The sequence below is a fragment of the Bordetella genomosp. 5 genome (genome assembly GCF_002261475.1).
Lineage (GTDB): Bacteria > Pseudomonadota > Gammaproteobacteria > Burkholderiales > Burkholderiaceae_B > Bordetella.
This window is the reverse complement of the sequence record NZ_NEVN01000004.1, coordinates 739,721-794,765: the sequence shown is the minus strand read 5'-3', so window position 1 is coordinate 794,765 and position 55,045 is coordinate 739,721. Positions and strand designations below refer to the sequence as shown.

46 protein-coding genes (1 of these 46 only partly in view) are annotated in these 55,045 nt (G+C 66.4%); 14 read left to right on the top strand and 32 right to left on the bottom strand.

Features of this window, described 5'->3' with window-relative positions:
- The 13 genes from CEK29_RS10085 to flgB form a co-directional block, all read right to left on the bottom strand.
- Positions 1-1,843: methyl-accepting chemotaxis protein (locus tag CEK29_RS10085; protein ID WP_094857983.1), on the bottom strand; the 1,843-nt coding region annotated here is incomplete at its 3' end.
- A 129-nt stretch (positions 1,844-1,972) separates the two neighbouring features.
- Complete coding sequence (locus tag CEK29_RS10080; protein ID WP_094857982.1) at positions 1,973-3,862, bottom strand: methyl-accepting chemotaxis protein; 1,890 nt, start codon at positions 3,860-3,862, stop codon at positions 1,973-1,975.
- Positions 3,863-3,937: 75 nt separating this feature from the next.
- Entirely contained in the window at positions 3,938-5,161 is a 1,224-nt protein-coding gene (gene flgL, locus CEK29_RS10075) for a flagellar hook-associated protein FlgL (protein ID WP_094857981.1), read from the bottom strand.
- Positions 5,162-5,214: 53 nt separating this feature from the next.
- Positions 5,215-6,867, bottom strand: coding sequence for a flagellar hook-associated protein FlgK (flgK, locus tag CEK29_RS10070; RefSeq protein ID WP_094799439.1), 1,653 nt, complete (start codon positions 6,865-6,867; stop codon positions 5,215-5,217).
- Positions 6,868-6,935: 68 nt separating this feature from the next.
- Positions 6,936-7,940 (bottom strand): flagellar assembly peptidoglycan hydrolase FlgJ, encoded by a 1,005-nt coding sequence (gene flgJ / locus CEK29_RS10065; RefSeq protein WP_094799438.1) that lies wholly within the window; start codon positions 7,938-7,940, stop codon positions 6,936-6,938.
- A 4-nt stretch (positions 7,941-7,944) separates the two neighbouring features.
- Positions 7,945-9,075 carry a flagellar basal body P-ring protein FlgI gene (locus CEK29_RS10060; protein ID WP_094799437.1) on the bottom strand — a complete coding sequence of 377 codons (1,131 nt, stop codon included), beginning with the start codon at positions 9,073-9,075 and terminating at the stop codon, positions 7,945-7,947.
- Positions 9,076-9,079: 4 nt separating this feature from the next.
- The gene (locus CEK29_RS10055; RefSeq protein WP_094799436.1) at positions 9,080-9,766 is read right to left on the bottom strand and encodes a flagellar basal body L-ring protein FlgH; all 687 of its coding nucleotides are present in this window, start codon (positions 9,764-9,766) and stop codon (positions 9,080-9,082) included.
- Positions 9,766-10,551, bottom strand: coding sequence for a flagellar basal-body rod protein FlgG (gene flgG / locus CEK29_RS10050; protein WP_094799435.1), 786 nt, complete (start codon positions 10,549-10,551; stop codon positions 9,766-9,768). Before flgG ends, CEK29_RS10055 begins: the two co-directional genes overlap by 1 nt.
- Positions 10,552-10,608: 57 nt before the next feature.
- Positions 10,609-11,373, bottom strand: coding sequence for a flagellar basal body rod protein FlgF (locus tag CEK29_RS10045; protein WP_094799434.1), 765 nt, complete (start codon positions 11,371-11,373; stop codon positions 10,609-10,611).
- A gap of 22 nt (positions 11,374-11,395) precedes the next feature.
- Positions 11,396-12,622 (bottom strand): flagellar hook protein FlgE, encoded by a 1,227-nt coding sequence (gene flgE / locus CEK29_RS10040; RefSeq protein ID WP_094799433.1) that lies wholly within the window; start codon positions 12,620-12,622, stop codon positions 11,396-11,398.
- A gap of 69 nt (positions 12,623-12,691) precedes the next feature.
- Positions 12,692-13,390 carry a flagellar hook capping FlgD N-terminal domain-containing protein gene (locus CEK29_RS10035; RefSeq protein ID WP_094799432.1) on the bottom strand — a complete coding sequence of 233 codons (699 nt, stop codon included), beginning with the start codon at positions 13,388-13,390 and terminating at the stop codon, positions 12,692-12,694.
- Between the two features lie 14 nt (positions 13,391-13,404).
- Positions 13,405-13,824: a flagellar basal body rod protein FlgC gene (gene flgC, locus CEK29_RS10030; protein WP_094799431.1), complete on the bottom strand. Its 420-nt coding sequence runs from the start codon at positions 13,822-13,824 to the stop codon at positions 13,405-13,407.
- 42 nt (positions 13,825-13,866) lie between these two features.
- Positions 13,867-14,280 carry a flagellar basal body rod protein FlgB gene (gene flgB, locus CEK29_RS10025; protein WP_094799430.1) on the bottom strand — a complete coding sequence of 138 codons (414 nt, stop codon included), beginning with the start codon at positions 14,278-14,280 and terminating at the stop codon, positions 13,867-13,869.
- A gap of 223 nt (positions 14,281-14,503) precedes the next feature.
- Here flgB and flgA point away from each other — a divergent pair, with 223 nt between their 5' ends.
- The 3 genes from flgA (at position 14,504) to CEK29_RS10010 (ending at position 16,179) form a co-directional block, all read left to right on the top strand.
- Positions 14,504-15,244, top strand: a complete 741-nt coding sequence (flgA, locus tag CEK29_RS10020) for a flagellar basal body P-ring formation chaperone FlgA (RefSeq protein ID WP_094857980.1) — start codon at positions 14,504-14,506, stop codon at positions 15,242-15,244.
- Positions 15,245-15,375: 131 nt separating this feature from the next.
- Positions 15,376-15,666 carry a flagellar biosynthesis anti-sigma factor FlgM gene (gene flgM / locus CEK29_RS10015; protein WP_094799428.1) on the top strand — a complete coding sequence of 97 codons (291 nt, stop codon included), beginning with the start codon at positions 15,376-15,378 and terminating at the stop codon, positions 15,664-15,666.
- Between the two features lie 27 nt (positions 15,667-15,693).
- Complete coding sequence (locus CEK29_RS10010) at positions 15,694-16,179, top strand: flagella synthesis protein FlgN (protein ID WP_094799427.1); 486 nt, start codon at positions 15,694-15,696, stop codon at positions 16,177-16,179.
- Between the two features lie 103 nt (positions 16,180-16,282).
- Here CEK29_RS10010 and flhF read toward each other — a convergent pair whose 3' ends face one another.
- The 16 genes from flhF to flhD all read right to left on the bottom strand — a co-directional run bounded on the left by flhF (position 16,283) and on the right by flhD (position 35,677).
- Positions 16,283-19,210, bottom strand: coding sequence for a flagellar biosynthesis protein FlhF (flhF, locus tag CEK29_RS10005; RefSeq protein WP_094857979.1), 2,928 nt, complete (start codon positions 19,208-19,210; stop codon positions 16,283-16,285).
- Positions 19,207-21,324 carry a flagellar biosynthesis protein FlhA gene (gene flhA / locus CEK29_RS10000; protein ID WP_094799425.1) on the bottom strand — a complete coding sequence of 706 codons (2,118 nt, stop codon included), beginning with the start codon at positions 21,322-21,324 and terminating at the stop codon, positions 19,207-19,209. Before flhA ends, flhF begins: the two co-directional genes overlap by 4 nt.
- 3 nt (positions 21,325-21,327) lie before the next feature.
- Positions 21,328-22,479, bottom strand: coding sequence for a flagellar biosynthesis protein FlhB (gene flhB, locus CEK29_RS09995; RefSeq protein ID WP_094799424.1), 1,152 nt, complete (start codon positions 22,477-22,479; stop codon positions 21,328-21,330).
- Between the two features lie 276 nt (positions 22,480-22,755).
- Positions 22,756-24,303 (bottom strand): methyl-accepting chemotaxis protein, encoded by a 1,548-nt coding sequence (locus CEK29_RS09990; RefSeq protein WP_094799423.1) that lies wholly within the window; start codon positions 24,301-24,303, stop codon positions 22,756-22,758.
- 339 nt (positions 24,304-24,642) lie between these two features.
- Positions 24,643-25,281 carry a protein phosphatase CheZ gene (gene cheZ, locus CEK29_RS09985; RefSeq protein ID WP_094799422.1) on the bottom strand — a complete coding sequence of 213 codons (639 nt, stop codon included), beginning with the start codon at positions 25,279-25,281 and terminating at the stop codon, positions 24,643-24,645.
- Positions 25,282-25,292: 11 nt separating this feature from the next.
- A complete protein-coding gene (gene cheY / locus CEK29_RS09980; RefSeq protein ID WP_094799421.1) occupies positions 25,293-25,682 on the bottom strand; it encodes a chemotaxis response regulator CheY in 390 nt (129 codons plus the stop codon).
- A gap of 50 nt (positions 25,683-25,732) precedes the next feature.
- Entirely contained in the window at positions 25,733-26,791 is a 1,059-nt protein-coding gene (locus CEK29_RS09975) for a protein-glutamate methylesterase/protein-glutamine glutaminase (protein ID WP_094799420.1), read from the bottom strand.
- Between the two features lie 44 nt (positions 26,792-26,835).
- Positions 26,836-27,681 (bottom strand): CheR family methyltransferase, encoded by an 846-nt coding sequence (locus tag CEK29_RS09970; protein WP_094799494.1) that lies wholly within the window; start codon positions 27,679-27,681, stop codon positions 26,836-26,838.
- Between the two features lie 7 nt (positions 27,682-27,688).
- Positions 27,689-29,368, bottom strand: a complete 1,680-nt coding sequence (locus tag CEK29_RS09965; protein ID WP_094799419.1) for a methyl-accepting chemotaxis protein — start codon at positions 29,366-29,368, stop codon at positions 27,689-27,691.
- A gap of 94 nt (positions 29,369-29,462) precedes the next feature.
- Complete coding sequence (gene cheW, locus CEK29_RS09960; protein ID WP_094799418.1) at positions 29,463-29,963, bottom strand: chemotaxis protein CheW; 501 nt, start codon at positions 29,961-29,963, stop codon at positions 29,463-29,465.
- A 14-nt stretch (positions 29,964-29,977) separates the two neighbouring features.
- Positions 29,978-32,197, bottom strand: a complete 2,220-nt coding sequence (cheA, locus tag CEK29_RS09955; RefSeq protein ID WP_094857978.1) for a chemotaxis protein CheA — start codon at positions 32,195-32,197, stop codon at positions 29,978-29,980.
- A gap of 46 nt (positions 32,198-32,243) precedes the next feature.
- Positions 32,244-32,624, bottom strand: coding sequence for a response regulator (locus tag CEK29_RS09950; protein ID WP_094799416.1), 381 nt, complete (start codon positions 32,622-32,624; stop codon positions 32,244-32,246).
- A 14-nt stretch (positions 32,625-32,638) separates the two neighbouring features.
- Positions 32,639-33,724 carry a flagellar motor protein MotB gene (gene motB / locus CEK29_RS09945; protein WP_094857977.1) on the bottom strand — a complete coding sequence of 362 codons (1,086 nt, stop codon included), beginning with the start codon at positions 33,722-33,724 and terminating at the stop codon, positions 32,639-32,641.
- Positions 33,725-33,739: 15 nt separating this feature from the next.
- Entirely contained in the window at positions 33,740-34,618 is an 879-nt protein-coding gene (motA, locus tag CEK29_RS09940; protein ID WP_094799414.1) for a flagellar motor stator protein MotA, read from the bottom strand.
- Positions 34,619-34,740: 122 nt separating this feature from the next.
- Positions 34,741-35,325, bottom strand: a complete 585-nt coding sequence (gene flhC, locus CEK29_RS09935) for a flagellar transcriptional regulator FlhC (protein ID WP_094799413.1) — start codon at positions 35,323-35,325, stop codon at positions 34,741-34,743.
- Between the two features lie 28 nt (positions 35,326-35,353).
- On the bottom strand, positions 35,354-35,677 hold the full coding sequence (gene flhD, locus CEK29_RS09930) for a flagellar transcriptional regulator FlhD (protein WP_094799412.1): 324 nt from the start codon (positions 35,675-35,677) through the stop codon (positions 35,354-35,356).
- Between the two features lie 429 nt (positions 35,678-36,106).
- Between flhD and CEK29_RS09925 the strand changes: the two genes are divergently transcribed.
- The 11 genes from CEK29_RS09925 (at position 36,107) to CEK29_RS09875 (ending at position 48,954) form a co-directional block, all read left to right on the top strand.
- Positions 36,107-36,850, top strand: a complete 744-nt coding sequence (locus CEK29_RS09925; RefSeq protein WP_094857976.1) for an RNA polymerase sigma factor FliA — start codon at positions 36,107-36,109, stop codon at positions 36,848-36,850.
- A gap of 864 nt (positions 36,851-37,714) precedes the next feature.
- On the top strand, positions 37,715-39,223 hold the full coding sequence (locus CEK29_RS09920) for a flagellin N-terminal helical domain-containing protein (RefSeq protein ID WP_094857975.1): 1,509 nt from the start codon (positions 37,715-37,717) through the stop codon (positions 39,221-39,223).
- Between the two features lie 231 nt (positions 39,224-39,454).
- On the top strand, positions 39,455-42,961 hold the full coding sequence (locus tag CEK29_RS09915; RefSeq protein ID WP_176456872.1) for an O-linked N-acetylglucosamine transferase family protein: 3,507 nt from the start codon (positions 39,455-39,457) through the stop codon (positions 42,959-42,961).
- Positions 42,958-43,728 (top strand): glucose-1-phosphate cytidylyltransferase, encoded by a 771-nt coding sequence (gene rfbF / locus CEK29_RS09910; RefSeq protein ID WP_094799408.1) that lies wholly within the window; start codon positions 42,958-42,960, stop codon positions 43,726-43,728. The genes CEK29_RS09915 and rfbF overlap by 4 nt, the downstream gene beginning before the upstream one ends.
- On the top strand, positions 43,728-44,786 hold the full coding sequence (gene rfbG / locus CEK29_RS09905; protein WP_094857973.1) for a CDP-glucose 4,6-dehydratase: 1,059 nt from the start codon (positions 43,728-43,730) through the stop codon (positions 44,784-44,786). Before rfbF ends, rfbG begins: the two co-directional genes overlap by 1 nt.
- Positions 44,783-45,340 (top strand): dTDP-4-dehydrorhamnose 3,5-epimerase, encoded by a 558-nt coding sequence (gene rfbC / locus CEK29_RS09900; protein WP_094857972.1) that lies wholly within the window; start codon positions 44,783-44,785, stop codon positions 45,338-45,340. Before rfbG ends, rfbC begins: the two co-directional genes overlap by 4 nt.
- On the top strand, positions 45,337-46,569 hold the full coding sequence (locus tag CEK29_RS09895) for a class I SAM-dependent methyltransferase (RefSeq protein ID WP_094857971.1): 1,233 nt from the start codon (positions 45,337-45,339) through the stop codon (positions 46,567-46,569). Before rfbC ends, CEK29_RS09895 begins: the two co-directional genes overlap by 4 nt.
- Before the next feature lie 11 nt (positions 46,570-46,580).
- A complete protein-coding gene (locus tag CEK29_RS09890) occupies positions 46,581-47,402 on the top strand; it encodes an NAD-dependent epimerase/dehydratase family protein (RefSeq protein ID WP_255176114.1) in 822 nt (273 codons plus the stop codon).
- Complete coding sequence (locus CEK29_RS09885; protein WP_094799403.1) at positions 47,403-48,158, top strand: cephalosporin hydroxylase family protein; 756 nt, start codon at positions 47,403-47,405, stop codon at positions 48,156-48,158. It begins immediately after the preceding gene.
- Positions 48,159-48,174: 16 nt separating this feature from the next.
- Positions 48,175-48,675, top strand: coding sequence for an acyltransferase (locus CEK29_RS09880; RefSeq protein ID WP_094799402.1), 501 nt, complete (start codon positions 48,175-48,177; stop codon positions 48,673-48,675).
- Between the two features lie 84 nt (positions 48,676-48,759).
- Positions 48,760-48,954, top strand: a complete 195-nt coding sequence (locus CEK29_RS09875; RefSeq protein WP_094857969.1) for a putative motility protein — start codon at positions 48,760-48,762, stop codon at positions 48,952-48,954.
- A 103-nt stretch (positions 48,955-49,057) separates the two neighbouring features.
- Here CEK29_RS09875 and lpdA read toward each other — a convergent pair whose 3' ends face one another.
- The 3 genes in view from lpdA to aceE are tightly spaced (at most 15 nt apart) and all read right to left on the bottom strand, a layout consistent with a single transcriptional unit that may run on beyond the window.
- Positions 49,058-50,857: a dihydrolipoyl dehydrogenase gene (gene lpdA / locus CEK29_RS09870; RefSeq protein ID WP_094857968.1), complete on the bottom strand. Its 1,800-nt coding sequence runs from the start codon at positions 50,855-50,857 to the stop codon at positions 49,058-49,060.
- 15 nt (positions 50,858-50,872) lie between these two features.
- A complete protein-coding gene (gene aceF, locus CEK29_RS09865; RefSeq protein ID WP_094799399.1) occupies positions 50,873-52,540 on the bottom strand; it encodes a dihydrolipoyllysine-residue acetyltransferase in 1,668 nt (555 codons plus the stop codon).
- A gap of 12 nt (positions 52,541-52,552) precedes the next feature.
- Positions 52,553-55,045, bottom strand: the 3' portion of a protein-coding gene (gene aceE / locus CEK29_RS09860) for a pyruvate dehydrogenase (acetyl-transferring), homodimeric type (protein ID WP_094799398.1). Its footprint extends 216 nt past the window's final position; the window shows 2,493 of its 2,709 coding nt (coding positions 217-2,709); the start codon falls outside the window, past its right edge — the gene reads right to left on this strand; it ends in the stop codon at positions 52,553-52,555.

The window sequence follows — 55,045 nt, the reverse complement described above, 5'->3', positions numbered from 1 at the left end:
CCCTGGCCGGGGCCGCGGCGGGCCGTGCTGCGGGCGACCGGGCAGCCGTGGGCGCGGGTGCGGCGGCCGGCGCGTCGTCGTGCGGTGTCTCGTTCTCCGGCGTCACGGGCGGCTCGGCATCGACCGATGCGGTGTCTTCCGTCGGCGCGGGCGCGGCCGTCGCGGCGGCCAGACGCGGCGCGCGGCTGGCGGGCTGCGGACGCGCCGGCGCGGGCGCGCGGCTGGCCTGGACCCGAACCGGCGGGGCCTGCGGCGCCAGATGGCGCGCCGGCACCTCGATCACCTCGCCGGCGTTGATCTTGAAGACCGACACGGCGTCGGCCAGGCGCTCGGCCTGTTCCTGCAGCGAGCCGGCGGCCGCGGCGGCCTGTTCGACCAACGCGGCGTTCTGCTGCGTCACTTCGTCCATCTGCGCCACGGCGCGATTGACCTGGTCGATGCCGCCGGACTGTTCGTCCGAGGCGGCCGAGATCTCGCCCATGATGTCGGTCACGCGCTTCACCGAGGCCACGATTTCCTGCATCGTGGCGCCCGCGCGCTCGACTTGCTGCGAACCCGTGCCCACCTTGGACACCGAGTCTTCGATCAGCAGCTTGATTTCCTTGGCGGCCTGCGCGCTGCGCTGCGCCAGCGAGCGCACTTCGCCCGCCACCACCGCGAAGCCCTTGCCCTGCTCGCCCGCACGGGCGGCTTCCACCGCGGCGTTCAGCGCCAGGATGTTGGTCTGGAACGCGATACCGTCGATCACCGACACGATCTCGCTGATCTTGCGCGAGCTGGCCGAAATGCCTTCCATGGTGTGCACCACTTCCGACACCGCGGAACCGCCACGCTCGGCCACGTCCGAGGCACTGGCGGCCAGCTGATTGGCCTGGCGCGCGTTGTCGGCGTTCTGCTTCACGGTGGAAGCGAGCTGCTCCATCGAGGCGGCCGTCTCTTCGAGCGAGGCCGCCTGCTGCTCGGTGCGCGACGACAGATCGGTATTGCCCGCGGCGATCTCGCGCGAGCCCACGTTGATCTCGTCCACGCCACGGCGCACCTGCGACACCGTGCGCGTCAGGCTTTCCTGCATGCGCTTGATGGCCGCCATCAACTGACCGACCTCGTTGCGACCATGCACCTCGACGCGCTGCGTCAGATCGCCGGCGGCGATGCGTTCGAACTGTTCGCCGGCGCGCGTGAGCGGCCGCACCACGGCGCGCGTCATGAACAGGTAGGCCAGCACGACCACCAGCAGGATCAGCGCCACGAACACGCCGTACAGCACCATCATGATGTTCGAGGTCTGACGGTAGTCGCCCAGCGTCTTCTCGCTCATGGTCTCGATGTTGGCCGAGAACGCCGTCAGCTTGGCCGCGAAGGCGCCGCTGGCCGCACCGGCCTTGCTGTTCTTGAGATCCAGATAGGTTTTTTCGTCGTTGCGATCGAGCGCCGACATCATCTCGTCAAGCGCGGATGCGAAGCTCTTGAATGCGGCGACGACTTCGGTCTCGTTCTTGCGGCCCAGCTCGGTGCGCTTGGGAATACCCGCGAACGTCTCGATCTTCTTGCTGGCATCGGCATGCAGCTCGCGCACCAGGCGCGTGTTCTCCGCCGCGCCCCTCGCGTCGCCCGCGCGCATCTGACCCGCGGCGATATCGGCGCGGATCGTGGCGCGCAGCATCTGCGCATAGGTGTCCTTCAGCAACGTGTTCTGTTGCACGCTTAAGCTGTCGATCGTGTCCAGTGCGGCGTTGGCCTGACGCGTCGCGTCGAGGCCGAGGCCGATGGAAGCCAGCGCACAGAGCGCCAGCACGAGCAAAGCCAGGAGAAGCCCGGTGCGGATCTTCAGATTGGCCAACATGGTTGCAGTTCTCGCAATTGCTTACGTCACAGCCGGAATGCCCGGCCCGCATGCTGCAACGGGTTCGCGGCCCTCCTGCCGCCAACCCGCCCACTACGAAATGCTTACCGCTACTGCCTTACTACGACTTCAGAACGATTCCCAATCGTCGTCCGCGGCCGCGCTCTTGCGCGGGCTGGCGGGCGGCATGGCCGGCGTGGCCGCTGCCGTGCCCGTGCGGCGCACGCTGCGACGGGCAGCGCCCGCGCTGGCTGCCGCCGGCTTGCTTGCAGCGGCGCTGGCCGGCTTGCGGGCCGTGGCCAGACGCGGCGGCGCGAGCTTGGGCGCGGCCTCGCTGGCAGCAGCCGGAGCCGCTGCCGGCGCCTGCGCGGCCTGCGCCGGGGCCGGTGCGGCCGGGGCCGCGACGCGCGGGGCCGGGGCCGCTGCGGCGTGCGCGGCCAATTGGCGCGCCGGCACTTCGATCACCTCACCCGCATTGATCTTGAAGACCGACACCGCTTCGGCCAGGCGCTGCGCCTGTTCCTGCAGCGAGCCGGCAGCCGCGGCGGCTTCTTCCACCAGTGCCGCGTTCTGCTGGGTCACTTCGTCCATCTGCGCCACGGCGCGATTGACCTGGTCGATACCGCTGGACTGCTCGTCCGAGGCCGCCGAGATCTCGCCCATGATGTCGGTCACGCGCTTCACGGAGGCCACGATTTCTTGCATCGTGTCGCCGGCGCGCTCGACCTGCTGCGACCCGGTGCCCACCTTGGTCACCGAATCCTCGATCAGCACCTTGATTTCCTTGGCGGCCTGCGCGCTGCGCTGTGCCAGCGAGCGCACTTCGCCCGCCACCACCGCAAAGCCCTTGCCCTGCTCGCCCGCACGGGCGGCTTCGACCGCGGCGTTCAGCGCCAGGATGTTGGTCTGGAACGCGATACCGTCGATCACCGACACGATCTCGCTGATCTTGCGCGAGCTGCTCGAGATGGCTTCCATGGTGTGCACCACTTCCGACACCGCCGAACCGCCCCGCTCTGCCACGTCCGACGCGCTCGCGGCCAGCTGATTGGCCTGGCGTGCGTTGTCGGCGTTCTGCTTCACGGTCGAGGCGAGCTGTTCCATCGAGGCTGCGGTCTCTTCGAGCGAGGCCGCCTGCTGCTCCGTGCGCGAGGACAGATCCGTGTTGCCCGCGGAAATCTCGCGCGAACCCACGTTGATCTCGTCCACGCCACGGCGCACCTGCGACACCGTGCGCGTCAGGCTTTCCTGCATGCGCTTGAGCGAGGCGAACAGCTGGCCGATTTCGTTGGAGCTGTTGACCTCGACGCGGCTGGTCAGGTCGCCACCGGCGATGCGGTCGAAGTGGGCGCCGGCTTCGCGCAGCGGACGCAGCACGTTGCGGCCGACGAACAGGCCTCCGCCCACGCACAGCAGCACGGCGAGCGCCACCAGCACACCGGTCACGATGTTGGCGCGGCTGTGAGCAGCCATGCCCTCGACCACATACTGGTCGGTGATCTGGTCGATGTAGCCCAGATAATCGTTGAGCGCGGCGTTGAACTTGCTGTTGGCCTGCTGCGCGGCGGGATTGGCCTGGATGTATTCGCCGATGGCCTGATTGCGCATCAGAGTCATCTGGCGGTCGGCGACGGCCTGGTATTCCTTGAAGGAGGTTTCCACCGGCGTGGCCCGTTGCTGCAGGTCGCTGGTCTTGGGCGTCTTGAGGAACTGATCGAAGCGCGCACGCGCCTGGGTATTGAGTTCGATCGCGCGCTGCGTGGACTGTTCGGATTCCTTGATCCGGCCTTCCTGCAGATCGATCATCGCGGTGTTCATCATCAACCGCGCACGCAACAGCAGGTTCGCCGACGAGTAGGCGGTGATCGCCTGGTCGGTGAACACGTCATTGACCTGATTCAACTTCTGGTTGCTGGCATTCAGACTCAGCCACGCAACACCATTGGAAACCAGCATGGCCAGGAAGAAGCTTCCCAGCACGATGGCCATGCAAGTGCGTACCTTCAAATTCGCAAACATGATTTTCCGTTTATCTATCGGACACGCGCTCCCCGGAGGGAGCGCGCGTTGGGTGCCTGAACCGCGGTGTTGGAATTAACGACCGCGTGCGAACAGGCTGGATCCTTCGATGCGCGAGAACGCCGCCGATGCGGCATCCAGCGCGACCTTGCGCAACAGCAGTTCGGTCGTCGCTTCGTACATATTCACGTCTTCCAGACCCGACAACTGGGCCGTATAGGACAGCGCGCGGGCATCGCCGGTCGCATCCAGGGCGTCCAGTTCGTTCATGCGGGCGCCCACGGAGGCGCGCACGGTCAGCACGTTGTCCAGGCTCAGCGTGAGCTGCTTGTTGGTCGTCGCGATCTGGTTCACGAGCTTGCTGGAAGCGACCGGGTCACCCTGCGACGGGTTCTTCAGCGCGGTGATCAGGTCGTTCATCGACGCGAACATGTCCATGTTCGTGCCGTTGGGCGGCTCGACCGTGAAGGCATCGCCGAACTCGGGCTCGCCGCTGATGCGGAACGACACGCTGTCGAACGTGATGGCGTCGCCATCGACGTACGGCACGTCGGTCGGCAGCGTCGCGTCGGGCGGCGTGCTGATCACGGAATACACCATGTTGCCCGCGCCGTCGTCGCCGAACTCGATCGAGTACGACTTGGCCGGATCGACCGGGCCGTTGATCGACAGCGAGCTGAACTGGCCGGTGCCGGTGTTGGCCGGATCGGCCTTGGTGATGTAGGCGCGCGTGCCCGAGGACACGCTCGAGAAGATGGCGGTGCCGATATCGCTCGAGGCGAGCTGGCGGCTCTGATCGACCTGGATCGTGCGCTGGCCCGTGTCACCCTGGTAGGTGATGTTGCCGGCGGCATCCTTGGTGTACGGCTGCGTCTGGCCCTGGAAGCCCGAGAACAGGTACTGGCCGTTGCCGTCCGTCGAGTTGGCCAGACCCATGATCTGGTCACGCGAGCTCTCCAGCGCGCTCACGAGCGCCTGGCGGTCGGCGTCGCTCATCGTGCCGTTACCGGCTTCCACGACGCGCTTGAGCACGTCCTGCAGCGTGGTCACGACCGAGGTGAGCGCGTTGTCTTCCATGCCCAGCGACTGGCGCGCCGTGGCGCGGTTGCCGTCGTAGGTCTTGTTCATGGCCGCGGTCTGCGACACGTTCACGGCCAGCGAGGCGGCGAGCGGATCGTCGGCGGGCGTCAGGACGCGCTTGCCGCTGGACAGCTGCTCCTGCAGGCGCGACAGATTCGCTTCCTGGTTCAGGATGCCGTTCAGGCCGTTCTGGTAAATCAGCGAGGTGCTCAGACGCATGGTCGAACTCCGAATCAGGTGCCGTCAGCGACGGCGCAATCTAGAAATAGTGATCAGCGAATGCCCAGCAGCGTATCGAACAGCACGCTGGCCACGTCCAGAATCTTGGCGCTGGCCTGGTACTGCTCCTGATACACCGACAGGTTGACGTATTCTTCGTTGAGGTTGACCCCCGACACCGACAGATGCGCCGCGTTCTGCTGCTTGATCAGGTTGTTCGACGCCGTCACCGACGACTTCAGGCTCTGGGTGTCCACGCCCACGGTGTTCACGAGCTGCGAGAACTGTTCGTTCAGGCTCATCGTGCCGTTGGCCAGCACCTTGGCGGTCTGAAGCTTGGCCAGCTCGAGGCCGTTGTTGCCGTTGGCGCTGCCGCCGGTGGCATCGGCCAGGGCCAGCTTGGTCGGGTCGCTGATCAGCGCCGTCAGGTCACGGCCCGCGTTGCGGGTGGCCTGCAGCGTCCAGGACTCGCCGGTGACCGCCGTGCCGGTACCCGTGAGGGTCAGGCCGTCGAACTCGAGCGTGTCGGGCGGCGTGCCGGTGGCCGTCAGGTCCATCACGACGCCATCCGACAGACGGGTCACGCGGTAGTCGTCACCGCCCACCGCTTCGATGCGATAGGCACTGGCGCGGATCTGGTTGGCGTCGGTGTAAGCCGACTGCCATTCGGCGTTGGACGTGTTGTTGCTGTTGCGGATCGCGGCCGGCGCGGGCAGCCCGAACAGGGCTTCGCCCGGATCGCCATTCAGGTCCACGCCCAGGGCATGCTGCTCGTTCAGCGCCATGGCCAGGCCGATGGCGAGCTGGCCGAGCTGGTCCTGGACGGCGTCCAGCGACTGCTGGCGGAACTGCAACAGGCCACCGAGCTTGCCGCCGCTGATCTTGCCGTCCTGCATCTCGACGGCGACCGTGGTGCCCGTGCCCGAGGGCAGCGAATAGGCCACGGCGACACGGCGCGGATCGGCTTCGGAAGCCACCGCCTGCAGCGGATACACGGTCTTGCCCGACAGCAGCGTCTGGCCGCTGGAGAGCGAAATGTTGAGCGACTCGCCCTGTTCGTAGGTGCGGATGCCCACCAGCTGGTTCAGCTCGGCGACGGCCTGGTCGCGCTGGTCCAGCAGGTCGTTCGGGGCGTGTCCGGTCTTGCCGCGGGCGATCACGATCTGCTCGTTGAGATCGTTGATGCGGCCCAGGTAGCTGTTCACCTGCTCGACCGTGGTCGAGATCTGGGTGTTCAGGCCCTGACGCTGGTTTTCGAGCTGCTGGTACGAGGTGTTGATCTGCGTGACCAGCGTGTTCATCTTGCCCAGCAGATCCTGGCGCACGGCCGGATCGGCGGGCTTGCTGGCCGCGTTGTTCAGACCCGTGAAGAAGCCCGACAGCGCCGGCGTGATGCCCACGGTGCGATCGGCGAACAGATTGTTGATCGCCGACATCTGGTCGTACTGGGTGCTCAGCTGGGCACCGCTGCCCTGCGCGCCGACCAGTTGCTGGTACAGAAAGCTGTCGTACTGACGCTTGACGGTGTCGACCTGCACACCGCGGCCGAAGAAGCCCTGGCCGGTGGCGCTCGCGCCGGCGGTCGAGGTGACCACGCGCTGACGGCTGTAACCGACCGTGGTCGCGTTATTGATATTGTGGCTAGTCGTCTCCAGGCCCGCCTGGGAGGAGTTCAGCCCCGTCATCGCCAAGTTGTACAGATTCATGCTGCAAAGCCCCGTAGTGACCGATCACCGGTACAGATACCCGCTTAACGGCAGATATTCACAGAAATTTAGAGACCGCCCGAAAAATCCGCGCTGGCGACCGACAGCCGCATCTGACTCATGATGTTGATGAGTTTTTCGGCGTAGCGCGGGTCGGTGGCATAGCCCGCATCCTGGATGCGGCGGGCGGCGTCGACCTCGTTGCGCGCCTGCGTCACGGCCTCGTAGCGCGGGCTGTTACCGATCAGGCGGGCGTAGTCCGCGAACGACTCTTCATACGAGCCGTAGGCCCGGAAGGGTTGCGTCACCTTTTGCGCCACGCCATTCACGTACTCGGTGGTCAGCACATTGACGACCTTGCCCTTCCAGCTCGAGCCGGCCTTGATGCCGAACAGGTTGTAGCTGGTACTGCCGTCCGGATGCTTGATCTCGCGTTTGCCCCAGCCCGACTCGAGGGCAGCCTGGCCCAGAATCAGGCGCGCCGGCACGCCGCTCTGATCGGCGGCCGCATTGGCGGCGCGCGACATCTTCGAGACGAAGGCGACCACATGCTCGGGCGCGCCTTCGGCCACGGCCAGCGCGCGATCGCTCGCGCGGTTGTGACGCAGCACGTCGAGCAGCGCGGCCACGCTGCGCTCGGGCACGGTGCCCGCCTCGCCCAGCACGTAATCGCCGCGCAGATCGCGCCGCACCACGGTATTGCTGGCCGAGCCGGCGCCGCCGATGGCGCTTTCCGGATCCGCGGGCGTGCCCTGCCCCTGTTGCATCTGCGCCAGCAGCGCCTGCGCCAGGCCGATACCCGGCGTGGCGAGCGACAGCGCCATCTGCTCGTCGACCATGCCCTGGACCATCTGCGTCTGCTGCGAGTCGAACAGCCCTTCCTTGGGCGTCGCCTCGCGCATGCGCTTGAGCATCATCTGCAGGAACAGCGCTTCGAACTGGCGCGCGACGGCCTTCTGCTGGGCCGGATCGGCGGGCGCGTCGGCGGCCTGCCGCTTCATGTCGGCCAGGCGTCCCATGTCGAAAATCGATTCTTGGGAGGCCGGGCGCGGAGTGTAGGAAACGAAAGACATGGCGTCAGATGATCTCGAGCTCGGCGCGCAGGGCACCGGCCGTCTTCATGGCCTGCAGGATGGCGAGCAGATCCTGCGGCGTGGCGCCCAGGGCGTTGAGGCCCTTCACCACGTCGGCCAGGTTGGCGCTGGTCGTCACGCGCTGCAGCGAACCGCCTTCCTGGCGCAGCTCGATCTGCGTGTTGGGCGCGACCACGGTCTGACCCTGCGTGAACGGCGTGTCGGGTTGGAACACCTGGTTCTGCTGATTGATCACCACCGACAGATTGCCGTGGGCCACGGCGGCCTCTTCGATCATCACGGTGCGGTTCATCACGACCGAACCGGTGCGGGCGTTGATGATGACCTTGGCCATCGCCGGCGCGCGCTGCACCTGCATGTTTTCGACGCGGGCGAGGAAGCCCGGCATCTGGCCCGGATCGAGCGGACCGCGCAAGGCAACCACGCGGCCGTCCATCACGGTGGCCGTGCCCTGGCCCATCTGGCGGTTGATCGCCAGCGCCACGTTCTGCGTGGTGCCGAAATCGGTGTCCATCATCTCGAGATAGACCATGCCGTCTTCGGCGAAGGTCGTGGCCACCGGCCGCTCGATGATGGCGCCCGAGCTGATGCGGCCACCGTTGAGCTGGTTGATCTGAACGCTGGAGCCACCGGCGGAGGCGCCCGCGCCGCCGACCAGGATGTTGCCCTGGGCGATGGCGTAGGTCTGGCCGTCCGCGCCCTTGAGCGGGGTCATGAGCAGCGTGCCGCCGCGCAGGCTCTTGGCGTTACCCATCGAGGAGACGACCACGTCCATGGTCTGGCCCGGCCGCGCGAACGCGGGCAGCGTGGCCGTCACCATGGCCGCGGCCACGTTCTTGAGCTGCATGTTGCTGCCCGGCGGCACGGTGATTCCGAGCTGCGACAGCATGTTGGTCAGGCTTTGCTGCGTGAACGGCGTCTGGCGCACCTGGTCGCCGCTGCCGTCCAGGCCGACCACGAGGCCGTAACCGATCAGCTGGTTGCCGCGCACGCCCTGGAAGGTCGCGAGGTCCTTGATGCGTTCGGCGTGGGCGGCGCCCACCGCCAGGCTGCCCAGCAGGCAGGCCCGCGCCGTCAGGCGCAACACGGAAAGGAGCGTGGTGCGAAGTGTCATGGGATCAGAACGGCGAAGCCATCAGGAAGAAACGTTGCAGCCAGCCCATGGTCTGGACTTCGTCCATGACGCCTTTGCTGCGATATTCGATGCGCGCGTCGGCCACGCGGGTCGACGAGACGCTGTTGGTGCCGGTGATCGAGCGCGGATCGACCACGCCCGAAATGCGCACGTACTCGCTGCCGCGGTTGATCGCGATCTGCTTTTCGCCGGCGATCTGCAGGTTGCCGTTGGGCAACACGCCCATCACCGTCGTGGTGATGGTGCCGGTGAACGTATTGTTGGCGCTGCTGCCGCCGCGGCCGTTCGCGGTGTTCTCGCTCGTGATGTCGGTGTTCAGCTTGTCGTTGATGATCCCGTCCATGAAGCGCGGCGCCGCGGCGATGCCCAGGGTCGTGGCACCGGTGCGGCTGGTGTTGGTCGCCACGTTCTTGGCGGCATTGGTGCGCTCTTCGACGATGATGGTCACGATATCGCCCACGTTGCGCGGCCGGCGATCCTCGAACAGAGGATAGTTGCCGTAAGCGCTCGGCTGATAGATCGAACCATTCGGGCGCAGCCCCGCGGGCGTGGGCGCCGGCGGCGCGGCCGTGGTGGGTCCGAGCACGATCGGCTCGGGCGGGATCATGGCGCAACCGGTCAGGGCGCACAGCGCCAGACCGGTCAATACACGCAGAACACGAGTCAGCATCACAGTTGCGTCAGGCGAGCCAGCATTTCATCCGAAGTCTTGACGGCCTTGCTGTTCATTTCGTAGGCGCGTTGCGTGGTGATCATATTCACCAGCTCTTCGGCCACGTTGACGTTGGACGTCTCGACATAGTTTTGCAGCACTTGGCCAGCACCATCCAGACCGGGCTGGAGCAGGTTGGCCGGACCCGACGAATCGGTTTCGAGGTACAGGTTCTCACCCACGCTCTGCAGACCGGTCGGGTTGATGAAGGTGGCGAGCTGAAGCTGGCCGACCTGCACGTTGGTGCCCGCGGCGCCCGGCTGGGTGATCGACACCGTGCCGTCCTTGCCGATGGTCAGCGACAGCGCGTTGTCGGGGATGTTGATCGGCGGCTGGATCACGTAGCCGCTCACGGTGGTGAGCTGACCGTTCTGATCGACCTGCAGCGCGCCGTCACGCGTGTAGGCCTGCGTGCCGTCGGGCAGCTCGACCTGCAGAAAACCGCGGCCCATGATGGCGATGTCCATCTCGGCGCCGGTGTTGTTCATGTTGCCCTGCGTGTGGATACGCTCGGTGGCGGCCACGCGCGCACCGGTGCCCAGCTGCAGGCCCGACGGAAGCTGGTTGGCATCGCCGACCTGGGCGCCCGGCTGGCGCAGGGTTTGGTACATCAGATCCTGGAAGACGGCGCGGCCACGCTTGAAGCCGTTGGTCTGGACGTTGGCCAGGTTGTTGGAAATGACGTCCATCGAGGTCTGTTGACCCTCGAGGCCCGTCTTCGAAATCCACAGCGAACGCATCATGGTGAAAACTCCTGGCGCGCCGCGGCGGCGCGCACCTTGCTAAGCGATTTGAAAAGGTCAGCTGGTCGCCGACAGAATGCTGTTGGCGCGTTCCGCGTTGCGGTTGGCTTCCGTGATGACCTGCATCTGCATTTCGTAGCGGCGGGCGTTGTCGATCATGCCGACCATCGCACCGGCGGCGCTCACGTTGCTGTTCTCGAGCACGCCGGACAACACGCGCAGCGCGGGGTCGGCGGGCAGCGGACCCGCCGGCTGACCGTTGGCCTGCGCGTTCAGACGGAACAGGCCGTCGTCGCCGCGCACCAGCTGCTGCTCGGGCGGATTGACGAGCTTGATCCGGCCCAGGTTCAGAATGTTGTTGGGCGGATCGCCCGCGCCGATACCCGTGATCGTGCCGTCCGACGCGATCGTCAGCGAGGCCTGGTCGGGGATATCGATGATGCCGTTCTGATCCGACAGCACGGGCACGCCGTTGGCCGTCTGCAGCACGCCGTTGATGCCCACCGTCAGGTTGCCGGCGCGGGTGTACGCCTCGCCTTGCGGCGTCTGGATCGCCAGCCAGCCCTGCCCCGCCAGCGCGACGTCGAGGTCGCGGCCGGTGGTCTGCACGTCGCCGAGCGTGAATTTCGAACCGGGCGTGGTCGCCACGGTCGAGACCCGCGTGGGCAGCGAGGTGCCGTCGGTCATGGGGACCGACCGCAGCATCGAGATCTGCTCGCGGAATCCCGGCGTGTTGACGTTCGCCAGGTTGTTGCTGATCGCGGCCTGATGCTCCGTGATCCGCGCGGCGCCGTTCATGGCGGTAAAGACAATGCGATCCATGGCGTGCTTCCGTTACCGTCGCTTAGCGCATGTTCATCAAGACTTGCATGACTTCGTCCTGCGTCTTGATGGTCTGAGCGTTGGCCTGGTACGTACGCTGAGCAATGATCATGTTGACCAGTTCCTTGCTCATGTCGACGTTCGAGGCTTCGAGCGCCTGGCCGGCCAGCGTGGCCAGGCCATTGGTGCCGGGCTGGCCCAGCACGGCCTGGCCGGATTCGGCGGTTTCGGCCCAGGCGTTGTTGCCCACGGGCTGCAGACCCTGCACGTTGTTGAAGTTGGCCAGCGCGATCGTGCCGATCACCTGCGATTCGCCGTTGGTGTACTTGGCTTCGAGGCTGCCGTCCTTGCCGATCGTGATGCCCGAGAACTCACCGCTGGCGTAGCCGGTCTGGGTCATTTTCGGGTTGAAGTCGCTGCCGAACTGCGTGGTGCCGTTGTAGTTCAGCGTGATCGCCAGCGGCGCGGCCGGCGAGGTCGTGCCGCCCGGCGTGGCGTAGTTGATCGTCATGTCGGCGGGCGTCGTGCCGGTCATCACGCCAGCGCTGCTGAACGTGAAGGTGGCGTTGGCGGCGGCGCCGGCGCCCACGGTCATGGCCTGGCCGTCGAGCTGGTAGTACACGTCGTACACGCTTTCACCGGCGACGGCGGCGCGCTTCACGAAGTACTGCGTCATCTGGTGCGCGTTGCCCAGCGAGTCGTACACGGTGTAAGGCACCGAGGTCGTGTAGGTCGAATCGTCGGCGGCGTTGAACACCGGCGTGGCGGGAATGACGGGCGCGTTGGCGTCCAGGTTGGTCTGGACGGTCATGGCGTCGGTGGCGCGCGGGGCGATGTTGCCCTGCGGCAGCGTCAGGCCGACAGGCGCGGCGCCCACGCCACCCGGGGGATAGCCGGTCAACTGGAAGCCCTGGGCGTTCACGATGCGGAAGTCGCGATCGATACCGAACTCGCCGTTACGCGAATAGAACACCGAGCCGCTCGGATCGAGCAGGCGGAAGAAACCCTTCGCGCCGTCGATGGCGATGTCGTACTCGCCGCCCGTGGTCGAGATGTTGCCGACCGTGAAGCGCTGGTTGATGGCCGAAACCTTCACGCCCAGACCGACGCGCGAGCTGGCATAGACGTCCGCGAACGACGCCGAGCCCGACTTGAAGCCGACGGTGCCCGAGTTGGCGATGTTGTTGCCGATGACGTCGAGGTTCTGCGAAGCGGCATTCAAGCCGCTCAATCCTTGTCCGAAACCCATGATTTATCCTGTAGCTCTCAAAGTTGTAGAAAGCGCCGCACCAAAACGCGGCATGTCTTGCCTGTCGTTTCAGGTGCCCAAAATCTTGCGAATGTCCAGCATGCTGACCTGGCCGTTCAGGCCCAGATCGAGACGCAGACCTTCGGTCGAGTACGCCACGCTCTTCACTTCGCCGTAGGTCAGTGCTTCGGCCTTGACGGTCTTGCCGTCGGCATCCAGCGCCGACACATTCACGGTGTACTTGCCGTCGGCCAGCGGCGCGCCGCCGTCGTTCATGCCATCCCACGAATACGTATAGACGCCGGCGTCCATCGCGCCCAGGTCCACGGTGCGCACCACGGAGCCCGCGGCGTCGAGCACCTTGACGGTGACCTTGGCGGCCGCGCCCTGCAGATCCAGGCCGTAAGGCGTGGCTTCGCGCTGCGTGCTGTCGAGCGGGTTGGTGCCCAGGGCGATCTTCGAGCCCGGCACCATCACGCCCTTGCCGATCAGCGCGGCGGCGCTCATGGATTGCGACACGTCGATCTGGCCGCTGATGGCCAGCATCGTGTTGCGCAGGTTGTTGATGCCTTCCACCGTGGAGATCTGCGCGAGCTGCGAGGTGAGCTCGGCGTTTTCCATCGGGTTCAGCGGATCCTGGTTCTTGAGCTGCGTGACGAGCAGCGTCAGGAACTGATCCTGGATGCTCTGGGCCGCGCCCGAGCTGCCTGCGCCGAGCTTGGCCAGCGCGGCGCTGGTGGTGGAGGTATTGGAATCGACCGTGGTCATCGTGTGCTCCAGGCTCAGTTCTGACCGATGGTCAGGGTCTTGGCCATCAGTTGCTTGGCGGTGTTCAGCACTTCGACGTTGGCCTGATAGGAACGCGAAGCGGCAATCATGTTGACCGTCTCGGCCACGGGATCGACGTTGGGCATCTGCACGTAGCCGTCCTGGTTGGCCATCGGGTGGTTGGGGTCGTAGACCAGCTTGAACGGCGACTGATCCTGGATCACGCCGGCGACCTTCACGCCACCGACCTCTTCGCCGAAACGCTGGCCGGCGGGCGGGTTCACCTGGAACACCACCTGACGGGCGCGGTAAGGCTGGCCGTCCGGGCCCGCGACGCTGTCCGCGTTGGCCATGTTGCTGGCCGACACGTTCATGCGCTGGGACTGCGCGGAGAGCGCGGAACCGGCGATATCGAAAATGCTCAACAAAGACATACGGGCAAGCTCCCTCTAAGCCACGCGGCGGACCGGCGGCGCTTATTCCGAAATGGCGGACTGCAGCGAGCGGATGCGGCCGCTCAGCACTTGCAGCGTGCTCTGGTAATGCAAGGTGTTTTCGGCGAACCGGACGCGTTCGTTGTCCATGTCCACGGTGTTGCCGTCCAGGCTGGCCTGGTACGGCAGGCGGTACTGCAGCTCGGTGGCGCCGGCGGGCGACTGGGCCTGCGCCGGGATATGGCGCGCCGAGGTCAGCGCCAGGCTGGTGTCGGGCAGACGCATGTTGCGGTTGTCGAGCGCGCCTTCCATGGCCGCCTTGAAGTCGAAGTCACGCGCCTTGTAGTTGGGCGTGTCGGCATTGGCGATGTTCGACGACAGCACTTCCTGACGCTGCGCGCGCAAGGAGATCGCCTGCTGGAAGAAGCGAAAGTCCTGGTTGAGCCGGTCTAGCATGGGTGCCCTTGTTGCCTGAGAGTTGATCCAGTCGCGTACCGGGCGGGGACATCTCACGAAGAGGCATCGGACCCGCGTGGCGCCCGGCCAGACGAGGCCAGGGCTTTTTTACGCATGACGGCATCTTAGGGGTGGGGGCAACAACACAATCAGGTAAATAACCCAATAATTCCAACGCAATTCCAATCTTGCGAAGGTCGGCACACTTCTACAATCGTGTTCCATGAACACCGCCCTGCCCTCCCGACCGCGCTCCTCGCTGGCACGCCGCGCCGCCTTCGCCCTCTGGGCCGGCGCGCTCACGGCATGCGCCACGCCCGCTCTGGCTCAGGGCACCGCGGCACACCAGGATGCCGAGGCCGTGGCGCAGGTCGCGCGCGGCTTTCTGCTCGGCCAGCTCGCCAGTCTGGGCGGCGCGCCCACGATCACGCTCGATCCGGTCAAGACCGAGCGCCTCGCGCCCTGCGACAGCCTGGTGCCCTTCCTGCCGTCGGGCATGCGCGTGCGTGCCCGCATGACGGTCACGGTGCGATGCAACGCGCCGCAAACCTGGACCACGTATGTCCAGGCCACGGTCAGCGTGCCCGGCGAATACTTCGTGGCGGCGCGCCAGATCGGCGCGGGCGCCGCGATCCACCCCGACGACGTCACCACCCGCGAAGCGGATCTGGTGTCGCTGCCGAACGGCGCCATCACCGATATCGACGCGATCATCGGCATGCAGGCCACCCGGCGCATCGGCGCCGGCCAGGCCATCCGCGGCAACGCCCTGCGCAGCGCGGCGTCTGTCACGCGCGGCCAGGTGGTCCGCATCACGGCCCGCGGCGCCGGCTTCGTCATCTCCAGCGAAGGCCAGGCGCTCGACGATGCCGCGCCCGGCGCGATGGTCCAGGTACGCACCACATCGGGGCAAATCGTCAGCGGCGTGGTCCGCAGCGCCGGCATGGTGGAAGTCCAGCTCTGATTTGTGTTACATATGACACATCACCTTTACCGGCCTGGGCTAAAGTTCGCCATTCCCGTGTCGTTACAGAGGCATAACCTGGCAACGCCGCCCATGCCCCGCGGCGTACGACTCGCCCAGTGGAGAATAAATTGAAGATCAATCCGTCCGCGACCCGCGCCGTCACCCCGAACACCGTCAGCCGGAATGAATCCGGGCTGGCGCAGGCCTATGGCTCGGGCAAGGACAGCAACGCCGGCAGCTCCCAGGTGGCCCTGAGCGGCGCATCGCGCCAGCTGCTGGCCTTGCAGGACGGCAGCAACGACATCAACGTCGAGCGTGTCGCCGCGATCCGCGCCGCCATCGCCTCCGGCCAACTGAAGATCGACCCCACCCGCATCGCCGACAGCCTGATCGCCAGCGCCAAGGAATTGCTCAAGTAATCCGTCCCGCGCCCTCGCGCCCGACCCATGAACTACGCTGATCAGCTCAAAACCTGTCTCGAACGCGAAACCGCGCTTGTGGTCGAGTTCCTGTCCGCCCTGGACACGGAAGCCGAGGCCCTGGTCGACCGCAAGGCCCACGAGGCCCTGCACCTGGCCACGCAACAGAAAGAAGCCCTGGCCGAGAAGCTCGTGCTGCTCAGCCAGCAGCGCGACGCCCTGCTGCTGGCCCTGGGCCTGAGCACCGGCCACGGCGGCACCGAAGCGGCGGTCGCCATGCATCCCGAGCTGAGCCCGATCTGGGAATCGCTGCAGGTCCATGCCCAGGAAGCCCGCGACCGCAACGCCCGCAATGGCGCGCTGATCGAGGTCAACCTGCGCTCGACCACCGAATCGCTCGACATGCTGCGCCAGCTCGGCGGCACCAACAGCACCACCTACGACGCCAATGGCCGGGGCAAGCGCCCGGGCTACGGCGCCTACGGCGGCGCCCGCAGCATCGTCGCCACCTGATCTGCGGGTCCCTGCCGCGCGCGGCCATCCGCGCGCCCCAGCAAAAAGGCCACATGTCTCCATGTGGCCTTTTCGTTGGCGGGGCGAAATCCGTGCGCGGACCTCAGTCGACCATCTCGAGCATCGCGAACATCTTCAGCAGCGCCACCGGCAACAGCTTGCCCGGCAGCTTGCGCTCGTCCGGGCTCACCAGCCCGGCCAGCGGGCCGCGCACCATCTGGGCCGACTCCGTGTGCGCGAGCTGCCAGCAGGCGGCCGCCACCTGACCGGCCAGCAAGGCCTGGGCCGCCAGACCGTCGGCCGTGTGCACGGCCGGCAGCGCCGACCAGGCGTGCGGCAGATAGCGGAACGCGGCCTTGGCCTGCTCCTGCTGCACCAGCCAGCGGGCAATCGTGGCCGCATCGGCCTGCCCGGTGCTGAGGTTGGTCAGGCCGTAGTACTGCGCGATCACCTTGCCGCTGCGCATGTCGACGATGCGCGCGCAGATCATGCGCAGGCGGCCGCCCTCCTTGCCGCGCTGCGACAGGCCGATCTCGGTGCCGCAGGCCCACAGGGCGTTTTCGGGCTGGCCCGGCACCGGACCGGCCGGCAGATAACCCAGTTGGCGCGAGATCGCGTGCAGCGTCGTCGGGCAATCCTCGTGCAGGATGCGCAGCGCGCCCGGGCTGCGGGCGAGCCACAGATGCCCTTCGGCGCTCAATGCCAGCGACAGCGCGGTCGTGCCCATGTCGAACAGATGCACATGCGGCAGATTGCCCAGCGCCTGCGCCAGGTATTCGGCGCGGGACAGCAGCGCGTCGGCCGCATTGACCGGCCCGACCGCCGAACCCGGCACGTGCGTGGCCAGGGCGCCGTGCGGCAGCATGAGCTGCTGCACCGGCGCGGCCAGAGCGGCGCCGCGATCGCTCATCAGGAACGTGGCATGCGCCACGCCGCCCGGCAGGCCATTGCCCTTGAGCGTGGCCTTGCCGTGCAGCGCCAGCACGTAGCGCTGGCAGGCGGCGGGGAATTCACGCCGGACCATCGCGAGCATGGCTTCGCTCAGCGCGCGCTGCTTGGCATCGGCATCGTCGGAGGTGGCCGCGTCATCGCCGGCCGCGCCGCTGCGCACGCGCCAGGCGGCACGGGCATGCGCGCAGGCCGGGTCGGCCGCGAGCCAGCCCAGCGCCTGTTCGAGTTCGCCATCCGCCTCGCCCGCGCTGACCGGGCGGTGCATCGCGGCGGCCAGCAGACGGCGGCGCGCCAGCGGATCGCGCTCGGACTGGGTGCTGCTGGTATTCCACAGCGCGGCCAGATCGGCCTCGCTGGGCGCGTAGAGCGCGCGGGTCTTGTTGAGCGTGGCCAGGGCCGCATCGACGAGCGTGCTGCGGTCGGCCAGATCCAGATGCTCGGGCACGCGCTGGCCCTGCGAAACGTAATGGATCGGCAGACGATGCCGGATCGCGGTGTCGAGCGCCGGCGCCAGGCGCGAGGCCTCGTCCAGCTTGGTGATGATGCAGCCGACCACGTCCTCGCCCACGCCGTTGCGATACGCGTGCGCGACCTCGTCCAGGGTGTCGCCCTGGCTGGCGGCGTTGAGCACCAGCAGGCGGCGCACCGGCTGCCCCGCGTTGGTCAGCAGCGCGGCCTGTTCGGCCACGTTGCGGTCGCGCTGGCTGATCCCGGTGGTATCGATCAGGATGATCTTGCGATTGCCCAGGCGCGCGAGCGTGCTGCGCAGCTCGGCCGCGTCGCGCACCGAGTCGGCCGGCACGCCCATCAGGCGGCCATAGATCTGGAGCTGTTCGAGCGCTCCGATCCGGAAGTTGTCGGTGGTGAGCATGGCGACCTGATCGCGGCCTTCACGGGCCACGCAGCGTGCGGCCAGCTTGGCCAGCGTGGTGGTCTTGCCCACGCCGGTCGGGCCCACCAGCGCGTAGACGCCGCCGCCCGAGAAAAAGTCTTCTTCGGCGCGCAGCACCGGCAGATGCGTGACCAGCTCGTTGCGGGCCCAGGCCATGGCCTGGCGCGCGTCCAGGTGCTCCGGCAGTCGTTCGAGCAAGGCGCGTACCAGCGGCATCGAGAAACCGGCCTCGAGCAGCGTGCGGAACAGACCGGCATTGACCGGCTCGCGCGTCTGCGCGCGATTGCCCCACAGCATGCCGTCCATGCGCGACTCGAGCGCGCCGCGCAGCGCGTCGATCGCCGCCTGCACGCTGGGCTCCGCGCCCAGCGCGGAGTGCATGGGCAGGCCGGGCAGACCGGCGGTGCCCGGCATCGGCGTATCCGGACGACGCGCCATCGACGCGGCGGGCGCGACGGGCAACGGGGCATCGACCGCGCCCAGATCCTCGATGTCTTCGACCTCGGGCGTCACCGCGCGCGGCGTGTCATTGCGTGGCGCCGGCACGGGCTCAGGACTCGGCGCCGCGGGCGCGACGTCGGCCAGTGCCTCGTCGGGCGCGTCCACCTCGGCCGCGCGGGCGGACGTGGCTTCGAACGTGGCGCCGTAGGTCGCCGCCATGGCGCTCACGGAGGTCCGTGCCGACATGGGCAGATGCGCGGCGGCCGGACCGGCGCCGAAGCGCGCGGAGGGCGTGGGCGCCGGCACCGGCATGGGCGAGGCGGCGGCATACGCCGCCGCATGGCCGTACGCCGGCACGGCCGGACGCGCCGGGGCGGGTTGCGGGGTCGGCGCGGTATCGCGATACGCGGGCACGGCGGGCTGCGCCGGTGCGGTGTCGCGATACGCGGGCATGGCGGGTTGCGCCGGCGCGGTGTCGCGATACGCGGGCACGGCGGGCTGCGCCGGTGCGGCCGGCGCGGCCGCGGGTTGCGCCGCGGCCGGCGCGGGGCTCGGGCGAGCCGAGCCCGGCGTGCCGGTCGAGGCGTCGTGGACGGCGTCTTCGACGTCCGACTCCACGGTCGCGATGATTTCGATGCCCCCGTCGACGCGGCGGTTCGACACGATCAGGGCATCTTCGCCCAGCGCATCGCGCACCATGCGCAGCACTTCACGGGTGTTGGGTCCGACAAACCGGCTCAGTTTCATTCGCCATTACCTCCGATCAGCGCGGTCACGCGGACCACGCGCTCATCGGGAATTTCTGCATTGGAAAGCACGCCCAGCTGCGGCAGGTGATGCCGCAGGAAGCGCGAAAGCGGGGCCCGCAGCGGCGGCGACACGAGCAGCACCGGCGCGTTGCCCTGCGACTCCTGGCGCTGCAGCGCCTGTTCGGTCTCGCGCAGCAGCGTTTCCGCCAGGCCGGGCTCGAGCCCGCCACTGGTCATCATGGCTTGCGACAGCACGCGCTCGAGGCGCACGTCCAGACCGATCACGCGCAGCTCGCCCTCACCCGGGAACCATTGCTGCGTAATCGCGCGGCCGAGCGAACGGCGCGTGAGCGCGATGAGCTCCTGCACATCGGGCTGGCCCCCGCTGTTGGCGGCCAGCGCCGTGAGACGCGGCGCGTGCTCGGACAGCGTATCGATGATGGTGCGCATGTCGCGGATCGGCACTTCCTCGGACAGCAGCCCTTGCAGGACCTTCTGCAGCGAGGTGAGCGACAGCGTCTTGGGCACCAGGTCTTCGACCAGCTTGGGCGAATCGCGGCCCACGCGATCGAGCAGCTGCTGCACTTCCTGGCGGCCCAGCAGGTTGGCGCCGTGACGGTGCATCAGGTGATTGAGGTGGGTCGCCACCACGGTGCTGGCGTCCACCACCGTATAGCCGGCCACCTGAGCCTGGTCGCGCTGGCCGTTGTCGATCCAGAGCGCGGGCAGGCCGAAGGCCGGGTCGGTCGTGGGCGAGCCCTTGACCTGGATCGTGACGCCGCCCGGGTCGATCGCCAGCCACTGGCCGGGCATCGCCACGCCGTGGCCGATCTCCACGCCCGACAACAGAATGCGATAGTCGTTGGGCTTGAGTTCGAGGTTGTCGCGGATGTGCACGACGGGCGGCAGGAAGCCCACGTCCTGCGCGAACTTCTTGCGCAGGCTGCGGATGCGATGCAGCAGCTCGCCGTTCTGGGCGTGGTCCACCAGCGGGATCAGCCGGTAGCCCACTTCCAGGCCCAATTGATCCACCATCGACACGTCTTCCCAACTGGCCTCTGCCGCGGCCGCCTGGGCCTGTTGCTGCGCCTCGGCCTTGGGCTCGGCCGACGCGGCCTCCGCCTGCGCCCGGCGCTTGATCATCATGTAGCCGCCACCGGCCAGCATCGCGGCCAGCGTCAGGAAGGCCAGGTGCGGCATGTTGGGGATCAGGCCCATGATGCCGACGATCGCGGCCGTCAGGAACAGCACGTTCGGGTTCGAGAACAGCTGACCCAGGATCTGCTGACCCACGTCCTGGTCGGTCGACACGCGCGACACGACCACACCGGCGGCGGTCGAGATCACCAGCGCGGGGATCTGCGCGACCAGGCCGTCACCGATGGTGAGCAGCGTGTAGACGCGGCCGGCGTCGCCCATCGACATATCGTGCTGCGCGACGCCCACGATCAGGCCGCCGATGACGTTGATCACCATGATCAGCAGGCCGGCGACGGCGTCACCGCGCACGAACTTGCTGGCACCGTCCATCGAGCCGTAGAAGTCGGATTCCTGCGCCACTTCGGCGCGGCGGCGGCGTGCCTCTTCTTCGCCGATCAGGCCGGCGTTCAGGTCGGCATCGATGGCCATCTGCTTGCCGGGCATTGCATCCAGCGAGAAGCGCGCGCCGACTTCGGCGATCCGGCCTGCACCCTTGGTGATCACGATGAAGTTGATGATCGTCAGGATCACGAAAATGATGATACCGACGGCGAAGTTCCCGCCCACCAGGAAGTGGCCGAACGCTTCGATCACCTTGCCGGCGGCGTCCGGACCCTGGTGGCCGTTGAGCAGCACGACGCGGGTCGAGGCCACGTTCAGCGACAGACGCAGCAGGGTGGCGAACAGCAGCACCGACGGGAACGCGGCGAAGTCCAGCGGCTTCTTGGTGAACATCGCCACCAGCAGAATCATGATGGACAACGCGATGTTGAACGTGAACAGCAAGTCCAGCAGGAACGTGGGCAGCGGCAACACCATCATGCCCAGCACCATCACGATCAGGATGGGGCCGGCCAGCAGGCGCGCATTGGCCAGGCCTTGGGATTTAAAGAGCGTAAGCAATCCGCCCATCGATCAAGCTCCTTGTGCGGTACGAGCGAGCGGGTCCAGTTCGGCGGGCACGGCCAGGGCGCCTGGCGCCTCCGGATGCATGCCGGCGCCGGCGCGCCAGCTGCGCAACTGGAAAACCCACGCCAGCACTTCGGCTACCGCGGTGTAAAGTGCCGAGGGGATTTCCTGTCCCAGCTCGACGTGTTGATGCAAGGCACGCGCCAACGGCGGCGCCTCCAGCATGGGAATACGGTGTTCGGCGCCGATTTCGCGGATCTTGGCCGCGATTAGACCGGTGCCCTTGGCCACCACGCGCGGGGCGGCCAGTTCTTTCTCGTTGTAGACCAGCGCCACGGCGTAGTGCGTCGGGTTGGTCACGATCACGTCCGCCTTCGGCACTTCCGACATCATGCGGCGGCGCGCGGCGGCACGCTGCGTCTGGCGGATGCGCGCCTTCACGTGCGGGTCGCCTTCCGACTCCTTGTGCTCTTTCTTGACGTCTTCCTTCGTCATCCGCAGCTTCTTCAGGTGCGAGAAGATCTGCCACGGCACGTCGATCAGCACGATCAGGAACAGCGACGCGATGATGATCGCGCAGCAGATCGCCACCAGTTTGAGTGCCGTGACCAGCGCGGCCGATGGCGCCACGTGCATCAGGCTCATCATCTGCGGCTGGTAATGCCACAGGGTCCAGGCGGCCGCGCCGCCCACCAGCAGTGCCTTGCCCAGGGCCTTCACCAGCTCGATCAGCGTCTGCGACGAAAACATCCGTTTGATGCCGGACAGCGGGTTGAGCTTGTCGAACTTGAATTCCAGCGGCTTGGTCGAGAACACCAGCCCGCCCAGCGCCACGCTGGCCAGCACGGCGGTCACCACCAGCGCGCCGAACACCGGCAGCAGCACCAGCAGCGCCTTGCCGAAGCCGTCGACGGCCAGGTTGACCATCACCGTCGTGTCGTGCGCGATCCGTTGGTCGAACGCCAGCCCGCCCTGCATCACGCCGGACAGCCCGCGATAGAGCAGCCCGCCCGTCATCCACAAGGCGGCCGCGCCCACGGCCAGCAGCAGAAACGTGCCCAGCTCGCGCGAACGCGCGATCTGCCCCTCCTCGCGCGCCTTTTCCAGGCGCCGAGGTGAGGCAGATTCGGTCTTTTCGAGGTCGCTTTCTTCGGCCATCAGCAGCGGTAGGTTCGCGATTCACAATCTGAAGGTTGTGAGCCGCCCGCCGAGATTCTAGGCGCAGCCGGGGGGCCGCGATCACCCAAGAAAAGGGGGGAAATCGGCGTTATTCAGACGCCCTCGCCCGCCCCTGGCGCGGGACGCGGGCACCCGGCGCGCCGGCCCGCCCGCCCGGGCCGCATTTGGGGCGCCGCAGCCAGACGTAACCGTCACAGACGCCCGCCCGGATCGCGCCCGGATCGCGCCCGGATCCAGCCGGCCGGCGCGATGGCCTCAGGCCGGCGCCCAGGCCCGGTCGACCCGTGCGGCGCCCGACTCCACCATCTCGCGAAAGCGCGCGAAATCGAGCCCGATCCGCACGGCGCCCCAATGCTCCGGGCCCAGATAGAGCGGAATCGACACATCGTTGACGATCTCGCCCGTGTCGCGCGGGTAGGTCTGGAACAGCAGGCTGCCCGTGTTCGAGGCCAGCCGCGCCCCGACCGGATCGTTGAAGATGCGCTTGTTGCGCGAGCGCGCCGTGTCCACGGCAGGGTCGCCGCAAGGCGGATGAGAGTAGCGGCTGTTGTGCGCCGGCGCGTAGCCGCGCGCGTCCACGATCAGCGCGTAGCTGCCGCCCGGAATCGCGTCCAGCACGCGATCGAGCAGGCGCGTGAGCGCCGCGTCGATCACCTGGTCGTACGAGGTGTGAAAGCGCGGCGGATCGCTGGCGGCGATGCGGCGGTAATCGCGGTCGAACACGTCGAGCCCCCGCGCCCTGGCCGCGCCCAGCAGCGCGGCCGCCTCGTCACGAAACGCCAGCACCGCGTCGTTGAGCAGATCGAACGGCGTGTTGCCGGTGCGCATGCCGGCCAGCACCTCCTGCACGCCCTCGGTCTGGTTGCGGATCCGGTCCACCTCGCCCGAGATGGCGGCCACGCGCGCCTGCACATCGCCCGCCAGGGCCGCCACGCGGCCGACCTCGGCGCTCATGGCCTGGTTGGTCTGGTCCACCTCGTCGATGGCACCGACCACCTCGGTGACCTGACGATTCATGCCGTCGAAATCCCGCACGAAGCCGTCGAAGTCGCGCCGCGTACCGCCCAGCCGGCCGTCGCAGGCCTGCACGTCGGTGGCCAGCGTGCCGGTGCGGCCCTGCGTCGCCTCGACCAGTTCGAGCATCTCGCCGGTGTGCCTGCCGATCTCGCCGGTCGCGGCATTGACCCGTTCGGCCAGACGGCCCACCTCCGTGGCGACCACCGCGAAGCCGCGTCCCGCGTCGCCCGCGCGCGCCGCCTCCACGCCCGCGTTCAGCGCGAGCAGCTGCGTCTGCAGGGCGATGTCCTTGATCAGGCGGCTGATATCGCTGACCGAGCGCGCCCGCTCGGTCAGCTGGGCCACGGTCGCGCCGAACTCGGCCATGTGCGCGCTCATGCGCTCGATGCGCTCGTGCACCTCCTGGAGCGCGGCCTGCGCCTGGCGCGCGGTGTGCAGGTTGTCGCCACAGACCTGCGCGATCTCGCGCGCATGGCTGGACGTGGTGGCGGACAGGCCGGCGATCTGGCTCGAGCTGGCGGCGAGCGCCTCGGCGGCGCCGGCCTGCTCGCGCGTGAGCCCGGCGCACTGCCCCGCCTGGAATTGCGTGCGGGCGGTGTTCAGCGCGATGTCGATGCTGGCCTGCCGCACCGTGATGATGCGGGTGCGGATCTGGCCCAGAAACCGGTATAGCGGCCACGAGGCCGGGCTCAGCGACCAGGCGCGTTGCGCCAGGGTCGCCTGGCCGCGATTGAGACGGCGCAGCAAACGCCAGAGACCGCCTACGCGGACGGTGCGACTAGCCATGACTCCTCCCTGTGCCCTGCCCCGCCGGCTCTGTCGGACGGCTGGAGCGCCCACCCCGCGAGGGGCTGGCGGCATTCGTAATGCTGCGTCTGTTATTTGTTTTTTGTTACAGCAAGTCTAGCCGGGGACCCACGGTCTGACTCTTAGGGAAAGTACGTCCCGCCGGCGCGCGGCATGCGAAGCGCGGCGCCTCGCCTCGCCGGCAGCGCCTTGCCGGCCGCGCCTGGCCGGCCGCGCCTGGCCGGCCGCACCTCGCCGGTCGCGCCTAGCCGGCCGCACCTGGCCGGTCGCGCCTAGCCGGCCGCACCTCGCCGGTCGCGCCCAAACGCAAAAGCGCGATCAGAAGCCGAGGCTGGCCAGCAGATCGTCGACCTGATCCTGGCTGGTCACCACATCGGCCTTGCCGGTGGGATTGACCTGCGGACCGTTCAACAGGCTGTTGGCCTCGTCGCGGCGCTCTTGCGGCACGCTGTCGAGCAGCACCTGCAGCAGTTCGCGCTCGATCGCGCCGACCACGTCCATCATGCGCATGATGACCTGACCGGTGAGATCCTGGAAATCCTGAGCCATCACGATTTCCATCAGCTTGTTCTGCGTGAACTGCGCGTGCTCGGGCACTTCGCCCAGGAAGGCGCGCGTGTCCTGCACGAGGCTGCGCGCCTCGGGCACGTCGAGCGGCTGGTCGTACCACTGCTGCCAGCGGGTGTCGAGCTCGCGCGCCGTGCGCGACATGCCGTCCTGCACGGGGCCCGCCGCTTCCGTGGCGTTGAGCACGCGGTTGGCCGCCTGCTCCGTCATCTGCGCGACATAGCGCAGCCGGTCGCGTGCATCCGGAATCGCCTGAGCGGCATCCTTGATGGCCTGATCCAGGCCGAGTTCGCGCATGCTGTCGCGCAGCATCCGCGTGAGCGAAGCGATCCGATGGATCAGATCGCCCGATTCAGCCTGATTACCTGTACCGGTGTCCGTCGCGTTCATGATGCCTTACCTCAGCCGCCGATTTTCTCGAAGATCTTGTTGAGCTTTTCTTCCAGCGTCGCCGCCGTGAAAGGCTTCACCACATAGCCGTTGGCGCCTGCCTGAGCCGCCGCGACGATGTTTTCTTTCTTGGCCTCGGCCGTCACCATCAGCACCGGCAGCGAGGCCAGGCTGGGCTCGGCACGGATCTGCTTGAGCATCTCCAGGCCGTCGAGGTTGGGCATGTTCCAGTCGGACACGACGAACTGGAAGCCGCCGTTGCGCAGCTTGTCCAGGCCCATCTGGCCGTCTTCCGCCTCGTCGACGTTCTCGAAACCCAGCTCTTTGAGCAGGTTGCGGATGATCCGGCGCATCGTGGGGAAGTCATCCACCACGAGAATCTTGAGTCCCTTGTCTACCATCTAACACTCCAAAAAAATTCGCTCAAAGCCGTGGTCGCGGTGCGCCACGGTCAGACGCGGTGGCCTCGATCGCCCACACGCAACAGGATCCGTTCACTCATGTCGCCGAGCGACACCACTTCGTCGGCGGCGCCGATCGCAATGGCCTCGCGCGGCATGCCGAACACCACGCAGCTGGCTTCGTCCTGGGCCAGCGTGTGGGCGCCGGCACGACGCATGGCCAGCATGCCCGCGGCGCCGTCCTTGCCCATACCGGTCAGGATGACGCCGATGGCGTTGCGGCCGGCGGCCACGGCCGCCGAATTGAAAAGCACATCGACCGAAGGACGGTGGCGGTTGACCGGGTCACCCGTCTCCAGTTCGATCACGTAGTTTGCACCACTGCGGCCCAGCTTCATATGCTGTTCGCCGCCCGGCGCAAGATACACGTGGCCCGGCAGCACACGCTCGCCATGGACGGCTTCGCGCACCGTCACGGCGCACAGCGCATCGAGGCGCTGCGCGAACGAGCGGGTGAAGCCCGCCGGCATGTGCTGCGTGATCAGAATGGCCGGGCTGTCCGGCGGCAGCGGCTGCAGCACCTCGCGGATGGCTTCGGTGCCGCCGGTGGACGAGCCGATGATGACCAGCTTCTCCGAGCTCGCGAACGGGCTGCGCAGACGCACCGGCGCGGGCGTGCCGGCGGCTGCCGGCGTCGGGGCGCGCAGGCGCGCGCGCGAGGCGGCGCGAATCTTGTCGGCGATGAGCTCGGAATAATCCAGCAGGCCATCGCGGATCCCCAGCTTGGGTTTGGTCACGAAGTCGATGGCGCCCAGTTCGAGCGCGCGCAGCGTGATTTCACCGCCGCGCTCGGTCAGCGACGACACCATCACGACCGGCATCGGGCGCAGGCGCATCAGCTTCTCGAGGAAGTCGAGGCCGTCCATGCGCGGCATTTCGACGTCCAGCGTCAGGACATCCGGGTTGTGCTGCTTGATCAGTTCACGCGCGACGAGCGGATCGGGCGCGGTGGCCACGACTTCCATGTCGGCATGGCTGTTGATGATCTCGGTCATCAAGCCCCGCACCAGGGCGGAATCATCAACGCAAAGTACTCTGATTTTCTTCATGGTCCAGGCCCCTTCTTCCGGGCCGCTTTTCTGACGTTGATCGTTTAATCCTGGCTTACGCACTCGTACACGGTCTGGCCGCGCAGGCGGAAATCCTGGCTGATGTACGTGAAGTTCTCCGAGTGGCCGGCAAACAGCAGTCCGCCCGGCTTGAGCAGCGGGACGAAGCGCCGCAGGATCTTGGCCTGCGTCGGCTTGTCGAAATAGATCATCACGTTGCGGCAGAAGATCGCATCGAACTTCTCGGTCACCGGCCACGAGGGCGCCAGCAGGTTGAGCGTCTCGAACTGCACCATCTGCGCAATCTCGGGCCGCACCTTCACCTGGCCTTCGTTGTCGGCCCGTCCGCGCAGGAAAAAGCGCTTCAGGCGCGCCTCGTCCATCTTCGCCACGCGGTCCCAGGTGTACACCCCGGCACGCGCCTTGTTCAGGCAGTTGGTGTCGATGTCCGTCGAGTAGACCTTGCTGTTGCTCGCACGGCCGCCCAGCGCCTCGGTCAGCGTGATCGCGATCGAGTAAGGCTCTTCGCCCGTGGAGGCCGCGCAGCACCAGACCGACACCGGTCCGCCGCGGGTCCGGGCGAAATCCGCCAGGATCGGGAAGTGATGCGACTCGCGAAAGAACGCGGTCAGGTTGGTCGTGAGCGCGTTGACGAAGTCTTCCCACTCGGCGGCCGAGGGCTGATTCTCGAGTTCGTCGAGATAGCTGCTGAAGTCCATCTTGCCCAGCGCGCGCAGGCGGCGCGCCAGACGGCTGTACACCATTTCACGCTTGTGCGCGCCCAGCGAAATGCCGGCGCGCGCATAGATCATGCTGCGCACCCGGGAGAAGTCCGCGTCGCGGAATTCGAACTGGCGCTCCGCCGAAAATGACGGGGTGGTGTTCAACATGCCTTCCTCAATGCTCCAACGCCAGGTGGCCGGCGTCATGACGCCGCGCACCCAGGCGCTCCAGCGACGCGTCGATGACTTCGCCGCCGTTGATCTTGAATACGGCCACCGCTTCGGCCAGGCGCTCGGCCTGTTCCTGCAGCGAGCCGGCCGCGGCCGCGGCTTCTTCCACCAGCGCCGCGTTCTGCTGGGTCACTTCGTCCATCTGCGCCACCGCGCGATTGACCTGATCGATGCCGCTGGACTGCTCTTCGGACGCCGCCGAAATCTCGCCCATGATGTCGGTCACGCGCTTCACCGAGGCCACGATCTCTTGCATCGTGTCGCCGGCGCGCCCGACCTGCTGCGAACCCGTGCCCACCTTGGTCACCGAGTCTTCGATCAACACCTTGATTTCCTTGGCGGCCTGGGCGCTGCGCTGCGCCAGCGAGCGCACTTCGCCCGCCACCACCGCAAAGCCCTTGCCCTGCTCGCCCGCGCGGGCGGCTTCCACCGCGGCGTTGAGCGCCAGGATGTTGGTCTGGAACGCGATGCCGTCGATCACCGACACGATCTCGCTGATCTTGCGCGAGCTGGCCGAAATGCCTTCCATGGTGTGCACCACTTCCGACACCGCCGATCCGCCGCGCTCGGCCACGTCCGAGGCACTGGCGGCCAGCTGATTGGCCTGGCGCGCGTTGTCGGCGTTCTGCTTCACGGTGGAAGCGAGCTGCTCCATCGAGGCCGCGGTCTCTTCGAGCGAGGCCGCCTGCTGCTCGGTGCGCGACGACAGATCGGTGTTGCCCGCGGCGATCTCGTGCGCGCCGACGTTGATCTCTTCGACGCCGCGACGCACCGACGACACGGTGCGGGTCAGGCTTTCCTGCATGCGCTTGAGCGCGGCGAACAGCTGGCCGATTTCGTTGCTGTTGCGCACGTCGACGCGCGCCGTCAGGTCACCCGCGGCGATGCGATCGAAGTACGAGCCGGCTTCCTTGAGCGGCGCCAGCACGCGGCGGCGCAGGAAGACGTAGGTCATGAACACCAGCAGCGAGGCCACGACGCCGCCCAGGGCGACCGCCGCGAGCACGAAGGTGTAGCGCTTCTCGGCCGTGTCGTAGGCCTCTTGCACCAGGCCCGCGCGCCAGGCGTCGAACGCGTCGATCGAACGCGCGAAGCGCGCCTCGAGCGCATCCTGCACCATCTGCACATGCGACTGATAGCCCGACATGTCCGCCTTCTCGAGCGAGGCGATGAGCGGGTTCAGGCCCTGCGTGACCAGCGCGCCGAACGACTCCTCGATTTCCTTGAGGGAAGCGGCGGCGCTGTCGGGCTTGGGCAGGGTCTTGTAGTAATCGAATTCGGTCTGCGCGCGGGCCAGGGCGGCCTTCGAGCGCTGCAACAGGCCGGCGGCTTCGGTGGCCAGGCCCTGCTGCACCATCAACGGCTGACCGATGGAACGCACGATGTCGGCGTATTGCGCGGTGGCGGCGCGGCCCATCGCATTGAGCGTGTCTTTGTACGACGCGACGACGCGGCCCATGGAGTCTGACAGATCCTGCGTCTGCTTGACCTCGACCAGCGTGCCATTGGAAACGCGCAACGACAGCACACCCAGCGCGGCGCCCAGCACCAGCATGAAAGAGAAGAACGCCAACACCGCCAGCAAACTGCTGCGGATGGTCAGATTCGCCAAGAACTTGCGCATAACGTACGGGTCTCCCCTGCGATGATTGCCACGCCTGCAATACGGCGGGCGGCGAAATGCTTCCGCCGCCCGGCTTGTCCTGCGTTTCCCGGGATCAGGAAGCGACGCGCTCGACCAGCTCCATTTCGTCGCTGGTCATCAGCTTTTCGATGTCGACCAGGATGAGCATGCGCTCGTCAACGGTGCCCAGACCGGTCAGGTATTCCGTCGAGAGCGTGGCGCCGAATTCCGGCGCCGGACGGATCTGGCCGGCGTTGAGCATCAGCACGTCGGACACGCCGTCGACCACGATGCCCACGACGCGGTGGTCGAGGTTCAGGATGATGACGACCGTCTGCTCGTTGTATTCGACGCTGCCCAGGTTGAACTTGATGCGCAGGTCGATGATCGGCACGATGATGCCGCGCAGGTTCGTCACGCCCTTGATGAACGTGGGCACGTTGGCGATGCGGGTCACCGCGTCGGCGTCGTAGCCGCGGATTTCCTGCACCTTCAGAATGTCGATACCGTACTCTTCCGAACCCAGGGTGAAGACCAGGAATTCGTTGCCCACGTCTTCGACACGGGCGTTTTGCGCTTGCGGCTTGGCTGCCATGGTAGTGCTCTCCGTCAATTCAGAATGGCTTCGGGCTGCGACCAACGCTCACGGTTGGCACGCGCAAGCGCGAATACGTCGACAATCAGTGCAACACTGCCGTCGCCGAGAATGGTCGCGGCGGAAATGCCGGGGACCTTGCGATAGTTGGATTCGAGGTTCTTCACCACCACCTGATGCTGGCCGACCAGGTGGTCCACCAGCAGTGCGAAGCGGCGGTCTTCGGCCTGCATGATCACGGCGATGGCCTGCGTGGGATCGGTCTGTGCCTCGTGCACCGAGAACACCCGGTGCATTTCCACCAGCGGCAGGTACTCGCCGCGCACATGCATCACGCGCTCGTTGCCGGCCACCGAGTAGATCTGGTCTTCGGTCGGCTGCAGCGATTCCGTCACGTGGTTCAACGGCAGGATGAAGGTCTCTTCGCCCACGCGCACCGACATGCCGTCGAGGATGGCCAGCGTCAGCGGCAGCACGATGCGGGTCGTGGTGCCCTGCCCCGGAACGCTCGAGAGCTGCACGTGGCCGCCCATGTCCTGGATGTTGCGGCGGACCACGTCCATGCCCACGCCACGGCCGGAGATGTCGGTGACCTGCTCGGCGGTCGAGAAGCCGGGCGCGAAAATCAGCTGCCAGATTTCTTCGTCGGGCGAGTTCTCGTTCACCGACAGACCTTGCGTCTGGGCCTTCTTCAGGATGCGGTCGCGATTCAGACCACCGCCGTCATCGCTCACTTCGATCACGATGTTGCCGCCGTTGTGCTGCGCGGACAGGACCAGCTGGCCCACCGGCTCCTTGCCGGCCGCGACGCGCTTCTCGGGCGTTTCGATACCGTGATCCAGGCTGTTGCGCACCAGGTGCGTCAGCGGATCGATGATGCGTTCGATGAGGCTCTTGTCGAGCTCGGTCGCGCGGCCGAAGGTTTGCAGTTCGATCTGCTTGCCCATCTTGCCGGCGATGTCGCGCACGACCCGCGGGAAGCGCGAGAACACGTAATCCATCGGCATCATGCGGATGGACATCACGGCTTCCTGCAGGTCGCGCGCGTTGCGTTCGAGCTGCTCCATGCCGTTGAGCAGGCGATCGTGCAGCACCGGGTCCAGCGTGGACGCGGTCTGGGCCAGCATGGCCTGCGTGATCACGAGCTCGCCCACCAGGTTGATGATCTGATCGACCTTCTCCACGCCGACCCGGATCGAGGTCGATTCGGTGTTGGCGTGGGCCGGCGCGGCGGCGCGCGCGGCAGGCGCGGCAGCGGCTGCGGCCGGAGCCGGTGCGGGCGCGGCGGCGGGTGCGGCGGGTGCGGCGGGTGCGGCGGGTGCGGCAGCAGCGGGAGCCGCCGGCGCGGCAACGGCCGGCGCGGCGACGGCCGGCGCGGCGACGGCCGGCGCGGCGAAACCTGCCGCGGCGGCCTCGAACTGCTCGACCACGTCGGGCGTGGCGGCGGGCTTGCCCGGCGCGGCTTCACGGCGGATATCCAGCTGATCGGCATCGACGATGAAGCAGCACACCGCCTCGATATCGTCCTGCGCGCAGGTGGTATCGACCCAGACGGTCAGGGCCTCGGGGGTGCGCTCATGATGGTGCACCGTGCCGAGGTTGCCCATTTCTTCGAGCAGCGACTGGGCGTCCTTGTCGGACACCTTGCGGAACTGCACGCGGAACGGCAGCGCGGAACTGTCGGCCGCGGCAGCCGGGGCTGCGGCAGCCGGTGCTGCGGCAGCCGGTGCTGCGGCAGCCGGGGCGGGCGCCGCGACAGGCGCGGGCGCGGCAGCGACAGGTGCAGGTGCGGGTGCCGGCGCAGGCGCCGCGGCAGCCGGGGCGGCCTCGCCCTTGCCTTCCAGCGCGAGTTGCCGCAGCACCGCGCAGATCCGTTCGAACACGGCCTGATCGGGCTCTTCGGAGGCCCGATAGGCATCCAACTGGCTTTTGAGCACGTCTTTCGTTTCCAGAAAAGTATCGACCATATCGGCGCGCAGTTTCATTTCGCCGCGACGGATGGCGTCCAGCAGGTTTTCGAGCAAATGCGTGGTTTCGGCCAGCTTTTGAAAGCAGCCGAACGTGGCCGCGCCACCCTTGATGGAGTGCGCGGCGCGGAAGATGGCGTTGAGCTGTTCGATGTCGGGTTGGCCGACGTCGAGCTCGAGCAGCAACTGCTCCATCTGCGCGAGCAATTCGTCCGCTTCGTCGAAGAACGTTTCGTAGAACTGACTGAGGTCCAGACCTGAACTCATGATGAGCCGTTTGCCTTCCTATAGAACACGCCGAAGCGTGTTGACACTAAACCGGCGGCTGCTCATCGAGCAGCTCGGCGGCCAAATCCACCAGAGTTTCGGGATCGACCGGCTTGTTCAGCCAGCCGCAGACCCCCAGATCGCGGGCAGCTGTCTTGCTGTCCACGTCATCCTCGGTAGTCAGTACCAAAACCGGAACATCGAAATAGCGCTCCTGCTCGCGCAGGCCCCGGATCAGATCCAGGCCGCCCATTACCGGCATGTTCCAGTCGCTCACGACCAGATGGATGTCGTGCTGGCCGGCCAGTTCGAGCGCTTCCTGCCCGTTGCCGGCCGTGACGACCTCCCATCCTGCGCCCGCCAAGGCGGCCCGCACGATCATGCGCATCGTTGCGGAATCATCCGCGACCAATATCTTTGCGGTCATGCTCCTGTTCACTCCTACCGGGCAGAGGTACCCGAGACGGTGGTCACCGTGACCGTCGCGGCTGCCGCCGCGGGTGCGGCCTGCGCGGCCGGTGCCGGCGCCGGCTGTGTGCCCGCGGGCGGCGTGGCCGGCGTGATGACCGGGATCACGATGCCGGAGGCGGGCGCCGCGGCGGCCGCGGCCGCGCGTTCCTGCACTGCATGCATCACATCCTGGGCATCGCGCGCGCTCACTTCCGCGGCCGCCGCGTTCTCGTCCTCGATACGCTTCTGCGTTTTCTCGTTCAGCACTACCAAGCTGATACGCCGGTTAACGGCAGCATATGGATCATCTTTAACGAGGCTCATGCTCGAAGACAAACCCTGGATGCGCAGCACCTTGGTTTCGTTCATGCCGCCAGCCACCAATTCCTGGCGCGAGGAGTTGGCGCGGTCGGCGGACAACTCCCAATTGCTGTAGGCGCGCTCACCCCGCGCGTACTGCGACGCGTCGGTGTGACCGGAGATGCTGATCTTGTTGGGCAGCTCGTTGAGCGTCGGGCCGAGCTCGCGCAGGATGTCGCGCATGTACGGGCGCACTTCGGCGCTGCCGGTGGCGAACATCGGGCGGTTCTGGCTGTCGATGATCTGGATCCGCAAGCCCTCGGTCGTCATGTCGATCAGCAGCTGCGGCTTGAAGTTCTTCAGGACGGGGCTGGTCTCGATCAGGCTGTCGAGACGCTGCTTCAGGCGCTCCAGGCGATGGCGATCCCGGCGCTCGGAGTCCGGGATGTTCTGCGACTGCACGCGATTGCCATTGGAGCGACGGGTCTCGCCCTGGTCGCGCAGCGGATCCGAGCCGCCGCCGGGGATGGCGCTGGTCTCGGCCGAGCTGCTGGGGCCGCCCGCGATGGCGACGCTCAGCGGCATGCGGAAATACTCGGCGATGCCCTTGAGCTCTTCGCGCGGCACGATGCTGATCAGCCACATGACCAGGAAGAACGCCATCATCGCCGTGATGAAGTCGGCGTAGGCGATCTTCCAGCTGCCGCCGTGGTGGCCGCCCTTGCCGCCGGACTTCTTGCGGCGGACCACCACACGGTGGTTGTTGACCGTGCTCATCTAACGGACTCCCGATCAGGCGCGGCCGGGGGCCGAGCTGGTCTTTGCCTGTCGAACGTGCTCTTCGAGCTCGCCGAAGGACGGGCGAACCGACGAGAACAGCACCTTGCGGCCGAATTCCACGGCGAGCTGCGGCGGATAGCCATTCATGCTGGCCAGCAGCGTGACCTTGATGCACTCCAGCACTTTGACGGATTCGGCGGCCTGGCCTTCGACGCGCGAGGCGAACGGCGCAACGAAACCGTAGGCGAGCAGAATCCCGAGGAACGTGCCGACCATGGCCTTGGAGATGAGGTCGCCCAGAATGGCGGGCGGCTGATCCACGGCGGCCAGCGCCTTAATCACGCCCAGCACGGCGGCCACGATACCGAAGGCCGGCAGGCCGTCGGCCATCTGCTGCAGCGCGTGCGTGGGCACTTCGCGCTCGTGGCGGAAGGTTTCGATTTCTTCGTCCATGAGCGTTTCGATTTCGAACGAGCTCATGTTGCCGCTGATCATGATGCGCAGGTAGTCGGTGATGAACTCCATGAGCTTCGGATCTTTCATGATCCGCGGATACTCATTGAACACCGGGCTGGACTGCGGATCCTCGATGTGGGATTCGATGGCCATCAGGCCTTCGCGGCGCGCCTTGTTCAGCAGCACATACAGGAGCGCCATCAGCTCCATGTAGAGGTCCTTGCTGTACGGGCCGGATTTGAAGGCGCGCGGAATGGCGCCCTTCACCAGTTTGAGCGTCTTGCGGCTGTTACCGGCCAGGAAAGCGCCCAACGCGCCACCACCGATGAGGGTCAGCTCGAACGGCTGGTAGAGTGCACCGAGGTGCCCGCCCAAGCCCATGAAGCTGCCGATCACCGCGATGATCACCACTGCATAACCGATAACAATCAACACATCAGGCCTCTGCCAACGTAGTCTAAAACTGGCGACAATGATCCCCCGAGGACCCTGTCGCAAAAACGCGGGTTACGGGGGGTTTTTTGGGGCTTTTGGCGTGTTTGGCCTTCCCTGGGGGGTCAGGAAGCCTGTTCGGCGCGTGCCGGCGTACCCGCGTTGGCCCGTGCACGAGCCGCCGCGCGCGTCTTGCCCGCACGGGGTGGCGGACGGCAGATGGCGCACACGAAGTCGGTCTGCGGATCGTGCGCGTGGGCGATGAAATGCCCGCCGCACTGACGGCACGACGACAACTGCAGCATGCCACTGTCGAAGAAGCGCACCAGCATCCAGGCCCGCGTGAAGCTCAGCACCGGCTCCGAACCTGCCGGCTGCGTGGCGTCGGTCTGGGCGTGCTCGAGATACAGACGATAGGCGTCGATCACGGCGCGCACACCCTTGCTCGAGGTCCGCGTATTGAGGAAGGAGTAGACGTTGTAGAACAACGACGAGTGAATGTTCGGCAACCAGGTCATGAACCAGTCCACCGAGAACGGCAACATGCCCTTGGGTGGCGAGCAGCCCCGGATTTCGCGATACAGGCGCGCAAGCCGGTCATGGCTGAGGCTGGTCTCGGCTTCGAGTACTTGAAGCCGCGCCCCGAGTGTGATCATTGCACTGGCCAACAGAATCTCGTCGGCTTCCTGTGAAACGCTTTTTACTGGCATACCGCCTTCCTGCTCAGTGAGCGGTTGGTCAGGCCAACTCTTCGACTGGCTGTTTGGCCAGCAGAATCGTGGCATGAGCTTGTTGCAGGGCACCGCCCAGCACATCCTGGGTCAACGCCGACAACAAGCTGTAATCGTCGAAACGGAAACGGCACAGCAGCGAGCTCGAGCTGGCCAGCTTCACCAGCTGAGCGGGCGACAGGCGCATCAGAATGTCCGCGACCTCATTGCTGAAACCCAGGCGAAACATGGAGGCCGCGTAATCGTCTCGCAACATGCGTTGGGCAAGCAGCAGATACGAGAGATTCACTTCGCGTATATCGGCGAGCAAGGAACTATCGGCGGTTTTCACTTTGGTACTCCGTTGACGATGTCTAGCCGGGGTGAAGAAGTCCAGATCCGCGCCCCCGAGAAACCTCACGCAGACCTGTTTTCGTCTTAATGCGAAATGTATCATTTGATCGCAATTTGCATGCAATTTAACATGCACCCTGTCATTTTCTATGACTTTTATGACGAAACATTGATTTTTTTCAGACTTTCTTCGAGCTTGACAGTTACTCGTTACATCTCTTGCAGCGCCAGAATCGCAAATGCGCAAACAAACGCGCAAAAAGTTGCGTTCTTCATAGAATGAAACAGCGCCATTTGTCGACAATCTACGGGTTAGCAGGCGTAGACGACCGTCTCCGGCCATCCGAGCCGGCTAGCCTCATATGTCGCAACTATGCAACACCCATCTCACAGCGAGATTCGTGAGACACCTGCAGACTGAACCTGAATGCCCAACGCAGAAGACAGCTTGGTCCAATACGCACCGCTGGTTCGCAAACTGGCGCTGCAGTTGCTGGCCCGCTTGCCGGCCAGCGTGCAATTGGACGACCTCATCCAGGCCGGCATGATCGGTCTGCTCGATGCCGTGCGGCGCTATCAGGAGAGCCCGGACGCGCAGTTCGAGACGTATGCCACCTCGCGCATCCGCGGCGCCATGCTCGACGAATTGCGCAGCCAGGACTGGCTGCCGCGCAGCGTGCGCAGCAAGAGCCGAAAGATCGAAACCGCCATCCAGCGCAAGGAGCAACAGCTCATGCGCTCGCCCACCGAGACCGAGATCGCACAGGAGCTCGGCGTGCCGCTGGACGAATACCAGAGCATGCTGACCGACGCGCAAGGCCTGCAAATCGTGCATTACGAAGGCATGGGCGGCGATGACGCGGGCGATCTCGACTGGAGCGAAGGCGCGGCCAGCGAGAGCAGCGGCAACCCGCTCAATGCACTGCTGGCCACCGACCTGCGCGCCGCGCTGATCCAGGCCATCGACAAGCTGCCCGATCGTGAGAAGCTGCTGCTCTCCCTCTATTACGAGCAGGGCCTCAACCTCAAGGAAATCGGCGCGGTGCTCAACGTGACCGAGGCGCGCGTCTGCCAACTCCGCACGCAGGCGACCGCCCGGCTGCGCTCCTCGCTGAGCGAACAAGCCTGGGGCGAGCTCCCCGAACACGGCCTGCTCTCGCAGGTCATCTGACCGCGCGGTCGCTCGTGCCGGCGCATGCGCCGCGCACGAGCCCGCAGGCCCTCTCCTCGCCTATCGCATTACGCCGGTCGCGCCTTACGGGGTCGCCCTACGCGGGCCGCCCTGCGCGGGCCGCCCTGCGCGGGCCGCCCTACGCGGGCCGCCACCTCATGCGCGCCTTGCGGGCCGGGCTGCGCGCCCCGCCGACGCGGGCCGTCAATCGCCTTTTCGACGGATCGCACCGCCGCCACGCTCTTTCGCGCGAGCAGGGGCAATGCAACAACTCGCCGAAAAGATTGCAATGCAACGCGCGAAATGACGTAACTCGCGCCTTACAAACACGGATTTACAGGCTTTTAAGGCGTCGGCATTCGTTACGTTCTCGGCGAAACGGCCGAAAATCCTGGGGGAAACCCGCAGCTAAACGACCCGCGAGTCTGCCGAATGTATCGTTACGCAACGCGAGGCGTTAGTAATATGTATCCACTGTCGACACATATAGCGCGCCTGAGCATTGCCAAATGTTACGAGCCCGGCAGGCTCGGAGTGGTCTTTAGCCCCCTTCCCGAGCGCCCATACGGCCAGTCGAACCCACCTTGCGAGGACCCGTCGCAAGGTCGCCGGAACACCGCGTCGCAAGTTGCCGAATCCCCGCCATACAGATAGGCGTGCCCCCCTGCCCGGTCGGCCTCGCAAGAAACCCCAGCCCAAAAAAAATGTGTAACAGCGAACTAAAGGCCTAAAGATTTGTTTGGCCCCGACGTTATCCAGGCAGCGGGACACTGATCGGAGCTGTAAAGACTCTGACAGTCACTGCAACTGTTGGGCGGCTCGGCTGCCCAGTTTGAAGATGCCTTTCTCTCTTGGGAGCTATTCATGGCTGCTGTTATCAATACCAACTACTTGTCGCTCGTTGCTCAGAACAACCTGAACAAGTCCCAATCGGCTCTGGGTTCCGCCATCGAGCGCCTGTCGTCGGGTCTGCGCATCAACAGCGCCAAGGACGACGCCGCTGGCCAAGCCATCGCCAACCGCTTCACCGCCAACGTCAAGGGTCTGACCCAAGCCGCTCGTAACGCCAACGACGGTATCTCGATCGCTCAAACGACCGAAGGCGCCCTGAACGAAATCAACAACAACCTGCAGCGCGTTCGCGAACTGACCGTTCAAGCCGTCAACGGCACGAACTCGAAGAGCGACCTGGAATCGATCCAGGCTGAAATCACCCAGCGTCTGGGCGAAATCACCCGCGTGTCGGAACAGACCCAATTCAACGGCGTCAAGGTTCTGGCTGACGAGCAAACCCTGACGATCCAAGTCGGCGCGAACGACAACGAAGTCATCAAGATCGACCTGAAGCAGATCAACGCTGCCACGCTCGGCCTCGGCAACCTGGACGTCACGAACGCCAAGTTCGACACCACGAAGCTGGCTGCCTCGCCCGTCACGACCGTGACGCCGGCCGGCACGACCACCTCGGTCGCCCTGAACGCCGTCGACACCAACACGGCTGGCCCGTGGGATGTGTATGTGGACGACGCTGATCCCGAGAAGCTGTATGTCTCGAACGACGGCTCGGCCTTCTACGAAGTCACCGGCTACGACAACGCCACCGGCGAACTGCAATTCGACTCGACCACCACGGTTGCCGCTACGGCTACCGCGGCTACCGCTGGCCAGCAGATCGCTGTCGGCGGCGGCGTGACCGTCAACGCTGACGACGTCCGCTTCGAAGATGCCAACACGGGCGCCGCTCCGGAAGTCTACCTGGACTCGTCGGGCAACTTCTTCGTGTCGACCGATGGCGGCTCGACCGGCTGGGCTGGCACGTTCGCCACCGACGGCACGGTTGAGTACGACACCTCCGCTGCCGCTACCAACCTGGCTTCGGACGCAACCGCCGTTGTCGGCGATTACGAAATCCCCTCGACCGTGCCGGCCGTGACGGCTGACCTGTCGGGTCTGTCGGCCACGCAAGTCGGTTCGAACCCGCAAGTCTTCGCTAACAGCGATGGCGGCTACGTCGTCAAGGGCCAAGCCAACGGCGCCGACGTGTACTACAAGGCGCAAATCGCCACCGACGGCAAGGTCACGCTGGGCGACAAGCTCAACGCCGACCCCCTGGCCTCGATCGACGATGCGCTGGCCAGCGTTGACGCACTGCGTAGCGACCTGGGCGCGATCCAGAACCGCTTCGAGTCGACCATCACGAACCTGAACAACACGGTGAACAACCTGTCCGCCGCCCGTTCGCGTATCGAAGATGCCGACTACGCTGTCGAAGTGTCGAACATGACCAAGGCTCAGATCCTGCAACAAGCTGGTACCTCGGTGCTGGCGCAGGCCAACCAAGTGCCGCAAACGGTCCTGTCGCTGCTGCGTTAATCGTAGCCGCGTCACGGAGGGAGGGCTCGCCTTCCCTCTCGCTGATCGAGAACCGCCCCAGGGGAAACCCTGGGGCGGTTTTTTTCATGGGCGCGCACCGGGTCGCGCCGCGGGCCGACAGGAGCGGCGCCTCCGTCCCCCGGTCGGCCCGGGCGCGCATCGCGAGCCCACCAATATAGGCATTGTTTGCCGGATTAATTGGCGTAATGCCGGGGGATGCCGCTTCGTAGAATGCCCTCCATCACTAATGGAGCCGCTTTCGCGACCCTCATCACCATGCTCAACACGGCCCCCCAGAGTCCGAACGCCATCGCAAGCGCCAAACGGCTCGACTACACGCTCTCGCCTGGCCATCTGCGCGCCAGCGCCCATCTCTACGGCATCGCCACCACGCCGCTCGACACGGCGCGCGTGCTGGAGATCGGCTGCGCCGCCGCCGAGAACCTGCTGCCGCTCGCGCAGGCGTACCCGCGGGCCACCGTGCAGGGCGTGGACACCAATCCGGAAGCCATCGAACGCGGCCGCCGCCACGCCGAGCTGCTGGGCCTAGACAACCTCTCGCTGCAGGCCCTGCAGTTCGAGGAGCTGCTCGACTGGCAGACCGGGGTGGGCCCGTTCGACTACATCCTGGTGCGAGGTTTGTTTAGCGCGCTGGGCAACGACGCCCAGACGGCCCTGCTGATGTGGTGCCGCAGCGTGCTGGCTCCGGCGGGCGTGGTGTTCGTCGACTACGCCACCAATCCCGGCGCGAAGGCGGCCGAGATCGTGCGCGACGCGATCATGCTGCACGCGCACGACGCCACGACCGAAGACGAGGTCAAGGCGAGCGCGCGCGCCGCCCTCACGCTGTTCCAGAGCGGCATCTCCGGCACCAATCCGCTCGGCCCCGCGCTCGATCAGAGCTCCAAGGCATTCGCCAGCGAACTGGCCGACGACGCAGGCGCGCCGTCGCCCTACCTGCTGGGCAGCAACGCCTGCTATCTCGTCGAATTCACCGACCGCGCACAACAGGCGGGCCTCGCCTACGTGGGCGACGGGCTGCCGCTCACCGAGCTGCCGCAGCATTACGGCCAGAACGTGGCCCTGTCGCAGAGCCTGATGGCGCTGGGACGGCCCAAGGTGATGCGCCAGCAGTACCTGGACTTCGCGATCGGCCGCGCCAGCCGCCGCAGCCTGCTCGTGCACGAAGACCGCACGGCCGACATTCAAAGCAAGCCCGACGTCGAACGCCTGCGCGAGCTGCGCTGGGCCACCGGCCTGATGCGCGCCAGCGTGAATTACGCCGTCAAGGGCGTGATGTATCTCGGCAACGCCGGCCAGGTGCTCAACACGAGCGATCCCCTGACGATCGCGTTGGTGGACACCCTTGCGCACGCCTGGCCCGCCAGCCTGGCGTACGAGGCGCTGGCGCGCGCGCTGGAACACGGCATGACCGATCGTCCCGGCACCTACAGCCAGGACGCGCTCGACAAGGCGCTGCAGACCCTGCTGTTCCAGAATCTGCTCTATTACGCGCTCGAGGCCGGTCCTTACGACCAGCCCGACGACGCCCCGCTCGAGCTGGTGACGGGCATCTGCCACAACTTCTCGGCGCTGACCCACAACGTCATCACGCAGTTCAACCTGTGGCACGAAACGCTGGCGTGGAACCCGCCCAACGTCGAGAAGAAGATCATCAAGCAGATCGCCACCGGCACCCCGCTCGGCACGATCTCCGACGAACTGTGGGAACTGAACGGCAAGACCGACAAGACCCAGGGCGTGACATTCGCCGGCGCCGCCGCGACCGCCCTGGCCAGCCTGAAACGCTACGGCGGCCTGCGCTCGGGCAATGGCACGTGGCTCGCGCTGCTGCGCAACGGCCTGTCGGAAGCCGATCACGCCGGCCCGTTCTGGCACCACTACATCGATGCGCTGACGCGCCAGGCGCTCAATCACGGCTACGCGTTCGTGACCGAGCCCGCCACGACCGGCACGACCTCTCCCGCGCTGGCCGCCGCCACCCGCAAGCTGGCGGATCAGGCCAACAGCGAAGGCTATGCCAGCGCCATTGCCGACACCCGCAAGCTACTCGCCAAGCATCCGAATCACTATCAGGGTTGGGAAATCCTGGTCTACAGCCTGTGCCGCTCGGGCTATATCGAAGAGGCGCTGAAGGCCGCGCTGCGATTGCTGGATCTGGCGCCGATGCGCCAGCTCTCCTATGCCCGCCTGGGCGAGTGCCTGACCACGGCAGGCCGCGTGATCGAAGCGCTGGCCGCCGGCCGGCGCTGTCTCGAGCTCGATCCGACCAACGCCGTCAGCCACCTGACGCTGGGCGACGCGCTGGCCGCCGCCGGCCGCTACTCCGAAGCCGAGCACGCCTGCCGGCGCGCGCTCGAGATCAAGCCGACGCTGCAGGCCGCCCGCACCAACCTGGTCAACATCCTTGCCCAGCGTGGCGACGCGGTCGCCGCCGAGCAGGCCGCGAAGGACGGCCTCGAGGTGTTCCCGAAGCTGGCCACGCTGCACAACAATCGCCTGTTCGCCGCCAATTACGCGCCCGAGAAGTCGGCCGAAGAGATCTTCGAGGCTTATCGCGAGTTCGAGAAGGCCCTGTGCGAGCCGCTCTATACGCTGTGGCGCCCGTTCCGCAACACGCGCACCCCCGGCCGCAAGCTGAAGGTGGGCTATGTCTCGCCCGACTTCCGCCTGCACTCGGGCAATGAGTTCATCGAGCCGCTGCTGTCGAACCATGATCGCTCGCAGTTCGAGCTCTACGCCTATGCCGAGGTCAAGACCGAAGACGTGGTCACGCGCCGCTTCAAAGGCTATTTCGATCACTGGGTCGGCATCCGCGGCGTCGGCGCCGATGCCCTGACCGAGCAGATCCGCAAGGACGGCATCGACATCCTGATCGACCTCGCCGGCCACACCGGTCACAACCGCCTGAGCGTGTTCGCGCGCAAGCCGGCGCCGGTCTCGATCACCTGGCTGGGCTTCGGCTACACCACGGGTATCAAGGCCATCGACTACATCCTCACCGATGGCGTGATGGCACCGGCCGGCAGCGAGCACCTGTTCGCCGAGCGTCCCTGGCGCCTGGAGCACGGCAGCCTGGTCTACCAGGCCAAGCCCGGCATGGGCCATGTCAGCGAGCTGCCCGCGCTGAACAACGAGCGCATCACGCTGGGCTCGCTCAGCCGATCGATCCGGATCAACGCGCGCACCGTGCGCGTGTGGTCGGAGATCATGCGCCGCATTCCGAACGCTCAGCTGGTGCTCGACAGCGGCAGCTTCGGCGAACCGCAGCTGCAGCAGGAAATGGCGGCGCGCTTCATGGCGCAAGGCATCGCCGGCGACCGCCTGCTGATCGGCAAGAACAGCCCGCCCTGGAACGTGCTGCGCAAGATGGACATCGGTCTGGACTGCTTCCCGCACAACTCGGGCGTCACGCTGGTCGAGACGCTGTACATGGGCGTGCCCTACGTCACGCTGGCCGACCGCCCGAGCGTGGGCCGCATCGGCAGCTCGCTGCTGCACAGCGCCGGCCACCCGGAATGGGTCGCCAATACCGAAGACGAATACATCGAGAAGGTCGTGGCCCTGGCCAGCGATCTTCCGGCCCTGGCCGAGATCCGCGGCAAGCTGCGCGGCGAACTCGAGGCCAGCCCCTTGATGGACGGCAAGGGCTTCACCCGCCGCGTCGAGGCGGCCTTCCAAGACATGTTCAAGACCTGGTGCGAGTCATCCCAATGAAGGCAGTCATTCTGGCGGGCGGCCTCGGCACCCGCATCTCCGAAGAAACCCACATGCGTCCCAAGCCGATGATCGAGATCGGCGGGCGGCCCATCCTGTGGCACATCATGAAGATCTATTCGCACTACGGCGTGAATGACTTCATCATCTGCTGCGGCTACAAGGGCTACATGATCAAGGAGTACTTCGCGAACTACTTCCTGCACATGTCCGACGTCACGTTCGACATGGCGCGCAACCAGATGGAAGTGCATCAGCAGAAGGCCGAACCGTGGCGCGTCACGCTGGTGGACACCGGCGAAAACACCATGACCGGCGGTCGTCTCAAGCGCGTGGCGCCCTACCTGAAGGACGAAGAGGCGTTCTGCTTCACCTACGGCGACGGCGTGGCCGACGTGGACATCGGCAAGCTGATCGCGTTTCACCGCGACCACGGCAAGTCGGCCACCGTCACGGCCGTGCAGCCCCCGGGCCGTTACGGCGCGCTGCGCATGGAAGGCTCGCGCGTCGCGGGCTTCACCGAAAAGCCGCGCGGCGACGGCGGCCTGATCAATGGCGGCTTCTTCGTGCTGTCGCCCAGCGTGCTGCCGCTCATCGACGATGACAGCACCGCCTGGGAATCGGCGCCGCTCGAGCGCCTGAGCCGCGATGGCGAGCTGCAGGCCTTCGAACACCTGGGCTTCTGGCAGCCCATGGACACGCTGCGCGAGAAAAACCTGCTCGAATCCCTGTGGAGCAGCGACACCGCCCCCTGGAAAGTCTGGTGATGCTGCCTGTTCCCGGCTTCTGGCGCGGCAAGCGCGTCCTTGTCACCGGGCATACCGGTTTCAAGGGCGCCTGGCTCGCCTTCTGGCTGGCGCGCCTGGGCGCGCGGGTCAGCGGCATCGCGCTCGCGCCCAATACCCGCCCGTCGCTGTACGAGGCGCTGGCGCTCGAGGGCGAGATCGACGCCCATCTGTGCGACATCCGCGATCGCGAGGCGTTCACCCGCCTGGTGCGCGCCGTCCGCCCCGAGATCGTGCTGCACCTGGCGGCCCAGCCGCTGGTGCGCGCGAGCTATCGCGAGCCGGTCGAGACCTTCGCCGCCAACGTGATGGGCACGGTGCATCTGCTCGACGCGATACGCGGCTTGGACAGCGTGCGCTCCGTGGTCTCGATCACGACGGACAAGGTCTATCGCAACCAGGAGTGGCACTACCCCTACCGCGAGACCGACGCGCTCGGCGGCCACGATCCCTACAGCGCCAGCAAGGCGGCCTGCGAGATCGCGATCGCCTGCTACCGCGACGCCTTTCTGGCCAGCCAGGGCGTGGCCCTGGCAAGCGCGCGGGCCGGCAACGTGATCGGTGGCGGCGACTGGTCGGAAGACCGGCTCATTCCCGATGCGGTGCGCGCCTGGGAGCGCGGCGCCACGCTGGAGATCCGCCGGCCCGATGCGGTGCGCCCCTGGCAGCACGTGCTGGAACCGCTCGCGGGCTACCTGCGCCTGGCGCACGCGCTCTGGGATACCCCGGCGCTGGCCGGCGCATACAACTTCGGTCCCGATGCCGCCGGCGCCGTGCCGGTGCGAGATGTGATCGAGATCGCCCGCGCCGCCTATGGCCGCGGCGAGGTGCGCTACGGCACCGAGATCACCGGTCCGCACGAGGCGGGGCTGCTCATGCTGGACACCTCGGCCACCCGTGCCGCGCTCGGCTGCGCGCCGCGCTGGACCCTGGCGGACGCGGTGGGTCGCACCATGGGCTGGTACCGCGGACAGACCGCCGGCACCCGCGCCCGCGATCTGTGCGAAGCCGACCTGGCTGCCTTCGAGGCCCGGCCATGAAGCTGATGTTCGGCGACACCCCGCTCGCGGGCCTGCGCACGCTGGAGCGTCCGCGCGCCGGCGATTCGCGCGGGTTCTTCGCGCGTCTGTTCAACGCCGCCGAATTGCAGGAGGCCGGCTGGCCCGGCCCGATCGCGCAGGTCAATCACAGCTATACCGCGCAGCGCGGATCGGTGCGCGGCATGCATTACCAGCACCAGCCCCAGGCCGACACCAAGCTGGTGCAGTGCGTGCGCGGCGAGGTGTGGGACGTGGCCGTCGACCTGCGCCGCGGCTCCCCCACCTTTCTGCGGTGGCACGCGCAGCGCCTGTCGGCCGACAATCGCCGCGGCCTGCTCATTCCGGCGGGCTTCGCGCACGGATTTCAGACACTCACCGACGACGTCGAACTGGTGTATTGCCACGCCGCCCCGTATGCCCCCGCATGCGAAGGCGCGCTGCATCACCTCGACCCCCGTCTGGCCATCGCCTGGCCCCTGCCCGTCACGGAAGTCTCCGCGCGGGACCAGGGCCACGCTTTCCTCGACCCCGGTTTCCAAGGATTGGATCCATGAAGTGCCGCCATTGCAGCGCCGAGCTGCGCCTGCCCTTTCTCGACCTGGGCCACGCTCCGCCTTCCAATGCCTACCTCAAGCCCGAGGACCTGAACCGCCCCGAGACGACGTTCCCGCTGCGCCTGCTGGTCTGCGAGCAATGCTGGCTGGTGCAGACGGAAGACTACGCGGGCCGCGAGGCACTCTTCACCGAGGAGTACGCCTACTTCAGCTCGTATTCGCAGTCGTGGCTGGATCACTCGCGCAACTACGTCGAGAAGATGACCGACCGCTTCGGCCTGGGCGAAGGCAGCATGGTGGTCGAGATCGCGGCCAATGACGGCTATCTGCTGCAATACGTGCAGGCCGCGGGCGTGCCCTGCTATGGCATCGAGCCCACCGCCAGCACGGCGGCGGCCGCGCGCAAGCTCGGTCTGGAGATCGTCGAACGCTTCTTCGGCGAAACGCTGGGCAACGAGCTTTCCGCCCGGGGCCGCGCCGCCGACCTGATCGCCGCCAACAACGTGCTCGCGCACGTGCCGGACATCAACGATTTCGTGATCGGCTTCCGCCAGCTGCTCAAGCCCAACGGCGTGGCCACGTTCGAGTTTCCGCACCTGCTGCGCATGGTCGCCGAGAGCCAGTTCGACACGGCCTACCACGAGCACTACTCCTATCTGTCGCTCACGGCCGTGCGCCATATCTTCGCCGCCAATGGCCTGACGGTGTTCGACGTCGAACAGATCCCGACCCACGGCGGCAGCCTGCGCGTCTATGCCCAGCGCACCGACACGGGCACGCATCCGGTCGCGCCCTCGGTGCAGCGTCTGCTGAGCCAGGAAGACGAAAGCGGGCTGCGTACGGCCGCGTTCTACGCCGGCTTCCAGAAGCAGGCCGAGGCGGTCAAGAACGGCCTGCTGGCCTTCCTGCTGCAGGCCCACGCCGAAGGCAAGCGGGTGGGCGCCTATGGCGCAGCCGCCAAGGGCAATACGCTGATGAACTTCGCCGGCGTCCGCCCCGACCTGCTGCCTTACGTGGTCGATCGCAACCCCGCCAAGCAGAATCAATACCTACCGGGCAGCCACATCCCGGTGGTGGACGAGGCCACGCTGCAACGCGACAAGCCCGACTACATCGTGATCCTGCCCTGGAACCTGAAGACCGAGGTCTCGGCCCAGCTGGCCTACGCGCGCGAATGGGGCGCACGCCTGGTGACGGCCGTGCCGCATCTGGCGATCGTCCCGGCCTGACGCCCGCCGCAATGAGCCTGACTTTCACCGTTCTGGGCGCAACCGGCTTCGTCGGCCGGCATCTGGTCGCGCATCTGCGCGGCCAGGGCCACGACTGCCGCGCCTACGGGCGCGAGCCGCGTTCGCAGTATGTCCGGCCCCTGGGTCACGTGATCTATGCCATCGGCCTGACCTCGGACTTCCGGCAACGCCCGCTCGAGACGGTGGAGGCGCACGTCTGCGTGCTGCGCGAGCTGCTGGCCGAAGGCGGCTTCGACAGCCTCACCTATCTGTCGAGCACGCGTGTGTACGCCGGCGCCAGCGCCACCAGCGAAGACACGCGCCTTGGCGTGAACCCCAACGATCCGAGCGACCTGTACAACCTCTCGAAGCTCACCGGCGAAGCGCTGTGCCTGCACGCCGGCGCGGGACGGGCCAAGGTCGTGCGTCTGTCCAATGTCGTGGGGCTGCGCGATACGCCCGACAGCTTCATCGACCAGCTGCTCGAAGAGGGCTGGCCGCAGGGCCGGCTCGAACTGCAGACCGCGCTCGATTCGCGCAAGGACTACATTCATATCGATGACGCCGTGGCACAGATCACGGCAATCGCCCAATCGCCCGCCACCGGCATCTACAACGTGGCGGGCGGTGCCGGCATCGAGAACCGCGACATCGCCGAGCTGCTCACGCGGCAACTCGGTTGGTCCGTCACGGTGCGCGACCAGGCGCCGTCCTGGCGCTTTCCCGATATCGACACCCGCAATACGGCGGCGCTGACGGGCCTGACGGCCCGGCCATTCGCCGAGTACTTTCCGACCTTTCTCAATCAGTATCGACAGCACAGGGGATCCTAGATGTCCTACCTCGAAACGACGCCCGACGGGCACCCCGACTACCGCAACGAGAAGCAGGCCCGCATCGAAGGCTACGCTTCCGACGACGAATTCCGCGCGCTCTCCAACGCCTGGCGCACGATGGCGCTCGAGCGCAAGTACATGAACAACTTCTCGTGGCTCGGCCGCCCGCTGATCCAGCTGCCGCAGGACGCCATGGCGATGCAGGAGCTGATCTGGGCGGTCAAGCCCGATCTGGTGATCGAGACCGGCATCGCGCACGGCGGCTCGCTGATCCTGTCGGCCTCCATGCTCGAACTGGTGGGCCACGGCGAGGTCGTGGGCGTGGACATCGAGATCCGTCAGCACAACCGCGACGCCATCGAAAGCCACCCGCTCGCCAAGCGCATCTCGCTGATCGAGGGCTCCAGCATCGACGCCAAGGTCATCGATCAGGTGCGTGCGCATGCCGAAGGCAAGAAGAAGATCCTGGTGTGCCTGGATTCGAACCACACGCACGAACACGTGCTGGCCGAGCTCGAGGCCTACGCGCCGCTGGTGAGCCCGGGCAGCTACTGCGTCGTGTTCGACACCTTCGTGGAAGACATGCCGGCCGACTACGTCTGGCAGGATCGCGGCTGGGGCAAGGGCAACAACCCGAAGACCGCCGTGTGGGAATACCTCAAGTCGCATCCCGAGTTCGAAATCGACCGTTCCGTCGAAGACCGCCTGCTCGTGACCTCGGCGCCCGACGGCTTCCTGCGCCGCAAGGCCTGATCGCCCGGACCCCGCCATGATCGAACTTCACCCTGCTGCCCGTGTGTCCGGACTGGCCGATCTCGAGGATTCCCGCCGCGGAACCCGCATCGTGATCGAGTCGGGCGTCGTCATCGACGCCTTCGTCAAGATCAAGCCCGCGGGCGGCAGCGGTGATGTGATCATCGGCCGCGACAGCGTGATCAACTCGGGCTGCGTGCTCTACACCGGCAACGGCATCACGATCGGCCGCGGCGTCGCCGTGGCCGCCAACTGCACGTTCGCACCGACCAATCACGAGTTCAAGCGCCGCGACGTCCCGATCCGCGAACAGGGCTTTCGCCCGAGCAAGGGCGGGATCATCATCGAGGACGACGTCTGGATCGGCGCCAACTGCGTGCTGCTCGACGGCGCGATCCTGCGCCAGGGCTGCGTGATCGGCGCGGGCTCGATCGTGCGCGGCGAGGTGCCGGCCTACTCGATCCAGGGCGGCAACCCGCTCGTTTTGCTGGGCTGGCGCGGCGAAAACGGCGTATAGTCATGCCGACGTCATCACGCCCGACTATATTTTTTCCGAATCGTCAGATGCCGCGTCTCGCGCGCAGCCTTAAAAGGAACCGCCATGGATGACATGTCCGTCAGCAACGCCGTCAATGCCGCCCTCGCCATGCGCGACGTGAACACCGTCCAGGAAGTCCAGGTCGCCCTGCTCAAGAAGGTGCTTGCCTCGCAGGCCGATACCATGGCCACCCTGATGCAGTCGCTGCCGACCGCCGTCGACGCCAATCTGGGCTCGCGCATCAATACCCACGCATAAGCGCAGCTGCGCCTGCGAAGAGGCCGCCTTCGGGCGGCTCTCAGCAAAAACAAGGCCGCCCGAGGGCGGCCTTGTTTTTGCGTGACGCCCGTCGTGGCGCGTCTTACTTCTTGCGCATCGGCGGCAGGTCCGTGCACACGCCTTCGGCGACTTCGGCGGCCATGCCGACGGATTCGCCCAGGGTCGGGTGCGGGTGGATGGTCTTGGCGATATCCACCACGTCGGCGCCCATTTCGATCGCCAGCGCGACCTCGCTGATCAGATCGCCCGCGTGCGTGCCGACGATGCCGCCACCCAGGATGCGGTGCGTTTCGCCGTCGAACAGCAGCTTGGTGAAGCCTTCGTCGCGGCCGTTGGCGATGGCGCGGCCCGAGGCGGCCCACGGGAACACGCCCTTCTCGACCTTGATGCCCTGCTTCTTGGCTTCGTCTTCGGTCAGGCCGACCCACGCCACTTCCGGATCGGTGTAGGCCACCGACGGAATCACGCGGGCATCGAAGAAGGCCTTCTCGCCGGCGGCCGCTTCGGCGGCCACGTGGCCTTCGTGCACGGCCTTGTGCGCCAGCATGGGCTGGCCCACGATGTCGCCGATCGCGAAGATGTGCGGCACGTTGGTGCGCATCTGGCGATCGACCTCGATGAATCCGCGGTTGGTCACGGCGATACCCGCCTTGTCGGCGCCGATCTTCTTGCCATTGGGGCTGCGGCCCACGGCCTGGAGCACCAGGTCGTAGCGCTGCGGCTCTTTGGGCGCACCCTCGCCCTCGAAGCTCACATAGATGCCATCCTTGCGCGCCTCGGCGCCCACGGTCTTGGTCTTGAGCATGATGTTGTCGAAGCGCGGCGCATTCATCTTCTGCCACACCTTGACCAGGTCGCGATCCGCGCCCTGCATCAGGCCGTCGAGCATCTCCACGACGTCCAGGCGTGCGCCCAGCGTGGAATACACCGTGCCCATTTCCAGACCGATGATCCCGCCGCCGATGATGAGCATCTTCTTGGGAATCTCGCGCAGCAGCAGCGCGCCGGTCGAGTCGACGATGCGTTCGTCGTCGGGCAGGAACGGCAGCTTCACCGACTGGCTGCCGGCGGCGATGATGGCGTTCTTGAACTTGAGCGTCTGGGTCTTGCCGTCGGCGCCCTTCACCGTGAGGTGATGCGGGTCGGCGAACTCGCCCACGCCCGTCACGACCGTGACCTTGCGGGCCTTGGCCATGCCGGCCAGACCGCCGGTGAGCTTGGCCACCACGCTGTCCTTGTAGCCGCGCAGCTTGTCCAGATCGATCTTGGGCTCGCCGAAGCTGATGCCGTGGGCAGCCAGCGCGCGCGCCTCGTCGATGATGGCGGCGTTGTGCAGCAGCGCCTTGGACGGGATGCAGCCCACGTTCAGGCACACACCACCCAGGGTGGCGTAGCGCTCGACCAGGACGGTCTTCAGGCCCAGATCGGCGGCCCGGAAGGCGGCCGAGTAGCCGCCGGGGCCGGCGCCCAGCACCAGCACGTCGTATTCGCCGTCGGCCGAACCGCTGTACGACGCCGCCTGCGGGGCGTCGGCCTTCGCCGCCTTGGGCGCTTCAGCGCCGCCGGCGTCCTTCTTGGGGGCTTCCTTGGGGGCTTCCTTCGGCGCTTCCTTGGCGGCGGGCTTGGCGTCGGCACCGCCCTCGGCGGCTTCGACCTCGAGGATCACGCTGCCCTCGGCGACCTTGTCGCCGACCTTGACCTTGACCGACTTCACCACGCCGCCGGCCGAGGCCGGGATCTCCATCGAGGCCTTGTCGGACTCGACGGTGATCAGGCTTTGTTCGGCCTTGACGGTGTCGCCCTCGGCAACCAGCACTTCGATGACTTCGACTTCCTTGAAGTCACCGATGTCGGGAACCTTGATTTCAGTGATATTGCTCATCGTGTCTCCCGGTGCTTACAGCGCGATGCGGCGGAAGTCGGCCAACAGCTGACCGAGGTACGCGTTGAAGCGCGCGGCCGATGCGCCGTCGATCACGCGGTGATCGTACGACAGCGACAGCGGCAGGGTCAGGCGCGGCTGGAACTGCTTGCCGTCCCAGACCGGCTGGTGCGACGAGCGCGACAGACCGAGAATCGCGACTTCGGGCGCGTTGATGATGGGCGTGAAGTGGGTGCCACCGATGCCGCCCAGCGACGAGATCGAGAAGCAGCCACCCTGCATGTCGGCGGGCGAAATCTTGCCGTCACGCGCCTTCTTGGCGAGTTCGGCGGTTTCCTTCGCCAGCTCCACGATGCCCTTCTTGTCGGCATCGCGCACCACCGGCACCACCAGCCCGTTGGGCGTGTCGGCCGCGAAGCCGATGTGGTAGTACTGCTTGAGCACCAGCGTGTCGCCATCGAGCGAGGCGTTGAACTCGGGGAACTTCTTCAAGGCGGCCACGACGGCCTTGATCACGAAGGCGAGCATCGTGACCTTGATGCCGGCCTTTTCGTTTTCCTTGTTCAGTTGCACGCGCAACGCTTCGAGATCGGTGATGTCGGCCACGTCGTTGTTGGTGACGTGCGGGATCATGACCCAGTTGCGGTGCAGGTTCGCGCCGGAGATCTTCTTGATGCGCGACAGCGGCTTGGCTTCGATCGGACCGAACTTGGTGAAGTCGATCTTCGGCCACGGCAGCAGACCCAGCGCGGCGCCATCGGCCGAACCGGACGCCGGCGCGGCGGCACCGGCACCCCCGGCGAGCGCCTGCTTCACGAAGCCGCGCACGTCGTCGGCCGTGATGCGGCCCTTCTGACCGGAGCCGGTCACCTTGCTCAGGTTCACGCCGAGTTCGCGGGCGAACTTGCGCACCGAGGGCGACGCGTGCGGCAGCTGGCCCGGCTTCAGGTTGGCGTCTTCGAGCGCGGCGGTGGGCGAAGGACGGGCTTCGCTCTTGGCCTCCGCGCGGGGCGCTTCGGCCGCGGCCTGCTTGGGCGCTTCGGCCTTGGCTTCGGCCTTGGGCGCGTCCTGCTTGGCCGGGGCGGCACCGCCCTCGACCACGACGATCACGCTGCCCTTGGCGACCTTGTCGCCCACCTTGACCTTGATGTCCTTGACCACACCACCGGCCGAGGCCGGGATCTCCATCGAGGCCTTGTCGGACTCGACGGTGATCAGGCTTTGTTCCGCCTTGATGGTGTCGCCGACGGCCACCATGACCTCGATGACCTCAACTTCCTTGAAGTCGCCGATATCGGGCACGGTGATTTCGGACGGGCCCGACGAAGCCGGCGCGGCCGACTCGGCCGCTTCCTGCTTGGGCGCGGCCTTGGCTTCTTCCTTGGGCGCTTCCTTGGCGGCTTCCTGCTTCGGCGCTTCCTTGGGCGCCTCGGCCTTGGCCTCGCCGGCCTCGATCTCGAGGATGACGGTGTTCTCGGCGACCTTGTCGCCGACCTTGACCTTGACCGACTTCACCACGCCACCGGCCGAGGCCGGGATCTCCATCGAGGCCTTATCGGACTCGACGGTGATCAGGCTCTGTTCGGCCTGGATGGTGTCGCCCTCGGCAACCAGCACCTCGATGACTTCGACTTCCTTGAAGTCGCCAATGTCGGGGACCTTGATTTCCACGATGTTGCTCATGTCTGTCTACCCTCAGGCGTATTGCGGGTTGGCTTTGTTCGGATCGATGCCGTACTTCTTGATGGCTTCGGCGACCTTGGCGGCCGGCACCTTGCCTTCGTCGGCCAGCGCCTTGAGCGCGGCCACGACGACGAAGCGGCGATCCACTTCGAAGTGCTCGCGCAGCTTCGAGCGGAAATCCGAGCGGCCGAAGCCATCGGTGCCCAGCACGCGGTATTCGCGGCCCTTCGGCACGAACGGACGGATCTGGTCGGCGAACAGCTTCATGTAGTCGGTCGACGCGATGATCGGGCCTTCGCTCTTGGCGAGCTGCTCGGTCACGTAGGCCACCTGCGGCTTCTTGGCTTCGGGATTGAGCAGATTGTGACGCTCGGCGTCCAGACCGTTGCGGCGCAGCTCGGTGAAGCTGGTCACGCTCCAGACGTCGGAAGCGACACCCCAGTCGGCGTCGAGCATGTCCTGCGCGGCCATGACTTCGCGCAGGATCGTGCCCGAGCCCATCAGTTGCACGCGCTGCTTGCCCTTGCCGGCCGACTTCAGCTTGTACATACCCTTGATGATGCCTTCTTCGTCGCCGGTATTCAGACCCGGCTGAGCGTAGTTTTCATTCATCAGGGTCAGGTAGTAATACACGTTCTCCTGGTCTTCGACCATGCGCTTCATGCCGTGCTGGATGATGACGGCCAGCTCGTGCGCGAAGGTCGGATCGTACGACACGCAGTTCGGGATGGTCGAGGCCAGGATGTGGCTGTGACCGTCTTCGTGCTGCAGGCCTTCGCCGTTGAGCGTGGTGCGCCCGGCGGTGCCACCCAGCAGGAAGCCGCGCGCCTGCATGTCGCCGGCCGCCCAGGCCAGATCGCCGATGCGCTGGAAGCCGAACATCGAGTAGTAGATGTAGAACGGGACCATGATGCGGTTGTTCGTCGAGTACGACGTGGCCGCGGCGATCCACGAGCTCATGGCGCCCGCTTCGTTGATGCCTTCCTGCAGGAGCTGACCGTCGGCCGACTCCTTGTAATACATGACCTGATCCTTGTCGACCGGCGTGTACTTCTGGCCTTCCGGCGCATAGATACCGATCTGGCGGAACAGACCTTCCATGCCGAACGTACGCGATTCGTCGGCCAGGATCGGCACCACGCGCGGACCGAGGTCCTTGTCGCGCAGGATCTGGTTCAGCACGCGCACGAAGGCTTGCGTGGTCGAGATTTCACGGCCTTCGGAGGTGGGTTCCAGCGTGGCCTTGAAGGCCTCGAGCGCGGGCACCTTGAGCTTCTCGTCGGCCTTGGCGCGGCGCTTGGGCAGGTAACCGCCCAGGGCCTTGCGGCGCTCGTGCAGGTACTTCATTTCGGCGGAATCTTCGGCCGGCTTGAAGTACGGCAGCTTTTCGAGCTGGTCGTCGGGGATCGGGATGCCGAAGCGATCGCGGAATTCGCGGATCGACTCGAGCTCCAGCTTCTTTTGCTGGTGGGTCGGGTTCTTGGCCTGGCCCACGTGGCCCATGCCGTAACCCTTGATGGTCTTGGCCAGGATCACGGTCGGCTGACCCGTGGTGTTGGCGGCCGCGTCGAACGCCGCGTACACCTTGTGGGGATCGTGACCGCCACGGTTCAGGCGCCAGATGTCTTCGTCGCTCATGCGCGAGACGGCCTCGAGCAGCTTGGGGTGCTTGCCGAAGAAGTGTTCGCGCACGAACTTGCCGTCATTGGCCTTGTACGCCTGGTACTCGCCGTCGACGGTCTCTTCCATGATCTTGCGCAGGATGCCTTCCTTGTCGTGCGCAAGGAGGGGATCCCAGTAACCGCCCCAGATCAGCTTGATGACGTTCCAGCCCGAACCGCGGAAGTCGCCTTCGAGTTCCTGGATGATCTTGCCGTTGCCGCGCACCGGGCCGTCCAGACGCTGCAGATTGCAGTTGATGACGAAGATCAGGTTGTCGAGCTTCTCGCGAGCCGCCAGCGCGATGGCGCCCAGCGATTCGGGCTCGTCCATTTCGCCGTCGCCGCAGAACACCCAGACCTTGCGCTTGCTGGTGTCGGCGATGCCGCGGGCGTGCAGGTACTTCAGGAAGCGGGCCTGATAGATGGCCATCAGCGGGCCGAGGCCCATCGACACCGTCGGGAACTGCCAGAAATCCGGCATCAGCTTCGGGTGCGGGTACGACGACAGACCCTTGCCATCGACTTCCTGGCGGAAGTGATTCAGCTGCTCTTCGGTCAGGCGGCCTTCGAGGTAGGCGCGGCCGTACATGCCGGGCGAGGTGTGGCCCTGGAAGTAGACCAGATCGCCGCCGTGGTCTTCGGTCTCGGCGTGCCAGAAGTGGTTCTGGCCGCAGCCGATCATGGTGGCCAGCGAAGCGAACGAGGCGATGTGACCGCCGAGGTCGCCGCCATCGGGCGGATTGTGCTTGTTGGCCTTGACCACCATGGCCATGGCGTTCCAGCGCACGTACGAACGGATGCGCGTCTCGAGCTCGAGGTTGCCGGGATGGGCGGGCTCGAGGCC

Coding starts and splice junctions, on each gene's coding strand:
- CEK29_RS09970 (WP_094799494.1), bottom strand. CDS start 27,681: ATGTTGAACACCACCCCGTCATTTTCGGCGGAGCGCCAGTTCGAATTC.
- flgK (WP_094799439.1), bottom strand. CDS start 6,867: ATGAATCTGTACAACTTGGCGATGACGGGGCTGAACTCCTCCCAGGCG.
- flgJ (WP_094799438.1), bottom strand. CDS start 7,940: ATGTCTTTCGTTTCCTACACTCCGCGCCCGGCCTCCCAAGAATCGATT.
- aceF (WP_094799399.1), bottom strand. CDS start 52,540: ATGAGCAACATCGTGGAAATCAAGGTCCCCGACATTGGCGACTTCAAG.
- flgL (WP_094857981.1), bottom strand. CDS start 5,161: ATGCGTCTGAGCACCTCGCTGATTTACCAGAACGGCCTGAACGGCATC.
- CEK29_RS09990 (WP_094799423.1), bottom strand. CDS start 24,303: ATGGCTAGTCGCACCGTCCGCGTAGGCGGTCTCTGGCGTTTGCTGCGC.
- CEK29_RS10060 (WP_094799437.1), bottom strand. CDS start 9,075: ATGACACTTCGCACCACGCTCCTTTCCGTGTTGCGCCTGACGGCGCGG.
- cheZ (WP_094799422.1), bottom strand. CDS start 25,281: ATGAACGCGACGGACACCGGTACAGGTAATCAGGCTGAATCGGGCGAT.
- motB (WP_094857977.1), bottom strand. CDS start 33,724: ATGAGCACGGTCAACAACCACCGTGTGGTGGTCCGCCGCAAGAAGTCC.
- CEK29_RS10055 (WP_094799436.1), bottom strand. CDS start 9,766: ATGCTGACTCGTGTTCTGCGTGTATTGACCGGTCTGGCGCTGTGCGCC.
- flgA (WP_094857980.1), top strand. CDS start 14,504: ATGAACACCGCCCTGCCCTCCCGACCGCGCTCCTCGCTGGCACGCCGC.
- CEK29_RS10035 (WP_094799432.1), bottom strand. CDS start 13,390: ATGACCACGGTCGATTCCAATACCTCCACCACCAGCGCCGCGCTGGCC.
- CEK29_RS10010 (WP_094799427.1), top strand. CDS start 15,694: ATGAACTACGCTGATCAGCTCAAAACCTGTCTCGAACGCGAAACCGCG.
- CEK29_RS09875 (WP_094857969.1), top strand. CDS start 48,760: ATGGATGACATGTCCGTCAGCAACGCCGTCAATGCCGCCCTCGCCATG.
- cheY (WP_094799421.1), bottom strand. CDS start 25,682: ATGGTAGACAAGGGACTCAAGATTCTCGTGGTGGATGACTTCCCCACG.
- cheA (WP_094857978.1), bottom strand. CDS start 32,197: ATGAGTTCAGGTCTGGACCTCAGTCAGTTCTACGAAACGTTCTTCGAC.
- CEK29_RS09975 (WP_094799420.1), bottom strand. CDS start 26,791: ATGAAGAAAATCAGAGTACTTTGCGTTGATGATTCCGCCCTGGTGCGG.
- rfbG (WP_094857973.1), top strand. CDS start 43,728: ATGCTGCCTGTTCCCGGCTTCTGGCGCGGCAAGCGCGTCCTTGTCACC.
- CEK29_RS09885 (WP_094799403.1), top strand. CDS start 47,403: ATGTCCTACCTCGAAACGACGCCCGACGGGCACCCCGACTACCGCAAC.
- CEK29_RS09880 (WP_094799402.1), top strand. CDS start 48,175: ATGATCGAACTTCACCCTGCTGCCCGTGTGTCCGGACTGGCCGATCTC.
- rfbF (WP_094799408.1), top strand. CDS start 42,958: ATGAAGGCAGTCATTCTGGCGGGCGGCCTCGGCACCCGCATCTCCGAA.
- flhB (WP_094799424.1), bottom strand. CDS start 22,479: ATGGCCGAAGAAAGCGACCTCGAAAAGACCGAATCTGCCTCACCTCGG.
- flgE (WP_094799433.1), bottom strand. CDS start 12,622: ATGGGTTTCGGACAAGGATTGAGCGGCTTGAATGCCGCTTCGCAGAAC.
- CEK29_RS09965 (WP_094799419.1), bottom strand. CDS start 29,368: ATGCGCAAGTTCTTGGCGAATCTGACCATCCGCAGCAGTTTGCTGGCG.
- CEK29_RS09895 (WP_094857971.1), top strand. CDS start 45,337: ATGAAGTGCCGCCATTGCAGCGCCGAGCTGCGCCTGCCCTTTCTCGAC.
- flgC (WP_094799431.1), bottom strand. CDS start 13,824: ATGTCTTTGTTGAGCATTTTCGATATCGCCGGTTCCGCGCTCTCCGCG.
- CEK29_RS09890 (WP_255176114.1), top strand. CDS start 46,581: ATGAGCCTGACTTTCACCGTTCTGGGCGCAACCGGCTTCGTCGGCCGG.
- CEK29_RS10045 (WP_094799434.1), bottom strand. CDS start 11,373: ATGGATCGCATTGTCTTTACCGCCATGAACGGCGCCGCGCGGATCACG.
- flhC (WP_094799413.1), bottom strand. CDS start 35,325: ATGCCAGTAAAAAGCGTTTCACAGGAAGCCGACGAGATTCTGTTGGCC.
- CEK29_RS10080 (WP_094857982.1), bottom strand. CDS start 3,862: ATGTTTGCGAATTTGAAGGTACGCACTTGCATGGCCATCGTGCTGGGA.
- CEK29_RS09925 (WP_094857976.1), top strand. CDS start 36,107: ATGCCCAACGCAGAAGACAGCTTGGTCCAATACGCACCGCTGGTTCGC.
- flhF (WP_094857979.1), bottom strand. CDS start 19,210: ATGAAACTGAGCCGGTTTGTCGGACCCAACACCCGTGAAGTGCTGCGC.
- cheW (WP_094799418.1), bottom strand. CDS start 29,963: ATGGCAGCCAAGCCGCAAGCGCAAAACGCCCGTGTCGAAGACGTGGGC.
- rfbC (WP_094857972.1), top strand. CDS start 44,783: ATGAAGCTGATGTTCGGCGACACCCCGCTCGCGGGCCTGCGCACGCTG.
- flgB (WP_094799430.1), bottom strand. CDS start 14,280: ATGCTAGACCGGCTCAACCAGGACTTTCGCTTCTTCCAGCAGGCGATC.
- CEK29_RS09950 (WP_094799416.1), bottom strand. CDS start 32,624: ATGACCGCAAAGATATTGGTCGCGGATGATTCCGCAACGATGCGCATG.
- CEK29_RS09920 (WP_094857975.1), top strand. CDS start 37,715: ATGGCTGCTGTTATCAATACCAACTACTTGTCGCTCGTTGCTCAGAAC.
- CEK29_RS09915 (WP_176456872.1), top strand. CDS start 39,455: ATGCCCTCCATCACTAATGGAGCCGCTTTCGCGACCCTCATCACCATG.
- lpdA (WP_094857968.1), bottom strand. CDS start 50,857: ATGAGCAATATCACTGAAATCAAGGTTCCCGACATCGGTGACTTCAAG.
- flgG (WP_094799435.1), bottom strand. CDS start 10,551: ATGATGCGTTCGCTGTGGATTTCGAAGACGGGCCTCGAGGGTCAACAG.
- flhA (WP_094799425.1), bottom strand. CDS start 21,324: ATGGGCGGATTGCTTACGCTCTTTAAATCCCAAGGCCTGGCCAATGCG.